This window comes from Pseudoxanthomonas winnipegensis (assembly GCF_004283755.1).
GTDB classification, from domain to species: domain Bacteria; phylum Pseudomonadota; class Gammaproteobacteria; order Xanthomonadales; family Xanthomonadaceae; genus Pseudoxanthomonas_A; species Pseudoxanthomonas_A winnipegensis.
Genome location: NZ_SHMH01000010.1, coordinates 1 through 56,649, shown reverse-complemented (window position 1 = coordinate 56,649; position 56,649 = coordinate 1). Strand labels below are relative to the sequence as shown.

Annotated in this window: 47 protein-coding genes (1 of these 47 only partly in view); 23 read left to right on the top strand and 24 right to left on the bottom strand. The window is 70.0% G+C overall.

Annotated features, from left to right (window positions below):
* Together sppA and EAT51_RS17845 are read right to left on the bottom strand one after the other, a co-directional pair.
* Nucleotides 1-1,248, bottom strand: the 5' portion of a protein-coding gene (sppA, locus tag EAT51_RS17850; protein ID WP_130516784.1) for a signal peptide peptidase SppA. 663 nt of this gene lie to the left of the window's left edge; 1,248 of the gene's 1,911 nt are visible here — the first part of the coding sequence; the start codon lies at nt 1,246-1,248; its stop codon lies off the left edge, out of view.
* A gap of 109 nt (nt 1,249-1,357) precedes the next feature.
* On the bottom strand, nt 1,358-2,710 hold the full coding sequence (locus EAT51_RS17845; protein WP_130516783.1) for an MATE family efflux transporter: 1,353 nt from the start codon (nt 2,708-2,710) through the stop codon (nt 1,358-1,360).
* Nucleotides 2,711-2,816: 106 nt separating this feature from the next.
* Between EAT51_RS17845 and EAT51_RS17840 the strand changes: the two genes are divergently transcribed.
* Nucleotides 2,817-4,016: a DUF3667 domain-containing protein gene (locus EAT51_RS17840; protein WP_130516781.1), complete on the top strand. Its 1,200-nt coding sequence runs from the start codon at nt 2,817-2,819 to the stop codon at nt 4,014-4,016.
* A gap of 36 nt (nt 4,017-4,052) precedes the next feature.
* Here the strand turns inward: EAT51_RS17840 and EAT51_RS17835 are convergent, their stop codons facing one another.
* Together EAT51_RS17835 and EAT51_RS20360 are read right to left on the bottom strand one after the other, a co-directional pair.
* Nucleotides 4,053-4,670, bottom strand: coding sequence for a DUF3106 domain-containing protein (locus tag EAT51_RS17835; protein ID WP_130516779.1), 618 nt, complete (start codon nt 4,668-4,670; stop codon nt 4,053-4,055).
* Complete coding sequence (locus EAT51_RS20360) at nt 4,657-5,685, bottom strand: hypothetical protein (RefSeq protein ID WP_130524426.1); 1,029 nt, start codon at nt 5,683-5,685, stop codon at nt 4,657-4,659. Before EAT51_RS20360 ends, EAT51_RS17835 begins: the two co-directional genes overlap by 14 nt.
* 468 nt (nt 5,686-6,153) lie before the next feature.
* Between EAT51_RS20360 and EAT51_RS17825 the strand changes: the two genes are divergently transcribed.
* Nucleotides 6,154-8,331, top strand: coding sequence for a primosomal protein N' (locus EAT51_RS17825; RefSeq protein WP_130516778.1), 2,178 nt, complete (start codon nt 6,154-6,156; stop codon nt 8,329-8,331).
* Nucleotides 8,332-8,599: 268 nt separating this feature from the next.
* Nucleotides 8,600-9,916, top strand: coding sequence for an NAD(P)/FAD-dependent oxidoreductase (locus tag EAT51_RS17820; protein ID WP_130516776.1), 1,317 nt, complete (start codon nt 8,600-8,602; stop codon nt 9,914-9,916).
* A gap of 284 nt (nt 9,917-10,200) precedes the next feature.
* Here EAT51_RS17820 and EAT51_RS17815 read toward each other — a convergent pair whose 3' ends face one another.
* The 4 genes from EAT51_RS17815 to EAT51_RS17800 all read right to left on the bottom strand — a co-directional run bounded on the left by EAT51_RS17815 (nt 10,201) and on the right by EAT51_RS17800 (nt 15,792).
* Nucleotides 10,201-11,136, bottom strand: coding sequence for an alpha/beta hydrolase (locus tag EAT51_RS17815; RefSeq protein ID WP_130516774.1), 936 nt, complete (start codon nt 11,134-11,136; stop codon nt 10,201-10,203).
* The gene (locus tag EAT51_RS17810; RefSeq protein ID WP_130561861.1) at nt 11,136-13,379 is read right to left on the bottom strand and encodes a TonB-dependent siderophore receptor; all 2,244 of its coding nucleotides are present in this window, start codon (nt 13,377-13,379) and stop codon (nt 11,136-11,138) included. The genes EAT51_RS17815 and EAT51_RS17810 overlap by 1 nt, the downstream gene beginning before the upstream one ends.
* Before the next feature lie 937 nt (nt 13,380-14,316).
* Complete coding sequence (rpoH, locus tag EAT51_RS17805; protein ID WP_130516770.1) at nt 14,317-15,195, bottom strand: RNA polymerase sigma factor RpoH; 879 nt, start codon at nt 15,193-15,195, stop codon at nt 14,317-14,319.
* Nucleotides 15,196-15,483: 288 nt separating this feature from the next.
* Nucleotides 15,484-15,792, bottom strand: a complete 309-nt coding sequence (locus EAT51_RS17800) for a TFIIB-type zinc ribbon-containing protein (RefSeq protein ID WP_130516768.1) — start codon at nt 15,790-15,792, stop codon at nt 15,484-15,486.
* 234 nt (nt 15,793-16,026) lie between these two features.
* Here EAT51_RS17800 and gndA point away from each other — a divergent pair, with 234 nt between their 5' ends.
* The 5 genes from gndA to EAT51_RS17775 all read left to right on the top strand — a co-directional run bounded on the left by gndA (nt 16,027) and on the right by EAT51_RS17775 (nt 21,411).
* The gene (gene gndA, locus EAT51_RS17795) at nt 16,027-17,439 is read left to right on the top strand and encodes an NADP-dependent phosphogluconate dehydrogenase (RefSeq protein ID WP_130516766.1); all 1,413 of its coding nucleotides are present in this window, start codon (nt 16,027-16,029) and stop codon (nt 17,437-17,439) included.
* Nucleotides 17,440-17,604: 165 nt separating this feature from the next.
* Entirely contained in the window at nt 17,605-18,507 is a 903-nt protein-coding gene (locus EAT51_RS17790; RefSeq protein ID WP_425478230.1) for an endonuclease/exonuclease/phosphatase family protein, read from the top strand.
* Between the two features lie 122 nt (nt 18,508-18,629).
* Entirely contained in the window at nt 18,630-20,249 is a 1,620-nt protein-coding gene (locus EAT51_RS17785; protein ID WP_165421953.1) for a sensor domain-containing diguanylate cyclase, read from the top strand.
* Nucleotides 20,250-20,619: 370 nt separating this feature from the next.
* Nucleotides 20,620-20,871, top strand: a complete 252-nt coding sequence (locus tag EAT51_RS17780; protein ID WP_130516760.1) for a hypothetical protein — start codon at nt 20,620-20,622, stop codon at nt 20,869-20,871.
* A gap of 105 nt (nt 20,872-20,976) precedes the next feature.
* A complete protein-coding gene (locus tag EAT51_RS17775; protein WP_130516758.1) occupies nt 20,977-21,411 on the top strand; it encodes a VOC family protein in 435 nt (144 codons plus the stop codon).
* Here EAT51_RS17775 and EAT51_RS17770 read toward each other — a convergent pair.
* Both EAT51_RS17770 and EAT51_RS17765 read right to left on the bottom strand, forming a co-directional pair.
* A complete protein-coding gene (locus EAT51_RS17770) occupies nt 21,395-22,717 on the bottom strand; it encodes a glycoside hydrolase family 2 TIM barrel-domain containing protein (protein ID WP_130516756.1) in 1,323 nt (440 codons plus the stop codon). The genes EAT51_RS17775 and EAT51_RS17770 overlap by 17 nt on opposite strands.
* 108 nt (nt 22,718-22,825) lie before the next feature.
* Nucleotides 22,826-23,806, bottom strand: a complete 981-nt coding sequence (locus EAT51_RS17765) for an NAD(P)H-quinone oxidoreductase (protein WP_130516754.1) — start codon at nt 23,804-23,806, stop codon at nt 22,826-22,828.
* Nucleotides 23,807-23,966: 160 nt separating this feature from the next.
* On the opposite strand from EAT51_RS17765, the gene EAT51_RS17760 reads away from it, so the two are divergent.
* From EAT51_RS17760 to EAT51_RS17750, 3 genes are all read left to right on the top strand, one after another.
* Entirely contained in the window at nt 23,967-25,415 is a 1,449-nt protein-coding gene (locus tag EAT51_RS17760) for a GGDEF domain-containing protein (RefSeq protein ID WP_130516752.1), read from the top strand.
* Between the two features lie 201 nt (nt 25,416-25,616).
* Nucleotides 25,617-26,087 (top strand): YehS family protein, encoded by a 471-nt coding sequence (locus tag EAT51_RS17755; RefSeq protein ID WP_130516751.1) that lies wholly within the window; start codon nt 25,617-25,619, stop codon nt 26,085-26,087.
* 52 nt (nt 26,088-26,139) lie between these two features.
* Nucleotides 26,140-27,171, top strand: a complete 1,032-nt coding sequence (locus tag EAT51_RS17750) for a purine-nucleoside phosphorylase (protein WP_130516749.1) — start codon at nt 26,140-26,142, stop codon at nt 27,169-27,171.
* A gap of 4 nt (nt 27,172-27,175) precedes the next feature.
* Here the strand turns inward: EAT51_RS17750 and EAT51_RS17745 are convergent, their stop codons facing one another.
* Nucleotides 27,176-28,900, bottom strand: coding sequence for a cellulase family glycosylhydrolase (locus EAT51_RS17745; protein ID WP_130561860.1), 1,725 nt, complete (start codon nt 28,898-28,900; stop codon nt 27,176-27,178).
* Between the two features lie 163 nt (nt 28,901-29,063).
* Nucleotides 29,064-29,594 carry a DUF2059 domain-containing protein gene (locus tag EAT51_RS17740; protein WP_130516745.1) on the bottom strand — a complete coding sequence of 177 codons (531 nt, stop codon included), beginning with the start codon at nt 29,592-29,594 and terminating at the stop codon, nt 29,064-29,066.
* A 318-nt stretch (nt 29,595-29,912) separates the two neighbouring features.
* On the opposite strand from EAT51_RS17740, the gene EAT51_RS17735 reads away from it, so the two are divergent.
* The 7 genes from EAT51_RS17735 (at nt 29,913) to EAT51_RS17705 (ending at nt 39,614) form a co-directional block, all read left to right on the top strand.
* Nucleotides 29,913-31,274, top strand: a complete 1,362-nt coding sequence (locus EAT51_RS17735; protein ID WP_130516743.1) for a glycoside hydrolase family 16 protein — start codon at nt 29,913-29,915, stop codon at nt 31,272-31,274.
* A 177-nt stretch (nt 31,275-31,451) separates the two neighbouring features.
* The gene (locus EAT51_RS17730; RefSeq protein WP_130561859.1) at nt 31,452-33,686 is read left to right on the top strand and encodes a penicillin acylase family protein; all 2,235 of its coding nucleotides are present in this window, start codon (nt 31,452-31,454) and stop codon (nt 33,684-33,686) included.
* 68 nt (nt 33,687-33,754) lie between these two features.
* On the top strand, nt 33,755-35,368 hold the full coding sequence (locus tag EAT51_RS17725) for an alpha/beta hydrolase-fold protein (RefSeq protein WP_130516739.1): 1,614 nt from the start codon (nt 33,755-33,757) through the stop codon (nt 35,366-35,368).
* Between the two features lie 179 nt (nt 35,369-35,547).
* Nucleotides 35,548-37,164, top strand: a complete 1,617-nt coding sequence (locus EAT51_RS17720; RefSeq protein ID WP_130516737.1) for an alpha/beta hydrolase — start codon at nt 35,548-35,550, stop codon at nt 37,162-37,164.
* A gap of 124 nt (nt 37,165-37,288) precedes the next feature.
* Nucleotides 37,289-37,879, top strand: coding sequence for an NADPH-dependent FMN reductase (locus EAT51_RS17715; protein ID WP_130516735.1), 591 nt, complete (start codon nt 37,289-37,291; stop codon nt 37,877-37,879).
* 61 nt (nt 37,880-37,940) lie between these two features.
* Nucleotides 37,941-39,095 carry an RCC1 domain-containing protein gene (locus EAT51_RS17710; RefSeq protein ID WP_165421954.1) on the top strand — a complete coding sequence of 385 codons (1,155 nt, stop codon included), beginning with the start codon at nt 37,941-37,943 and terminating at the stop codon, nt 39,093-39,095.
* Between the two features lie 84 nt (nt 39,096-39,179).
* A complete protein-coding gene (locus EAT51_RS17705; RefSeq protein ID WP_130516731.1) occupies nt 39,180-39,614 on the top strand; it encodes a DUF3597 domain-containing protein in 435 nt (144 codons plus the stop codon).
* Between the two features lie 79 nt (nt 39,615-39,693).
* On the opposite strand, the gene EAT51_RS17700 is transcribed toward EAT51_RS17705, so the two are convergent.
* Nucleotides 39,694-40,650 (bottom strand): amidohydrolase family protein, encoded by a 957-nt coding sequence (locus EAT51_RS17700; protein WP_130516728.1) that lies wholly within the window; start codon nt 40,648-40,650, stop codon nt 39,694-39,696.
* 316 nt (nt 40,651-40,966) lie between these two features.
* On the opposite strand from EAT51_RS17700, the gene EAT51_RS17695 reads away from it, so the two are divergent.
* Together EAT51_RS17695 and EAT51_RS17690 are read left to right on the top strand one after the other, a co-directional pair.
* Nucleotides 40,967-41,320: a DUF3147 family protein gene (locus EAT51_RS17695; RefSeq protein ID WP_130516726.1), complete on the top strand. Its 354-nt coding sequence runs from the start codon at nt 40,967-40,969 to the stop codon at nt 41,318-41,320.
* A 173-nt stretch (nt 41,321-41,493) separates the two neighbouring features.
* Nucleotides 41,494-42,291, top strand: a complete 798-nt coding sequence (locus EAT51_RS17690; protein ID WP_228257986.1) for a hypothetical protein — start codon at nt 41,494-41,496, stop codon at nt 42,289-42,291.
* Between the two features lie 64 nt (nt 42,292-42,355).
* On the opposite strand, the gene EAT51_RS17685 is transcribed toward EAT51_RS17690, so the two are convergent.
* The 3 genes from EAT51_RS17685 to EAT51_RS17675 form a co-directional block, all read right to left on the bottom strand.
* Nucleotides 42,356-43,558 (bottom strand): DUF1501 domain-containing protein, encoded by a 1,203-nt coding sequence (locus EAT51_RS17685; RefSeq protein ID WP_130516722.1) that lies wholly within the window; start codon nt 43,556-43,558, stop codon nt 42,356-42,358.
* 29 nt (nt 43,559-43,587) lie between these two features.
* Nucleotides 43,588-45,168 carry a DUF1800 domain-containing protein gene (locus EAT51_RS17680; protein ID WP_130516719.1) on the bottom strand — a complete coding sequence of 527 codons (1,581 nt, stop codon included), beginning with the start codon at nt 45,166-45,168 and terminating at the stop codon, nt 43,588-43,590.
* Between the two features lie 316 nt (nt 45,169-45,484).
* Nucleotides 45,485-45,946, bottom strand: a complete 462-nt coding sequence (locus EAT51_RS17675) for a YbaK/EbsC family protein (protein ID WP_130516718.1) — start codon at nt 45,944-45,946, stop codon at nt 45,485-45,487.
* Between the two features lie 142 nt (nt 45,947-46,088).
* Here EAT51_RS17675 and EAT51_RS17670 point away from each other — a divergent pair, with 142 nt between their 5' ends.
* Both EAT51_RS17670 and EAT51_RS17665 read left to right on the top strand, forming a co-directional pair.
* The gene (locus EAT51_RS17670; RefSeq protein ID WP_130561858.1) at nt 46,089-46,619 is read left to right on the top strand and encodes a GNAT family N-acetyltransferase; all 531 of its coding nucleotides are present in this window, start codon (nt 46,089-46,091) and stop codon (nt 46,617-46,619) included.
* Nucleotides 46,620-46,817: 198 nt separating this feature from the next.
* Entirely contained in the window at nt 46,818-48,035 is a 1,218-nt protein-coding gene (locus EAT51_RS17665; protein ID WP_130516714.1) for a hypothetical protein, read from the top strand.
* A gap of 93 nt (nt 48,036-48,128) precedes the next feature.
* On the opposite strand, the gene EAT51_RS17660 is transcribed toward EAT51_RS17665, so the two are convergent.
* The 3 genes from EAT51_RS17660 to EAT51_RS17650 all read right to left on the bottom strand — a co-directional run bounded on the left by EAT51_RS17660 (nt 48,129) and on the right by EAT51_RS17650 (nt 49,935).
* Nucleotides 48,129-48,626 carry a TspO/MBR family protein gene (locus EAT51_RS17660; protein WP_130516712.1) on the bottom strand — a complete coding sequence of 166 codons (498 nt, stop codon included), beginning with the start codon at nt 48,624-48,626 and terminating at the stop codon, nt 48,129-48,131.
* A gap of 106 nt (nt 48,627-48,732) precedes the next feature.
* Complete coding sequence (locus EAT51_RS17655; RefSeq protein ID WP_130516710.1) at nt 48,733-49,152, bottom strand: hypothetical protein; 420 nt, start codon at nt 49,150-49,152, stop codon at nt 48,733-48,735.
* Between the two features lie 135 nt (nt 49,153-49,287).
* The gene (locus EAT51_RS17650; protein WP_130516708.1) at nt 49,288-49,935 is read right to left on the bottom strand and encodes a dihydrofolate reductase family protein; all 648 of its coding nucleotides are present in this window, start codon (nt 49,933-49,935) and stop codon (nt 49,288-49,290) included.
* A gap of 474 nt (nt 49,936-50,409) precedes the next feature.
* Between EAT51_RS17650 and EAT51_RS17645 the strand changes: the two genes are divergently transcribed.
* The gene (locus tag EAT51_RS17645) at nt 50,410-51,690 is read left to right on the top strand and encodes a carbohydrate porin (RefSeq protein ID WP_130516706.1); all 1,281 of its coding nucleotides are present in this window, start codon (nt 50,410-50,412) and stop codon (nt 51,688-51,690) included.
* 437 nt (nt 51,691-52,127) lie between these two features.
* Here the strand turns inward: EAT51_RS17645 and EAT51_RS17640 are convergent, their stop codons facing one another.
* The 5 genes from EAT51_RS17640 to EAT51_RS17620 form a co-directional block, all read right to left on the bottom strand.
* Complete coding sequence (locus EAT51_RS17640; protein ID WP_130516704.1) at nt 52,128-52,580, bottom strand: hypothetical protein; 453 nt, start codon at nt 52,578-52,580, stop codon at nt 52,128-52,130.
* A 354-nt stretch (nt 52,581-52,934) separates the two neighbouring features.
* Nucleotides 52,935-53,597: an XAC0095 family protein gene (locus EAT51_RS17635; RefSeq protein ID WP_130516702.1), complete on the bottom strand. Its 663-nt coding sequence runs from the start codon at nt 53,595-53,597 to the stop codon at nt 52,935-52,937.
* Between the two features lie 338 nt (nt 53,598-53,935).
* Nucleotides 53,936-55,036, bottom strand: coding sequence for a M28 family peptidase (locus EAT51_RS17630; protein ID WP_130516700.1), 1,101 nt, complete (start codon nt 55,034-55,036; stop codon nt 53,936-53,938).
* Between the two features lie 231 nt (nt 55,037-55,267).
* The gene (locus tag EAT51_RS17625; RefSeq protein ID WP_130516698.1) at nt 55,268-55,846 is read right to left on the bottom strand and encodes a hypothetical protein; all 579 of its coding nucleotides are present in this window, start codon (nt 55,844-55,846) and stop codon (nt 55,268-55,270) included.
* A 4-nt stretch (nt 55,847-55,850) separates the two neighbouring features.
* Nucleotides 55,851-56,444 carry a zincin-like metallopeptidase domain-containing protein gene (locus tag EAT51_RS17620; RefSeq protein ID WP_130516696.1) on the bottom strand — a complete coding sequence of 198 codons (594 nt, stop codon included), beginning with the start codon at nt 56,442-56,444 and terminating at the stop codon, nt 55,851-55,853.
* Between the last annotated feature and the right edge of the window lie 205 nt (nt 56,445-56,649).

Sequence of the window (56,649 nt, the reverse complement as noted above, 5' to 3'; positions counted from 1 at the left end):
GTCGCCCATCGACACCACCACCGGCTTGCCGGCGGCCTGCAGCGCGACCACCTCGCGGCGGATCTGCTCGGAGGCGAACACCTCGCCGCCGGGCGAATCCACACGCAGCACCACGGCCTTGACCTTGTCGTCCTCGCGCGCGGTGCGCAGCAGGGCCGAGGTGCTCTCCCCGCCGATGCGGCCGGCCGGCTGATCGCCGGAGCTGATCTCGCCGGAGGCCACCACCACGGCCACCTGCGGGCGCTCGTCCAGCGCGGCCGGCTTGGCGGGCAGCTGCGCCAGGTACTGCTCCAGCGTGACGTGGCGGAAGCCCAGGCCGGACTTGTCGGCGTCGTCCTCGTCAGCCACGCCGCGTTCGATCAGCAGCTGCTGCACGTCCTGCCAGGTCTTCAGCCCGTCGACCAGCTTCTGCTGCAGGGCGACCTTGGCCAGGTCGCCGCCGGTGGCGGTCACCTCGGCCGGCAGGTTGGTCACCCCGGCGCTCACCGCCTCGGGCGAGAGCTTGCGCGCCTTGCCGACGTCGGCCAGGTAGCGGCCCCACACATCGTTCATCCAGAACAGGTCGGCTTCCTTGGCGTCGGGCGAGGCCGCGTCCAGGATGTAGGGCTCGGCGGCGGACTTGTACTCGCCCACGCGGAACAGGTGCACGTCCACGCCCAGCTTGTCCTGCAGGCCTTCGCGGAAGTACTGGCGGTAGCGGCCCAGGCCGGTGATCTCCACGCTGCCCATCGGGTCCAGATAGACCTCGTTGGCCTGCGCGGCCAGCAGGTACTGGCCTTGGCTCATGTTCTCGCTGAAAGCCAGGATCTGCTTGCCCGAGGCGCGCAGGTCGGCCAGCGCGGCGGCGACCTCGCGCAGCGAGGCATAGCCGCTGGCCCGCAGCTTGTCGAAATCGACGAAGACCCGCTCGATCCTGCGGTCGGTCTTGGCCACCTCCAGCGCGCGCAGCAGGTCGCGCAGCTGCACCTCGCCGCCGGCCTGGCCGAAGGCCTTGGACAGCGCACGGCTGGCCGGGTCGGACGAGTACTGCTCCACCAGCGCCGCGTCGGGGGCGATCACCAGGGTGGTGCGGTCCTGCAGCGGCTTGGGACCACCACCCTTGGCCAGGGCCACGATCACCAGCACCCCGATCAGGAACAGCAGGCCGAAGAAGACCAGGTTGAAGATCAGCCGTCGGGTGAAATTCATCACGTCCCACAGGCCGATGAAGAATCGGCTGATCGGATCGCGGCGGACGGGTTGGTTCATGGGCGCTGGGGGCTCGTTCGACAAACGGTGCATCAGCTTAGTCGCAGCCGCGCCGCCGCGGCATGCCCCACACGTCACGGCACGGCTGTTCAGCCGGCCGGCCCCGCCTTCAGGCCAGGCGCGCGGTGCTCCGGCGCAGGCGCAGGGCCATCATCACCGCCGCGGCGGTCAGGCCGATGGTCAGGCCGACCCACATCCCGCGCGGACCGTAGCCCAGCCCCAGGCCCAGCGTGGCGCCCGCCGGCATGCCGACGCCCCAGTAGGCCAGCGCCGCCAGCAACATCGGCACGCGCGTGTCCTTGAGCCCGCGCAGCGCGCCGGCCGACATCACCTGGATGCCGTCGGGGAACTGGAAGATCGCCGCCAGCACCAGCAGGCTGCCGGCCAGCGCGGCCACGGCCAGATCGTCGGTATAGATGCCCACGATCTGGTTGTGGAACAGCGCCAGCACCAGCGCCGAACAGGTCTGCGTGCCCAGCACGATGGCGTAGCCGGCGCGCACCGCGCGGCGCACGCCGTGCGCGTCGCGCCGGCCCAGCGCATGGCCCACGCGCACCGTGGTCGCCTCGGCCAGCGCCATCGGCACCATGAAGCAGATCGCCGAGAGGTTGATCGCGATCTGGTGCGCCGCCGCCGGCACCGCGCCCAGGCGCGCGATCAGCAGCGCGGTGCTGATGAACAGCCCGCCCTCCATCAGCACCGTCACCCCGATCGGCAGGCCGGTGCGCAGCAGCGGGGCGATCTGCGCCCAGCGCGGCGGTTCGAAACGCGCGAACAGCCCCAGCGGTGCGAAGCGCCTGGAGCGCGCCAGATAGGCGAGGAACAGCAGCGCCTGCGCCCACATCATCACCGCCGAGGCGATGCCCAGCCCGCCGGCGCCCAGTTCCGGCAGGCCCCAGGCGCCGAAGGCCAGCCCGTAGCCCAGCGGCGCCAGCAGGAACAGCCCGCCGAAGCCCAGCACCATCGTCGGCAGCGTCCAGTGCATGCCCTCGCTCAGGTTGCGCATGCACAGGTAGGCGGCCATCGCCGGCATGCCCCAGCGGATGCCGTGCAGGAAGTCGCGCGCGCCCGGGACGATCTCCGGCGCGATGCCCATCGGCGCCAGCGCATGCGGGATCAGGCTCAGGAACACGAACATCGCCAGCCCCAGCCCCGCCGCCAGCCACAGCGCCTGGCGGAACAGCGGGCCGATGCGGTCGTGCTCGCCGGCGCCGTCGTGGTGCGACACCGATGCGGCCAGCGCCACCAGCGTGCCGATCGGCACCATCAGCGGCAGCCACATCAGCGCGGTGCCGGTGGTGACGGCGGCCAGGGTGGCGGTGCCGTGGTGACCGGCGATGACGTTGTCGACAAAGCCGACCAGGCCGGCCGAGACATGGCCGATGACCAGCGGCAGCGCCAGGCGGCCGGTGCTGCGCATCTCGTGCGCAAGGCCCGGCGCGGGCAAGGAAGGGGCGGACATGGAAACACGCACAGCGGCTGCGATCGCGCGCGGGATGGGCGCTGGCATCGGGCCGGGAAGGGCCGCTATCTTACCGGCCGACCTTGGGGAAAGGGGCGCCGCTTCGATGACCACACCACCCGGCGGACACGCCACGTCCGCCGCATGCGACAACTGCGCCACCCCGCTTGCCGGCCATTACTGCCATGCCTGCGGCCAGCCGGCGCACAACCCGCTGCGCAGCTTCGGCCATGCGGTGGAGGAGGTGTTCGAGTCGTTCTGGCACCTGGACGGGCGCATCGTGCGCACGCTGCGCGAGCTGATCGTCCCGGGGCGTTTGCCGGTGCGCTTCCTGCGCGGCCACCGCGCGCCGTATGTGCCGCCGCTGCGGCTGTTCGTGGTGCTGAGCGTGCTGACCTTCTTCGTGGCCCAGTACGCAGTGCATGTGGACGGCGGCAAGGAGATCGGCTCGATGCTGCGCGGCGTGCAGGACGGCGCCTGGGAGCGGCCCGAACTGATCGCCGATCCGGGCCAGTTCGGCGCGCAGACCACGGTCGCGGCGGTGGAGGCCAGCCGCGACGAGAAGCTCGCCGCCCTGCGCGAAGCCAAGACCCAGGTCGCCGCCGACTCCATCGCCGCCCGGGCCATGACCATGGGCGAACGCAAGCTGCGCGCCGATGCGCAGGCGCGCCTGCATCAGCTCGACCCGAGCCAGCCGGCCACGCTCGCGCCCGAGGCAGGCGCAGCGGAGCACGCGCAAAGCACCCGCGAGCCCGAAGCACCTAAGCCGGCCAGCCGCACCACGAACGAACAGATCCACATCGACGCCCTGCCCGGCTTCGCCAACCGCTGGCTCAATGCCAAGGTCGAGCGCGCCCGGCTCAATCTGCAGCGCTACAGCGACGATCCGGGCGAGTTCGTGCACGTCTTCCTGGCCGCGATCCCCAGTGCGCTGTTCGTGCTGGTGCCGGCCTTCGCGCTGCTGCTGAAGCTGTGCTACCTGGGCAGCGGACGCGGCTATCTGGAGCATCTGGTGGTCGGCCTCTACAGCCACGCCTTCCTGGTGCTCGCGCTGCTGGCGATGTTCGCGCTGATGCTGATCGGCGACGCCCTGCCCGCCAGCGCCGGCTGGCTGGCGCGGACCCTGGGCGTGCTGCGCGTGCTGCTGGCGCTGTGGCTGCCGGTCTATCTGTGGCTGACCCAGCGCCGCGTCTACGGCGAAGCGTGGTGGCTGACCACGCTCAAGTACGGGGTGATCGGCGTGCTGTATTTCATCCTGGTGGGCATGTTCTCGCTGGTGCCGATGTTCTCCAGCATCACCCACTGAGGCCTGCCATCCATCACGGAGGCAGGGCGCGCCGCTTTAGTGGCGCAGCCGTTCCTGCAGCCACTGACCGCGGCCGGCGGGGTCGGCGGCGATGAGCGCCTGGCGCAGGGCATCGCGGTCCTGCGGCGGCGTGCGCTGGGCCAGCACGGCCAGGTCGGCGCGCTGCGGCGCGGTCAGCTGGCGCAGCACCGCGCGCATCGGCGCGATCTCCGCCTGCGGCATGTAGGCCAGCAGCGGCTGCAGGCGGGCGAAGTCGGCGCCGATGTCGGGGCCGAGGCGCCAACCGGCCTGCTCGCTCTGGTCCAGTTGCCCGAACCGGGTCAGCAGCGCCTGCTGCTGCGCCGGCGGCAGCGTGGCCAGGGTCGCGGCGGCCTGCTGCAGCCGGCTGCGGGTGGCCGGGTCCAGGGCCAGCCAGTCGGCGTACTCGGCCCGGCGCCTGGCGCGCTCCAGCGGCGGCAGACGGTCCCAGGCGACCATGCGGTCGGCGAAGGCGTGCCGCGCCGGCGTGCTCAGCGCCGCCAGGCGCGCAGCGCGCGCGGCCTGGATCGCCGGCGTGAGCGCCTGCTCGTCGCTCGCCTGGGCCAGCAGCACCGAGGTCGCCAGGCCCAGCACGGCCGCCACGGCCAGGGCCACGAGGGGCTTACTGCGCCGCATCGCGAGCCTCCGCAGGGGCGTTCATGGCCTCGGCGGCCTCGCGCTGACGGTCCTGCGGCGCGGCCGCGTACCAGGCCAGGAACCCGGCCCGCTGCGCCAGCGCCAGCCCTTGCGGGTCCATCAGCGCGTCGAAATCCGGATGGGTCAGCACCGCCTCGGCCTGGCTGAAGCGCTTGTCGGCCTCGTCATCGCGCGACAGCGGTTCGACCTGCACCTGGGCCTCGTCGCGCAGCGGCTGGGCGCCGTCCCCGCCACCCTGGGCGCCGACGGTCGCCGGTGCGGCGAGCCGGCCCTGGTGCAGGTACCACCAGCCGCCGGCGATGGCGGCCAATACCAGCAGGACGGCGGCGGCGATCAGCACCTGGCGCCACGGGAAGGGGCGCCTTGCGGCCGACGAACGGGGGCGGCGCGGTGCGGGCGACGGGGATGGCTTCCGGACCGGCTCGGGCGCCACGCTGGCCGGCGCCGGCGCCGGCTCGGGCACGTCCGGCGCCAGGGCCTCGCGCAGCCGGCTCAGATGGGCCAGGCGCTCGGGCGAGAGCGCGCGCAGATGCTGCTGGATCGCCTCGGCCAGCGCGCGCCAGGCGGCCGCGTCGGGCTGGCCGGCCTCGTCGCGCGGGCAGGCGCGGGTCAGCGCGCCGCGATAGCCGACCTGGTTGATCCCCATGACGGCGGCCGCGTCGTCCTCGTCCAGGCCGGCGGCCAGGCGCAGCAGCAGGGCCAGACGGTCGCTGTCGGAGAGGTCGGCCAGCCAGTCCATCTCCTGCGGCCAGCGCGCCTCGGGATGGGCCTGGCGCAGCGGCGGGGCCGAGGCCAGCAGCGACCAGAAGCCGCGCGGCCACTCGGCCATCGGCTGCTCGCTGGCGTACTGGCCGAAGGCGCGCAGGGCCGCGGCCATGGCGATCTCGCCGGTCTCGCGGCGGCCGCACTGCAGCTCGGCCAGGACGATGCCGCGGCGTTCGACGCCGCGCAGGAAGGCTGAGAGCGCGGCGGGGACATCGGCGGGCGTATTCAAGTCAGGATCGGTCGGCGGCGGCGTGTGACATACGCATGATAGGCGGCGACGGTCCGGTTGGGTTCGTCAACAAAACCCTTGACATTGGCCAAACATTCAAATTTCCCGGGATTCTTCGGGGCTTGACGAATCGATGGTTGTGCACAGCATCCGAAGCGGCGTCATCCGGGCTCTTGGGCCGCCTCCACAACGGCCCACTTTTCGCCTGTTCCACGCTCAAGTGATTGATTTTAATTGACTAATTGGCCTTGGCGTTTTTTTCACCAATATGACGCCCGCCCAGAAAAGACGGCTGATTTGGCGTGGAGCAGCGGCGTGATGCACAGCCTTATCCACAGGCGGTGTGGATAAGGCGGTTTTCCCATGTGTGTCGGCCAGTTGCGTGGGTTTCGTCACCTGGCAGACAGGTTCCTGCCGCAACTGCACAACCGGAGGTGCGATGTGACCGGTGCCCTACACTTGCCCGCGATGTCCGCCCCGTTGCTCCGTGTCGCCCTGCCCGTTCCCCTGCGGCAGGCCTTCGACTACCTGCCGCCCCCCGGCCACGCCGTCGGCCAGGACGATGTCGGCCGGCGGGTGCGGGTGCCGTTCGGCAATCGCGAACTGGTCGGCGTGGTGGTCGAGGTGGTCACCGCCGGCGCCGCCCCGGGCGAGCTGCGCACCGCGCTGGCCGTGCTGGATCCGGCTCCGCTGCTGGTCGGCGAGCTGGCGCGCTCGCTGCAGTGGCTGGCGGGCTATACCCACGCGCCGCTGGGCGAGGTGCTGTCCACCGCCCTGCCCGGCCCCCTGCGCCACGGCGAGCCGCTGCCGGTGCGCGAGGCCTGGGGCTGGCGCCTGACCGAGGCCGGCATGACCGCGCTGGACCGCCTGCGCGCCGGCAGCCAGCCGCGTCTGCTGGCCGAGCGCCTGCGCGGCGAAGGCCTTGCCGAATGGCAGCTCGACGACCTCCACCCCGGCTGGCGCACCGCCGCCCGCAGTTTGCAGCAGCGCGGTCTGGCCGAGCGTGTCGCCCAGCCGCCGCGCAGCCGCGCGCGCGATCCCCAGCCCGGCCCGGTGCTCAATGACGAACAGCAGGCGGCGGTGGCCGCGATCCCCGCGCAGGGCTTCGCCCCGATCCTGCTGGAGGGCGTGACCGGCTCGGGCAAGACCGAGGTCTATCTGCACGCCATCGCCGCCTGCCTGGCGCGCGGCCGGCAGGCGCTGGTGCTGGTGCCGGAGATCGGCCTGACCCCGCAGACGCTGGCGCGCTTCCGCGCGCGGCTGGGCGTGGAGGTGTACGCGCTGCATTCGGGCCTGGCCGACGGCGAACGCGCGCTGACCTGGGCCGCCTGCCTGCGGGGCGAGGCCCGCGTCGTGGTGGGCACGCGCTCGGCGGTGTTCGTGCCGCTGCCCGAGGCCGGGCTGATCGTCATCGACGAGGAGCACGACGGCAGCTACAAGCAGCTGGACGGCATCCGCTACCACGCCCGCGACTTCGCCCTGGTGCGCGGCAAGGCGCTGGACGTGCCGGTGGTGCTGGGCAGCGCCACGCCCTCGCTGGAGACCCTGCACAACGCCCAGGCCGGCCGCTACGCGCATCTGCGCCTGTCCACGCGCGCCGGCGCGGCCAAGGCGCCCAGCGTGCGCGTGGTCGACGTGCGCAAGCGCCCGCTGGCCGCGGGCCTGTCGCCCGACACGCTGGCGGCCATCGCCGCGCAGCTGCAGGCCGGCGGCCAGGTACTGGTGTTCAAGAACCGCCGCGGCTACGCGCCGGTGCTGCTGTGCCACGACTGCGGCTGGAGTGCGCACTGCCATCGCTGCGACGCGCCGATGACGGTGCACGCCGCCGGCCGCCGCCTGCAGTGCCACCACTGCGGCCATCGCCAGAGCGCGCCGCTGGCCTGCCCGGACTGCGGCGGGCTGGCGCTGCAGCCGCAGGGCGTGGGCACCGAGCGGCTGGAGGAACTGCTGGCCGATACCTTTTCCCAGGTGCCGGTGCTGCGCATCGACCGCTCCACGACCCAGCGCAAGGATGCGCTGGAGCGGGCCTTCGCCACGCTCGGCGACGGGCCCGGCATCCTGGTCGGCACGCAGATCCTGGCCAAGGGGCACGACCTGCCGCTGCTGACGCTGGTGGTGGTGGTCGGCGTGGACGAGGGCCTGTTCTCGGCCGACTTCCGCGCCGGCGAGAAGCTCGCCCAGCTGCTGATCCAGGTCGCCGGCCGCGCCGGGCGCGCCGCGCGCCCCGGCCAGGTGTGGCTGCAGACCCACCATCCCGGCCATCCGCTGCTGGAGACGCTGCTGTCCGGCGGCTATCGCGCCTTCGCCCAGGCCGAGCTGGCCCAGCGCGAGGAGGCCGGCTTCCCGCCGTTCGCGCACCTGGCGATGTTCCGCGCCGAGGCCAAGCAGATCGAGCATGTCCAGGCCTTCCTGCGCGCGGTGCGCGCGGCGCTGGCGCAGGCCGATGCCGGCCTGGAGCTGCACGGCCCGATGCCGGCGCCGATGCCGCGGCGGGCCGGCTTCCAGCGCATGCAGCTGCTGCTCTCCTCGGCCCAGCGCCCGCGCCTGCACGCGGCGCTGCAGGCGGCGCTGGCGCAGGTCGAGGCGCTGCCCGAGGCCCGGCGCGTGCGCTGGTCGCTGGATGTGGATCCGACGGATCTGTATTGAGCGGGGCGGTGGCGTTGGGTTGCGCGGCGGGACGTCGGGGTTTCCGGCGCTCGGGGCGAAAGTCCCTGGATTCCCGCTTTCGCGGGAATGACGGTGGGGAGGGTTGTTGTGAGGCCTGGTGATCGCGCCGCCTCTGGCGGCGTATCCGGCGCCGTATTAGCAAGAAGTTGAATTGACTTCAGCGCCAGGCCGACCCGGCTGTGACAGGATGGGGCGTGCGGTGCCTCACGGGCGCCCGTCTCTCCCCCCGTTTCCAAGTCTGTTGCTCATGTCTGTTTCAACACACCATCTGGTCATCGTCGGCGGCGGGTTCGCCGGCCTGTGGGCCGCGCGCGCGCTCGACGACGCACCGGTGCGCATCACCCTGATCGACCGCCACAACCACCACCTGTTCCAGCCGCTGCTGTACCAGGTGGCCACCGCCGGCCTGTCCGCGCCGGACATCGCCGCGCCGCTGCGCCACATCCTGCGCGACCAGCGCAATGTCGAGGTGCAGCTGGGCGAGGTCACCCGCCTGCTGCCCGACGCGCACACCATCGAGCTGGCCGACGGCACCAGCCTGCGCTACGACACACTGGTGCTGGCCACCGGCGCCGGCCATGCCTACTTCGGCAACGATGCCTGGGCCGAACACGCGCCGGGCCTGAAGACGCTGGACGACGCCCTGCGCCTGCGCCGCGAGATGCTGGTGGCCTTCGAACGCGCCGAGGCCGAGCCCGACCCCGCCAAGCGCGCGGCCTGGCTGCACTTCGCCATCGTCGGCGGCGGCCCGACCGGGGTCGAACTGGCCGGCACCCTGGCCGAGATCGCCCGGCACACGCTCAAGCACGAGTTCCGCCATATCGATCCGACCCAGGCGCGGGTGCGCCTGATCGAGGCCGGCCCGCGCGTGCTGCCATCCTTTCCCGAGGACCTCACCGACAAGGCGCGCGCGCAGCTGGAGAAGCTGGGCGTGGAGGTCTGCACCGGCGCGCCGGTGACCCACATCGACGAACACGGCTACACGCTGGGCGGGCAGACCTTCGCCGCACGCACGGTAGTGTGGGCCGCCGGCGTGGCCGCCTCGCCGCTGGCGCGCAGTCTGGGCGTGCCGCTGGACCGCGCCGGACGCGTGCTGGTGCGGCCGGACCTGAGCGTGCCGGGCCACCCGGACATCTTCGTCGGCGGCGACCTGGCCGCCGTCACCCAGGCCGATGGCAAGCCCGTGCCCGGCGTGGCGCCGGCGGCCAAGCAGATGGGCCGCTACATCGCCAAGAGCCTGCGCCTGCGCCTGGCCGGCAAGCCGGTGACGCCGTTCAAGTACAGCGACTATGGCAACCTCGCCACGATCGGCCGCATGGCGGCGATCGTGCACGTGGGCCGGTTCAAGCTGTCCGGGCCGCTGGCCTGGTGGTTCTGGCTGGCCGCGCACGTGTACTTCCTGATCGGCTTCCGCAACCGCTTCGTGGTGCTGGTCAACTGGGCCATGGCGTACTGGAGCTACCAGCGCGCGGCCCGCATCATCTTCGGCCAGGCCCCGCGCGAGACCGTGCCCGACCACGCCGTGCAGGACCTCGCGCCGGAACCGAAGCGCGCGGCGGACTGAGCCGCGCATCGGCCCGCTTCGCGCGGGCCGATGCGTGTCATCAACGCCGCGGCAAGAACCCACCTAACGTCGTTTCCCCAACCTACCGTCGTTCTCGCGAAAGCGGGAACCCATGGACGTTCGCTCAGCAAGCCCCCAAGGCGCTGGGTTCCCGCGTTCGCGGGAACGACGACGTTGAGTTCTGTGCGGCTTGCGGGCGTCGGCTGAAGCCGGGACGCGACGCGATCACGCACCCTATCCCCGCCTCTGCGGGAACGACGCGCGCTGGAAGTGGCGCACCCTCCCTACGGCGCGCCAGCGAAATCCATCGCCTGCTGCAGCGAGGCGCCCAGCGTCTGCCCATGCGAGAGCCCCGGCAGGATCTTCTGCTCCACCGTGAGCCCGGGCACCTTGCGCAGCTGCGCGGCCAGCGTGTCCGGCGCATCGGCGGGCAGATGCATCCGCGCCGCCTGCATCGCCTGGCTGCGCGCCGCATCGGCGGCCCGCGGCGCAGCGCGTTCCTGCGCGCCGCGACCGTTGAGCATCAGCAGCGCGGCCGGCGCCGGCAGTGCCTTAGCCTGGAAGCGCGCGGCTTCCTGGAGGATCTGGCCGCTGCCCCACCACAGCGAGGCGTCCACCGCGACATAGCGGTCGAAGGCCTGCGGCCGGGTGAACAGCGCATGCAGCGCGAACAGCCCGCCGTAGGAATGTCCCCACAGCGTCTGCCGTGCCGGGTCCAGTGCCACCAGCCGGGCCACGGCCGGGCGTACCCGATCGACGATCAGCGCAAGGAACGCATCGGCGCCGCCGCTGCGCCGGCCCAGCGCGTCCTCCTGCGCGCCATCGGCCGGCGTCGGCGTGTAGTCGTAGGAACGCGCGGCGCTGTCGATGCGCAGGTCGTTGTCGGTGGCGATGAACACCAGCACCGGCGCATGCCCGCCGGCCCGTTGTCGCTCGAGCGCGGCCTCGTCCAGCTCCATCAGCGCCGCGTTGCCGTCGAGCAGATACAGCGCGGGGAAGCCGCCGGCCGGCGCTGGCGTCTTCGGCACGGCCACGCGCACGCGGTAATGGCGCTGACCATCGGCCGAGACGAACCTGAGCACATGGAAGGCGTACGCGCGCGAACCGGTGTCGGCCAGCGTCGGCCCGGTGGTGCGGCTCAGATCGGGCTGGGCCCGCGCCGGCGCGGCAGCGAACATGAGCAGCAGCAGGCCGCCAAGGCAGGAAGCGAGCGCGCGCATCAGAAGCCGAACCTCAGGCTGGCCCAGTACGCGCGACCGGGCTCGTTATAGGTCTGCGCGCCGGCGCTGCTGGCGCGGCTGCCTTCGCGGAAGATGCGCTTGTCGGCCAGGTTGTTCACGCCCAGGCCAAGGCTGACATCGCGCGTGATCCGGTAACGCAGGCTGGTGCTCCACAGCTGGTAGGCGCCGAGCGAGTCGCACACCGGCAGCCCGGCCGCGCCGCAGATCGCCTCGTTGTTGCGGTCCAGCCGCGCCTGCTCCTGCTTGCCGTAGAAGGTGGCCATCAGCGCGAAGGACAGGCGCTGGGTCGCGCGCCAGTCCAGGGTCGAGTTGAGCGTGTACTTGGGGATCACCGACAGCGGCTGGCCGGTGGCCTCGTTCTTGTTGTCGATCATCCAGGTCAGGTTGGTGTCCCAGCTCAGCGTCTGGCCGCGATCGCCGAGCAGCGGCAGCTTCAGATTGCCCTCCACGCCCTGCACCAGCGCCTTGGAGGCATTGACCCACTGATAGACGAAGGCCCGGCCCGGCGTCTGGTAGTAGTCGCTGTAGCCGGCCACGATCTTGTTGTCGTAGTCGTTATGGAAGTAGGTCAGCGAGGCGTGGTAGCCGGTGTCGGGTAGCCACTCGATGCCGATCTCCTTGTTGATGCTGGTCTCCGGATCCAGGTCCGCGCTGCCCTGGATGTAGCAGCCGCCGGTGCCGACGCCGACGTAGTAGCTCGGGCAGCCGTTGCCGCGCGTGTAGTAGAGGTAATTCGGGTTGGCCTGATACAGGTTGGGCGCCTTGAACGCGCGCGCCACGCCGCCCTTGATCAGCCAGTCCGGCGCCAGCCTGTACTGCACGTTGAGGCTGGGGCTGAGTTCGTTGCCGAACGCGCTGTGGTGATCGAAGCGCAGGCCAGGCGTCAGGGTCAGCCGCTCGGTGGCGTAGAGGTTGTCCTCGACGAACACCGCACTGACCTGCTCGTCGGTCTTGCCGTTGCGGCCGCTCGGGTCGATGCCGACCACACCGGGGGCCGTCTGCGAGACCGAGTACGGATCGTCCAGCCGGCTCTTGCGGTACTCGAATCCCACCGTCCAGATGTTGTCCACGCCGCCGAGCAGGGTCGGCACGTTGATCTCGCCGTCGGCGGCGACGTCGCGCAGGGTCGAACGGGTCCACACCGGCGTGGTCGACAGCGAACCCTCCGGTCCGCCGGCCAGGCCTTCGGCGATGCGGTCGTTGTCGGTCTGCGCATAGGACACCGTCAGGCGCGAGGTGCCGAAGTCCCACTTGCCGCGATGGGTCAGCGCCGCATCGCGGCGGGTCATCACATTGGTCTCGTCGCCGACCTTGCTGACCACGGTGGCGTTGGAGTTGTTGAGATATTCGCCGGCGAAGATGTTGCCCTGGCGGCTGTAGCCGGACTCCACCTCGACCACCTGCGCGTCGCTGGCGTCCCAGCGCAGCAGGCCGTTGATGTCCTTGTTGCGCACGCCCTCGCGGCCGGCGGCGGCGACGCCGCTGCGGGAATGCGCGCTGTTGATGTCCGGCGCATCGGCATCGGTCTTGTTGAGGTTGCCGTACAGGCGGAAGGACAGATCGCGCGCCAGCGGTCCGCTCAGGGTGAACCCGGCGCGCTGGCTGCCGCCCTCGTCGCTGTGCTCGGGCACCAGGCCGTAGAGCGTCATGCTGCCCGACAGGTCGCCGGTGGGACGCTTGGTGATGATGTTGACCACGCCGCCGGCCGCACCGGAGCCGTAGCGCGCCGCGGCCGGGCCGCGCAGCACTTCGATGCGCTCGACCGCCTCGGCCGGCACCCAGTTGGTATCGCCGCGGCTGTTGCGTTCGCCGGCCACACCCATCCGCACCGAATCGCGCGCGCTCACGCGGCGGCCGTCGATCAGGATCAGCGTATTCTCCGGCCCCATGCCGCGCAGGTCGATCTGGCGGTTGTTGCCGTAGGCGCCCGAGGCGCTGTTGCCGGTCAGGTTGACGCCCGGCATGGTCCGCAGCAGGTCGGACAGGTCGTTGGCCGGCGGCCGGCGCTCGATGTCCTCGCGCGTGATGATCGAGGTGCCCAGCGCCTGCTTGGCGATCTGCTCGGCGGTGACGTGCAGCGTGTCTAGGGTGGTGTCGGCGTCCTGGTCGGTCTCGGCCTGCTGCGCATGGGCAGGCAGGGAACTGGCCAGCGCGGCCAGCAGGGCCAGGCGCAGGGGACGTGTAACAGGCGCACGGAGCGTGCGACGCGCAGCAGGAGTCATCTAGAACAGCCTCGGTCAGGGGGTGATGCCCTGGCGACGGCTGGGGCGAATCTGGCAAAGCCGCACACCACCGATCACGCCCGCGAGGCGGGCATGTGGAGGACGAGGACGGACTTCGCGTGTCGCCGCGCGCGGCGGCGACCGGATGCGCGGCAGCTTAGCAAATGAGAATGAATCTTGAAATTGCGATTACACGATTGTCAGGGCCGACTGCAGCGCCCTTGCCTGGGCGCCGCCCGCAGACACAACAAGAGAGTCCTTCGGCTTGTCGCGCAGCCGATGCACTTACTCCGCCGACCAGCCTCGACCCGTCCGATAGCAGTTTGCACGGTCGTTCGAGAACCCCTCCCTTGCGCACAGCGCAGGGGAGCTCGAAATCGCGGCTAGCGCTTGAGAGGGAGGGCTTAAGGCTTTACCGGTCAAGCCGCCGAAGCAAGAGCAACAGCACCCCTCCCCGGCCCTCCCCTTCGCCTACGGTGAAAGGGAGGGGGGGCAGGGTGCGATCAGTGACGGGAAGGCATCGACTTGAGTCCCCCTCCCTTGCGCGTAGCGCAGGGGAGGGATGGGGGGGGGTCCGGGGCTTTCCCGGGCAAGCCACAGAAGCGAAGAGCAAAAGCACCTCACCCCGGCCCTCCCCTTCGCCTACGGCGAAAGGAAGGGTGCAAAGCGCTTGCGCAACGCCTTTGAATCGAAGCCCATGACTCAACGCGCGAGGCAGCGGGCCGGCGGGCGGTGGCCGCGCCTAGCGAGGCAGGAGGCCGAGCGCCCGAATCAGGGCAGGATGCCCTGATTGAGGGATAAGCGGACGCCGCCCGCCGGACCACTGCCCACCCGAAGTCAGCACCCTCAATCACCGAGCGAGCCCGATTCGGCGAAGCACCACAAAAAAAGCCCCGCCAGGAGCGGGGCTCTTCGATCATCGAGGCGTTGGTCTCGATCAGGCGGTAAACAGCGCCTTCATCTTCTTCAGCGCGTTGGCTTCGATCTGGCGGATGCGCTCGGCCGAGACGCCGTACTCGTCGGCCAGCTCCTGCAGCGTCACCTTGGCGTCCGCGTCCAGCCAGCGGCGGGCGATGATGTCGCGCGAGCGCTGGTCGAGGTTGGCCATGCCTTCGCGCAGCAGCTCGAGCTGGTTGTCCTCGCTGTCGGCGCGCTCGTAGGCCTGCGAGGGATCTTCTTCGTTGGCCATCAGATAGGCGGCCGGCGACGGCGGAGCGTGATCGTCGTCCTCGTCGGACGGGGCATCGAAGCCGATGTCACGACCGGACAGGCGCGACTCCATCTCCACCACTTCGCGCTCGGAGACGTTGAGGTCCTTGGCCACGGCGCTGACTTCGGCCGCATTCATCCAGCCCAGGCGGGTCTTGGACTTGCGCAGGTTGAAGAACAGCTTGCGCTGCGCCTTGGTCGTGGCGACCTTGACGATGCGCCAGTTCTTGAGGATGAACTCGTGCATCTCGGCACGGATCCAGTGCACCGCGAAGGACACCAGACGCACGCCCATGTCCGGGTCGAAGCGCTTGACGGCCTTCATCAGGCCGATGTTGCCTTCCTGGATCAGGTCGCCCAGCGGCAGGCCGTAGCCGCTGTAGCCGCGGGCGACGTGCACGACGAAGCGCAGGTGCGAGTGCACCAGCTCGCGCGCGGCGTCGAGGTCGTCCTCGTCGCGGAAACGGTGGGCCAGCGCCTGCTCCTCGTCGACCGTGAGCACCGGAATCTGGTGCACGGCGCCGATATAGGCGTCCAGCGAGCCAAGCGGGCTGGGAATCGGGAGGTTGTTGGCCACCAGGGCGGTGGCAGCGGAGGTCTGAGTCATGGCAGCGATTTTAGCAATGTGGGGATTGGACTGCTAAGGCGCGGGATGGTTCCCTTCGTTCTACCAAGGGAACAATTATCGCGACATCTGTTGCATTGCATTCATTTTTGGAAATCCGTTCACATTCGCCGCCACGTCCTTGGCAATCAACCACTTAGCGCATCCAACAGCATTCGCGACGCTGCCAGAGCATGACATGCGGTCCGTCAGCGCGCCGTTCAAGAGGCCGGCAGGCCGCTTCGCCTCATGCCAACGTCGAGGGCGGGACGCGCGAGGCTGGAAACGGCTTCAGAAGTCGAACAGGTCGGAGAGAAAGCTCTCCTTCTTGCGCTTGCGACCATAGCCGTCGTGGCCTGTGTCGGGGTGGCGGCGATCGTGGTCATGCCGCGGGTAGGCACGCGCTCCGTAGGCGACGGCCGGCGGCGGAGGCGGCGCGGCGACCTGGCGCGCGGGCGGCTCCGGGCTGGCCCGGTCGATCAGCTTGTCCAGCTCGCCCCGGTCCAGCCAGATCCCGCGGCACTGCGGGCAGTAGTCGATCTCGATGCGTTGACGTTCGGACATCATCAGCGCGGTGGTCTTGCAGACGGGGCAGTCCATGGTGGGCATCGGCTAGGGAGAGGGACCTGGAGCCTGTGCGGGCCGGATTGAAGCCGTGCTGAAACCGGCCCTGGTCTGTCCGCATGGTCACCGCCGCGACAGCGCGCGGTCGGTTTGGCTTCGGCGGACACCGCGGTTGCGCGCGCGTGGCACGGTGCAGACATGCATCGCCTGACGCGCTCGTTATCATGCGCGCCCCCTTCCTGCAGTGCCGTCCAGGCAATCGGAGCGCATATGAGCAAGCAACCCATTGGCGTGGTCGGCATGGCGGTCATGGGCCGCAACCTGGCGTTGAACATCGCCAGCCGCGGGCACAAGGTCTCGATCTTCAACCGCAGCCGCGAGAAGACCGACGAGGTGATGGCCGAACATCCGGATGCCGGCCTGGTGCCGAGCTATACGCTGGCCGAGTTCGTCGAATCGCTGGAAACCCCGCGCCGCATCCTGCTGATGGTCAAGGCCGGCGCCGGCACCGATGCGGTCATCGCCGAACTCAAGCCGCTGCTGGCCAAGGGCGACGTGCTGATCGACGGCGGCAACACCTTCTTCCAGGACACGCGTCGGCGCAACGAGGAGCTGGCCCAGGCCGGTCTGCACTTCATCGGCACCGGCGTGTCCGGCGGCGAGGAAGGTGCGCTCAAGGGGCCCTCGATCATGCCCGGCGGTCCGAAGGACGCCTACGACCTGGTCGCCCCGATTCTCAACGAGATCGCCGCCAAGGCCGAGGACGGCACGCCCTGCGTGGCCTACATCGGCCCGGACGGCGCAGGCCACTACGTCAAGATGGTCCACAACGGCATCGAGTACGGCGACATGCAGCTGATCGCCGAGAGCTATGCCGTGCTCAAGCACGTGCTCGGCCTGTCCAACGCCGAGCTGGCCGACACCTACGCGCAGTGGAACCAGGGCGAGCTGAACAGCTACCTGATCGAGATCACCGCCACGATCCTGCGCAAGCGCGACGACCGCGGCGAGGGCGATCTGGTCGACAAGGTGCTCGACCGCGCCGCGCAGAAGGGCACGGGCAAGTGGACCAGCCAGAGCGCGCTGGACCTGGGCACGCCGCTGCCGTTGATCACCGAGTCGGTGTTCGCCCGCGTGCTGTCGGCGCTGAAGGACGAGCGCGTGGCCGCCGCCAGGATCCTGGCCGGGCCGGATGCGCCCGCGTTCGACGGCGATCGCGCGGCCTTCGTCGAGGCGGTGCGCAAGGCGCTGTACCTGAGCAAGATCGTGTCCTATGCGCAGGGCTTCGCGCAGATGCGCGCGGCCTCGGACGAATACGGCTGGGAACTGCAGTACGGCCAGATCGCCAGCATCTTCCGCGCCGGCTGCATCATCCGCGCGCGCTTCCTGCAGAAGATCACCGACGCCTACGCGGCCGACGCCAAGCTGGCCAACCTGCTGCTGGCGCCGTATTTCCAGAAGATCGCCGCCGACTACCAGGGCGCGCTGCGCGAGGTGGTGGCCACGGCGGTCAAGGCCGGCATCCCGGTGCCGTGCTTCGCCTCGGCCATCGCCTACTACGACGGCTACCGCAGCGCGCGCCTGCCGGCCAACCTGATCCAGGCCCAGCGCGACTTCTTCGGCGCGCACACCTTCGAGCGCGTCGATGCGCCGGGTAGCTTCCACGCCAGCTGGGGCGCGTGATCGGCACGCCGGTGGGGCGGGCCGGCGAATGTGTGATGCAGTTCAATAAATCGCGGACGGCCCGCCGAAGGTAGGCGTTCGCCTTGCGACTTTCGCCGCGTTTCGCGCGGCGCGCGTTTGCCGGACCATGACGCCCGTCGCGCTGCCTGCCCCGGTCCCACGCCCCTGTCCCGTCTGCTGCCTCCCGCCTTCCGCCTGCTGCTCGCACGTCATCGCCAGGCGCGCATGCTGCTCCTGCTGCTCATCGGCCTGCCGCTGGCGCAGGCCTTCGCCGCCGCACCGGCCACGCTGAAGGTGATGAGCTTCAACGTGCGCACGCCGGCGGACACCAACGAAAACCGCTGGGAGAACCGCCGCGACCTGCTCGCGCGCGTGGTCACCGAGCAGGCGCCGGACGTGATGGGCACCCAGGAGCTGGTCAAGCGCCAGGCCGACGATCTGGCCGCGCGCCTGCCGCAGTACGCCTGGTTCGGCCAGGGCCGGCGCGGCGGCGACGAAGACGAGCACATGGGCGTGTTCTATCGCAAGGACGCGCTCAAGGTGCTGGATTCGGGCAACTTCTGGCTGTCCGATACGCCGGAGGTGCCGGGCAGCATCAGCTGGGGCCACCCGCTGCCGCGCATGGTGACCTGGGCGCGCTTCGAGCGGATCGCCGATGGGCGCACCTTCGTGCTCTACAACACCCACTTCCCCTACCGCGACCAGGACGAGGCAGCACGGGTGAAGTGCGCGCAGCTGATCGCGCAGCGGCTCAAGGCGCTGCCGGCCGACGAGCCGATCGTGCTGACCGGCGACTTCAACACCACGCTCGACTCCGCGCCGCACGCCACCCTGACTGCGCTGCTGCGCGACAGCTGGGAAACGGCACCCTCGCGCAGCGGGCCGGACCGGACCTTCCACGATTTCACCGGCACGCCGGACAAGCGCATCGACTGGATCCTCTACCGCGGCCTGCAGCCGCTGACGGTGGCCACGCTGACCGACCACGACGGCGCGCGCTATCCGTCCGATCACTTCCCGGTGGTGGCGACCTTCGCCTTCCCGGCGCGGGCCGCCGCCAAGCCCTGAGCGAAGCCCTGCCGGCCTGACCGGGGCCTGCTCGCACACGGATCGCACGCCGGACTGCAGATCGGCTGGCGCCAGCCGATACCATGGTCGTCCGCCGCGTGGCGGCGCTTATTGCCAAGCCCATGACCTCCGACCTGGCGTCGCGTCTTCCCCGGCTGCTGTGCCTGGTCCTGCTGTTGGTCCTCGGGCTGGCCGCATGCGCGCCGGCGTCGCAGCCGCGGGCCTTCGTGGTGTCCGGCCAGCCGGCGCTGGCCGAGGAACACATCGATCCCTGCCGCCACCAGCACCGCCCCGGCCATGTGCGCATTCCGCTGGCGCCGCCCGTCGGCGGCTGGCCGGGCACGCCGCAGGCTGCGCTGGCGATGAACATCTACCAGGGCCAGGTGGAGATCCGCCACGGCGCGCGCGAGCGCTGCGGCACGCCGCTGGACGCGCGCACGCTGGACTCGCGCTTCCGCACCGGCATGGGCACGGTGCTGGTGCCGCCGCGCGGCAACCTGCAGCCGATCGAGGTCGAGTTCGACCAGGCGGCGCTGCCGCTGTGGCGGCCGATCGTGATGCTGGGCGAACCGGCCGTGGTGCAGCGCCAGGACACGCTGCGCTTCTCGATGCGCGTGGCCTGCCTGGCGGTGGTGCTGTCGTTGGTGCTGTCCTGCCTGCTCACCTTCATCGCCACGCGCGAGCGTGCCTTCCTGTCCGCGGCGATCGGCGCGGTGACCTTCGCGCTGTGGATCGCGCTGCTGTCGGGGCTGTGGACCTATCCGCGGCCCTGGCTGCCGCTGGACGAGCCGCTGGCGCTGCGCCTGATCGCCGCCCTGCCCACGGCGATGATCGGCCTGGCCCTGCGCACGCTGCGCGGCTCGGGCATGCGCTCACCCCGCCTGTATCGGCTCGCCGGCTGGGTGTCGGCCACGTTCCTATTGCTGTCGGCCGTGGTCCTGGTGCTGCCGGAGGCGGCCCTGCGGACCATCTGGCTGCTGGACGGCATCGGCTTCGTGGCGCTGTGCGTGGTGCTGGCCGCGCGCGGTGTGCTGGCCCTGGTCCATCGCCGCCCCGGCGGCGCGATCATGCTGGCCTGCCTGGCGCCGCTGGTGCTTGCCATGGGACTGGAGCTGTTCGCACCGGCCCTGCTGGCGCTGTGGGAAGTGGAGACGCTGATGGTGACCGGCGTCTGGCTCGGCCTGACCGCCAGCATGGCCTTGACCCTGCGCCTGCGCCAGCAGCGCGACCAGATGCGTCTGCTGGCGCAGACCGACGCGCTGACCGGCCTGCCCAACCGCGGGGCGGCGCTGGAACGGCTGGCCCAGGCGCGCGCCGGCGCCCAGCAGGAGGGCCGGCTGCTGACGGTCTGCTTCCTGGACATCGACCACTTCAAGGACATCAACGACCGCTACGGCCATGACGTGGGCGACCGCGTGCTGGAGCGCGTGGCCGCGACCCTGCGCGCGGTGTTCCGTGGCCAGGACTATGTCGCGCGGATGGGCGGCGAGGAATTCCTGGTCATGCTGCCCGACGCCGAGCCCTCGCACGCCCTGCGGCGCATCGACGCGCTGCGCGAACCGCTCGATGCGATCGCCCAGGATCTGGGACTGCCCGGACTGCGCGTCACGCTCAGCACCGGCATCACCGGGCTGCTGCCGCAGGACCGCGACACGCGCGGCCTGCTGCAGCGCGCCGACGCGGCCATGTATGCCGCCAAGCGCGCCGGGCGCGATCGGGCGACGCTGGCGGACGTCGGCTAGGCGCTGCCACCTGTGCGGCCACGGCGGCGTGCCTTGGTTGACCTGGCGGGTAGCCGCGCGGTGGCGGTCGCGGGTTGCCGTGAGGGTCGCGTGCTCGTCCGAGCCTGGCCCGTTGGCCGGAATGGCGACGGCTGGCGGCGGTGCCGAAGGGGTAGATCGGGGGTGAGGAAGCGACCGACGCAAAAACGGCGGGTAGGACGCGATTCAGCGCCTCTGTCGCGAACGTCGGCCAACGTCGCATGATGATGTCGCGTCGGAGTGAAGTCTGGATGACGGTTCGGGCTCCGGCGAGGTTCGTGAGAATTCCTGAACAGGCTGGTCGGCCGCGGTCTGTACCGTGGTCGCCAGCGCTCAACACAAGGAGAGTGCAATGGCTTTTTTCCATCTCTATGGACGCAATACCGAACGGCTGTACTTCGTCACCTCGGGCGACGACACCATCTGCGTGACGGCCGATGGCACGGCGTCGCTGTGCCACGACGCCGACCTGCTGACCATGCGCTGCGCGCCGGTGTCGCATCTGGAAGACAATCCGGTCGCACTGGCCGCGTGCCGCGCCGCGGTCGCCTATGCCAAGGCCAACGGGCTGGAGATCGACGCATCCGACGCGTTCTACGAATGAGCGCGACGCGGCGTGTGCTGTCCTGGCCGTCAGCGGCGTGACGGGCCCGCCGCGGTGGCAGTGCTAAAACCTTGGGTCGACTTCAACCGCAGCCGGAGCGCTCCCATGGAAACGCAGGAACTCTTCCGCGGCCGCCTGATCGACCACCTGCATCTGGTCGTGCGCGACCTGCATGCCAGCCAGGACTTCTACAGCGCCGTGCTCGGCGCGCTGGGCATCCCCATCGGCGGCACCGGGCCGGGCTTCTTCTGGGCGGACGAGCTGTTCGTCTCCAGCGCCGACAGCCCGGCGGCCACCGGCGAACTCACCGGACGCCATCACCTGGCCTTCCAGGCGCGCGATGCGGCCATGGTCGATGCCTTCCACAAGGTCGCCCTGGCCCACGGCGGCCGCGACCACGGCGCGCCGGGGCTGCGGCCCTACCACCCCAACTACTACGCGGCCTTCGTCCTCGACCCCGATGGCAACAACATCGAGGCGGTCTTCCACGGCCCGGCCGAACGCAGCGCCGAGGCGGTGTGGATCACTTTTCCGCAGTGAGCTCGACCCGGAACGGCAGGTTGGCGGTGGCCGCGTGTCCCTGGCCATCGCGGACCTCGACGAACAGCCGGTAGTTGCCGGGCGCCTGCGGTGCGACCAGGCGCATCGCGCCATTGGCCGTGTCGCTGATGGCCACATCGACCCGGGCGGGGACGGTTTCCGGATCGCCGCCGACGCTGGTGGCCTGGCTCTCGCGCAGGACCGTCCAGCGATAGTCCAGGGCATCGCCATCGGGATCCTGCGCGGGCGCCGCCGCGGTATGCGCGCTGCCCGGCGCCAGGGTGACGCTGGCACGCGCGCCCTGCCCGTCGATGGTCGGCGCCTGGATCGACGGCGCACGATTGCGCGGCCAGTGGCCGGTCCACAGCCACTGCAAGATATCCACTGCCGGCGTGGTCGTGCCGTCCGGCAGAAACAGGCCGTACCAGGTCGGCGTGCGCTCCTGCTTCTGGCCCCAAAGGAACACGAACGACCCCAGCCCCTGGCGCTTGTCCGCCTGGATGACCTGGCGGTAGCGCTGCGCCAGCAGCCGCGCCTTGTCGGTGGACGTGTCCTCGATCGGCGCGCCCCAGGCGGTGAGCGGGCTCTCCCAATGGCCGGTCGGTCCCCATTCGGTGACGAGGTAAGGGCCGGTCCACTGGCTCTGGCGAAGCTTTTCCGGCAGCCGGTCGAGGTCGCCGTAGAGCTGGATGCCGATCAGGTCCAGCGCGGGCGCGCGCATCTTGATCGCATCAACCAGCGGCTTGTCCAGGCCCGCCACCGTGGTCATGACCGGATGATTCGGATCGAGCCGGTGAACCATGTCGGCCAGCGCGCCCACGGCGTTCCAGACGCGCGGGTTGGTCGATTCCAGGTTCAGCTCGTTGCCCACCACCCACATCAGCACGGCGGGATGGTCTTTCCAGGCGAGCACCTCGCCCCGGATGCGCGCGCGTTGTGCCTCCACGGCGCCGGCGTCGTCGTAATCGAACCCATGCCGCTCGCGCGCGACCTCGATGCCCATCGCCACCTTCAGGCCCTTGGCCTGCGCGTGGTCCAGCATCGCCTTCACCCGGGCGGTGTCGGCGCCGGTCTGCCAGGTGCGGAAGGCATTGCCGCCGCGCGCGGCCAGCGCATCCTGCTCGCGCGCGTCGCCGCGCATGCCGGCGCCGCGGACGTAGAACGGTTGGCCGTCCACCAGCAGCACGAAGCCTTCCGGACGCTCGACGATCCGCACCTGCGCTGGCCGTTCGGCCCGCGCCTGGGCCTGCGCCAGCGGCACACTCGCCAGCAACAGCGCCAGCACCCACCCCCTGCCTACCCGCATGCCCCGCTCCTCAGTGCAGGCACCGCACGCCATGCGGCGTGGGCGCATTCGAATCGGTGGGGGATGGCGATGATGCCACGTCGGGTGCGGGCCGAAGCGGCGACCGGATCACGCCATCGTCAACACGACCTTGCCCAGATGCTGGCCGGCTTCGAGATAGGCATGCGCCTGCGCGGCCTGCTCCAGCGGGAAGGTGCGGTCGACCAGCACCTTCACCTGGCCCTGCGCGATCCACGGCCAGACCCGTCGCTCGATCTCGGTCGCCAGGCGGCCCTTCTCTTCCGCGCTGCGCGGGCGCAGGGTCGAGCCGGTCAGCACGGCCTGGCGGCGCATCAGCTCCATGATCGGCACTTCCAGCGTGCCGCCGCCCTGGGCGGCGATGTAGACGATGCGGCCGCGCGGGTTGAGCACCGCCAGCGTGTCGGCGAACACGCTGGCGCCGACCATGTCCAGCGACACATCGACGCCGCCGGCCGCCTTGGCCGCCTCGACGAACGAACCGGCGCGGGTGTCCACCGCGATGTCGGCGCCCAGCGTGCGCGCCTGCGCGGCCTTGTCCGCGCCGCGCGCGGTGGCCAGCACCTGCGCGCCGGCAGCCTTGGCCATCTGGATCGCCATCACGCCGATGCCCGAGGTGGCCCCGTGCAGCAGCAGCCGTTCGCCGGCCTTGAGCTGGCCATGCTCGAACACGTTGGCGAACACGGTGAACACCGTCTCCGGCAGCGCCGCGGCATGGACGAAGTCGCAGCCTTCCGGCAGCGGCAGCACCTGACGCGCGTCCACCGCCACGTACTGCGCATAGCCGCCGCCGGCCAGCAGCGCGCACACGCGATCGCCCGGCTGCCAGCGGCCGGCGCCGGTGACGACCTCGCCGGCCACTTCCAGCCCCAGCGTCTCCGGCGCGCCGGGCGGCGGCGGATAGTGGCCCTGACGCTGCAGCAGGTCCGGCCGGTTGATGCCGGCGGCATGCACGCGGATCAGCACCTGGCCTTCGCCCGCCACCGGGCGCGGTACCTGCACCGGATGCAGCGCGTCGGCCGCGCCCTTGCCGTCGCGGATGGCGATGGCGGTCATCGTGGAATCGGGCATGCAGGCACCTGTGCGGAATCGGGGGGCGGCCATGCTAAGCCCGCGGCGGCGACGGGCGCGTCTGCGCGGTGGGACGCTGCATCGTGTCTGGCGCGCCGGCTTGTGAGCCGCGCTCGCGGCCGCGTATGGTGAGGCCCAGGGAGGACCCGACGGCGTGCGCATGCTGCCCTGGCTATATCTGTTGATCCACGCGGCGGCGATGTGGGCACTGCCCGCCCATGCCGAGGTAGTGTCGTTCGCGTTTCTGCTCGGCGCGCCGCTGCTGGCCGCGGCCGCCTGCCTGTGGCGCAGCCGACGCAACGTGGCGGCCAGCGGCTGGATCGCGCTGGCGATCGGCCTGCTGCTGTGGGCCGGTGGCATGGGCGTCAACATGCTGCAGACCACGGTACTGGGCAACGCCTCGTCCACCTCCGGTGCCAGCGTCCTGCTGTACGTGCTCTATGGGGTGCCGCTCACCTTCGTCCTGGCCAGTCATCAGGGCGAAGGGTGGCCGCTGCGCCTGCTCGATGCGCTGATGGCGATCGCGCTGGGCCTGCTGTTCTTCGTCCACACCTTCACCTTCGCCACCTTGAGCAGCGCCAGCGAGGATGGACTGGACCGGCTGGCCCTGATGCTGGACGTGGAGAACGCCTTCATCGCCGTCTTCTCGGTGCTGCGCTGGCTGGCCGCCGGCACCGCGGCCCAGCGCCATTTCCATGGCAGCCAGGCCGCCTTCGCCTGGGTCTATCTGGGCGTGGCGGCCTACATCAACCACGGCGAACCCGCGGACGGCCAGTTCGGGGCGTTGTGGGATCTGCTGATCGACGTGCCGTTCCTGCTGCTGGTGTCGCTGGCGCTGCGTCCGGTACCCGATGCGCGGCCCGGCTGGCAGCTGCCGCGGCTGGCCTCGATCGTGCGCGCCGGCAGCCCGCTGCTGCTGCCCATCAGCGTGCTGGTCACCTCGGCGATGATCGTCGGCGGGCATCCGCTCTGGGCGATCGGCGGCTTCGTGTTCGCGCTGCTGGGCTATGGCGCGCGCAGCGTGCTGCTGCAACTGCGCGCCATGACCGAACGCGAGGAGCTGCATGCGCTGGCGCGCGTGGATACGCTGACCGGGCTGGCCAACCGCCGCGAGTTCGATGCCGCGCTGAGCCGCGAGTGGCAGCGCGCGCGCCGCTCCGGCGAGCCGCTGGCGCTGCTGATGATCGACATCGACCACTTCAAGCGCCTCAACGACGCCTTCGGCCACCAGGTCGGCGATGCGCATCTGCGCGCGGTCGCGCAGACGCTTGCCGCCGGCTGCACGCGCGCGCTGGACGTGGTGGCGCGCTATGGCGGCGAGGAGTTCGCGGTGATCCTGCCATCCACCGACGCGCAGGCCGCCCAGGCCATGGCCGAGGCGCTGCGCGCCGCGGTCGAACAGCGCCGATTGAACGCGCCCGAGCCCGGGCCCTACGTCACCGTCAGCGTCGGGGTCGGCGCGACGTGGCAGGTCGAGGGCCCGGATCCCGCGCCGCTGCTGGAAGCGACCGATGCGGCGCTGTACGACGCCAAGCGGGCCGGGCGCAATCGCCTGGCATTTCGGGCGCTAGGGCCGCTTTCGGGGCCGGTGCCCGCGGGCCAGGGGTGACGGGCGCCGTTGTCCAGCGGAATCGGGAGCTCGTGGGTCCCGCGCTCGGTGCGAACGTCCAGGGGTTCCCGCCTTCGCGGGAACGACGGGGGTTGGATCTGTGGCCTCGCTGTCGTGGCAGAGGCGAGTGACGAGCGGGTTCGCGCGAGGACGTAAAATGCGCGATTGCCGCACACGCGGCCTTGCTGCCGAGCCCCACCCATGATCACCAACGACGTCCTGCGCAGCGTGCGCTACATGCTCGATCTGAGCGAGCCCAAACTCATCGAGATCGCACAGCTGGCCGACCCGGCCTTCTCCATCGATCGCGCGCAGCTGCAGGCCGCGCTGAAGAAGGAGGACGAGGAAGGCTTCGCGCCGTGCAGCGATGCGCTGCTCGCGCACGTGCTGGACGGGCTGATCGTGCAGTTCCGCGGCCGCGACGAGAGCCAGCCGCTGCGCCCTGTGGAGACGCGGGTGACCAACAACCTGGTGCTGAAGAAGCTGCGCGTGGCCTTCCAGCTCAAGGACGTGGACATGCATGCGATCTTCGAGGCCGCCGGCTTCCCGGTGTCCAAGCCCGAGCTCTCGGCGCTGTTCCGCCAGCCGGACCACAAGAACTACCGCCCCTGCGGCGACCAGCTGCTGCGGGCCTTCCTCAAGGGCCTGACGCTGCGCCTGCGCGGCGCCTGAGCGCCCTCGCGCCGGGGCTGCCGGCGCGCCTGTTCCCTGTCCGAGCCTGCCGATGCCGCGTTCCCTGATCGCCCGTGTGGTGTTGCCCTGCCTGACCGCCCTGGCGGGCCTGACCAGCCTCTGCGCGAGCGCCGCGACGCCGGCTCCGGCGCCGGCGCCGATCCAGGTCAAGGTGTTCGTGGCGGCGATGTTCGAGATCGGCGCCAACAGCGGCGACCGCGCCGGCGAGTTCCAGCACTGGTACGAGCGCTACTGGGCCGACGCCAAGCCCATCGCCGTGCCCGGCGCCCTGAATCCGGTCTACTGCAATGCCGAGGGCGTGTGCGGCGCGGTGCTGGGCATGGGCAAGGTCAACAGCGCCGCCTCGATGCAGGCGATCCTGCTCAATCCCGCGTTCGACTTCTCCCATAGCTATTACCTGCTGACCGGCGTCGGCGGCACGCCGCCGCAGCGCGGCACCATCGGCGAGGTCAACTGGGCCAGCTGGCTGGTCGATTACGACCTGGGGCACCGCTGGGCGCCGGAGGAGAACACGCCCGGCACGCCGACCTTCATGCCGCGCAAGGGCTACGAGGCCTATCGCGTGTTCCATCTCAACCCGGCGCTGGTGGGCTGGGCGATGCAGCTGTCGCAGGGCGTGCCGCTGGCCGATTCCGACGCGGCGCGCGCGTATCGCCTGCGCTATCCCGACGCGGCCGCGCGGCGCGCGCCGTTCGTGGGCACCGGCACGCACATGACCGGCGATACCTTCTTCCATGGCCCCGGCCTGTCGCGGCAGGCGCAGTACATCGCCAAACTCTACGGCGCCGACGACTACGTCATCACCGAGATGGAGGCGGCCGCGCTGACGCTGGTGATCCAGCGCACGCACGGCACCGATCGCATCCTCAGCCTGCGCGGCGCGGTCAACTTCGACCAGGGCAATCCGCGAGAGACCACGCTGCAGCACCTGGACCCGGCGCCGGGCGAGACCGCCGGCGGCTTCCCCGAGACCGTGCGCAATATCGAGGCCGTCGGCGCGCGCGTGGTCGACCACATCGTCGCGCACTGGCCGCAGTGGCAAGACGGCGTGCCAGCGCGCTGAGGCTTCAGCGCGCCGGTGTGAAGCGCAGCGTCTTCAGGTCGAACGCCGCGCCTTCGGAGCGGATGCGCAAGGTATTGGTGCCCGGCTGCAGCGCCAGCCCCCGGAACGCGCCGGCGCCCTGCGCGGCCGGCTGCGCATCGCCGTTGAGCACCAGCGCCACCTTGCCCGCGCCTTGCATGTCCAGCGCCAGGTCGTAGCGGCCAGCAACGGCGGCGGTGAAGGTGTACTGCAGCCATTCGCCGGCCTGCAGGCCGGCCACGTGCAGCTGCCCGTCGCGATCGCGGCCCAGGTCGATGCCATCGTTGCGATAGGCCATCAGCGCATTCCAGACCAGGCCGCCGGGCTCGCTCGATTCGTTGGCCGGCGTGCGGCCGTGATAGGCCACCCCGTCCGGCCCCAGATCGAAGTCCACGGCGGACCAGGCACCGCCGGCGGCCTCGACGAGGTGCGGTTTGAACGGCCGCGCCCGGTCCGAATGCGGCGCGCGCAGCAGCGCATCGACCACATCGGGATGCTGCAGGTTGTTGGCGAAGGCCACATCGTGCGTGGCCAACTGCATCAGCGCCGCCTCGGCCGCCTGCGCCGAGGGCTTGGGGCCCTTGCCGTTCCAGTAGGCCAGCAGGGCGTCGTAGCCGGGATTGGGCACGATCTGCAGCGGCTTGTTGTAGCGGATCTTCTTCAGCGGCCACCAGCTCCAGCCGATGCCCTGGCCCTCGGCCAGCGCCACGGTGCGGGTGTACCAGTCGTTGGAGTTCTCGCCGGTCTCGCCCAGCCACAGCGGGATCCGATGCCGGTCGCGCAACGCCAGCATCCTGGCGATGCTGGCGCGGTCGGGCGTGTCCCAGTACTTGTGGAAGCTCAGCACCAGGTTGTCGTCCCACAGGCCCGCATCGAGCACGCCGGCGTAGTTGCTGCCCCAGCAGTTGCCCTCCAGCACGATCATGTGGCGCGGATCGATGCGGCGGATCGCGCGCGTGGTGCGTTCGAGCAGCGCGCGCAGCGGCGCGTTGCCGGTCTCCTTGCAGCCATGCACGTCGGCACGATCGGTGAAGCCCCAGTTCGGCTCGTTGATCAGGTCGTAGGCGGCGACCGCCGGCTCGTCCTTGTAGCGGCGCGCCAGCTGCTCCCAGAGCGCGACCAGCTTGTCCTGCGCGGCCGGGTCCTCCCACAGCGAGGGCTTGGACGGGTCGCGGTCGGCGATGCTGAGGTCGTTGCCCTGCCCGCCCGGCGCGGCGTGCAGGTCCAGGATCACCACCATGCCATTGGCCTTGGCCCAGGCGATCAGCGCGTCGGTGCGCCGGAAGCCGTCCTCGATCCAGGTCTGCCGGCCTTTGACCGGCTCGTCCTCGACCGGCAGCGTGTACAGCGCGTAGTGCATCGGCAGGCGGATCGAGTTGAAGCCCCACGCCCCCATCGCGTCGATGTCGGCCTTGGTGGTGTGGTGGTCCAGCCACGCGGTGTAGAAGACCTGGGTCTTGTCCTGACCGATCAACTCGGCGATGTGCTGGCGGATCACGCGCTGGGCGCCGAACTTGGGCAGCTCCAGCATGTAGCCCTCCTGCAGCATCCAGCCGCCCAGGCCCATGCCGCGCAGGATCACCGGCTTGCCGTCCTCATCGACGATCTGCGTGCCCTGCGCGCGCAGGAACCCGCGCGGCTGCGCGTGGACGACAGGAGCGGCCAGCAGCGCCAGCAGGGCGGCCAGCACGAGGGCACGGGACAGCGACATGGATGGCTCGCGGATCTTTTCGGGACCGGCAAGCCTAAGCCGGGCGGCGGGCAGGCGCCGCGTGCAGTGCAACATCGAATAGGCCAGCCGTCCCGCTACGCCACCCGGAGCGCCCGACAGCTCATGCGCCTCCGCCGCTGGCAGAGCAGCCGCGACCCCTGCCTCACTTCTTGCCGGAAGCGTCCTCGGACTTGGCGGCGCGCAGCTGCTCGATCATCTCGGACTGCAGTTTCTGGATCCGCGGCATCAGCAACTGCATCCGCTGCTGGATCAGGACCATCGAATTCTTCATCAGCCCTGGCATCTTCTTCAGCATGCTCTGCCCTGCGGGCGAGCGATAGAAAGCGAGCATCCCATCCACATCGGCCTGGCTGAAGCTCTCGGTGTAGAGGCGGATGTACTCCGGCTCCATGACGTCATAGCGCATCTGTTCCAGCATGACATCGACCATCTGCTTGCTGGTCTTGTCGACGATGGCGCGCTGAGCGTCGTTGAGCACCTGCCCCTGGACTGCGTGTTGCATGCTCTGCCCAATGGTGGCCCGGACTTGGTCTTCCATGGACCGCATCATCGTGCGCACATCGGTGACCTGCAGCAGTTCCCTGACCGAGGCTTCGCTTGCGGGTGTTTCTGCGGCGGGCGCGGCAACAGCGACCGCGTACAGCAGCGCGGCAGCGAAAATGGACTTCAACATGCAGGACGTCCCTGTCTTGGTTCGCACGTCCGCCCGATGCGGACATCGCAACCCTATTCTGCGCGATGGCCGGGCCAGGGCAAAGCGCCAGTAAACGCTTCCACTTCAAACACTTGCATGTGTCATCGCTGTTGTCATGCAGCAAGACTCGGCAAAAACGACGCCGTTCTTCATGCGCTGCGAACGCGCGGCTGTGACAGAGCCCGCGGATTCGCACATGGCTGAAAACAGGCTTTGACAGCGCTGTCATACGCGGAGGAGCGTCGGCGCTGGCCCCGCCGCGGAGGCGGTCGCGCCATCATCCAAGGGAGATAGACCATGCGCTCATTCCGTGCCCTGGCGGTGTCGTCCGCCGTGATCCTCAGCGCCGCGTGTGCCAGCTACGCACCGGCGGTGCAGGCCCAGACGCTGGTGTGGGAAGACAACTTCGACGGCACCGCCATCGATGGCAACAAATGGACCTATGACGTCGGCACCGGCTGCCAGATCGGCAACTGCGGCTGGGGCAATGCCGAACTGGAGTACTACACCAGCCGCCCGGAGAACGCGCGCGTGGAGAACGGCCATCTGGTGATCGAGGCCCGGCGCGAGGACTTCGGCGGCATGCCCTTCACCTCGGCGCGGCTGAAGACCGAGGGCCGCATGCACTTCAAGTACGGCACGCTGGAAGCGCGGATCAAGATCCCGCAGGTGGGCAATGGCCTGTGGCCGGCCTACTGGATGCTGGGCGCGGTCGGCGTGTGGCCGGCGCGCGGCGAGATCGACATGATGGAGGCCGGCTCGGCCCAGGCCATCGCCGACGGCATGGCCAACCGCCGCGTCGGCGCCGCGGTGCACTGGGACTACAACGGCTCGCAGGCCGACTACGGCAGCGACTACAACAGCCCGGTCGATCTGCAGAACGACTTCCACACCTACCGGCTGACCTGGGACGCGAACTACATCCGCATGTCCATCGACGGGCAGCAGTACTTCGAGTTCGCGATCTCCGACATCCAGGGCGCCTCGCTGCAGGAGTTCCACGCCCAGCAGTTCCTGCTGCTCAACCTGGCCGTGGGCGGCAACTATCCGGGCATCCACGACGTGGCCGGCATCACCGCGCCCATCCCCGGCAAGATGGAGGTGGACTACATCCGCCTGTACCAGGATACGCCCGGGTCGGAGCTGTACATCGGCGCGGATCACGCCGCCCCGGCCGGCACCTTCGGCCTGTTCTCCGAGCGTGCGGGCCTGAGCGGCCAGCTGGACTACGGCAACGGTACCGACCTGTACCTGTGGAACAACCTGACGCCGAACAACGGGGCGGCCTATGAGGGCAGCCAGGTGATGTCGTATCACGCCGCGGCCAACAACTGGTACGGGCTGGGCATCAGCAGCGGCTTCAAGAACTTCAGCAACTACGCGGGCGGCTCGCTCAGGTTCCAGATGAAGACCAACGCCACCGGCACCTTCAAGATCGGCATCAACACCTCCTTCGGCGACAGCTGGGTGGACTTCGTCAACGGCGGCAACAGCTACGGGCTGGTGCGCGACGGCAACTGGCACCAGGTGACGATTCCCTTCAGCGCCTTCTACGACTTGGACCTGACCGCGGTGAAGCAGCCCTTCATGGTGGTGTCCGATCCGCCGCCGGCGGCTGTGGATTTCGCCATCGATGATGTGGTGTATCAGAGTCCGTAGGGGGGCCCAGCTGTCGTTCTTGGCGGCGGCCTGTGTCCTGGCTCTTCCGGTAAACGTCCATGGGTTCCCGCGTTCGCGGGAACGACGATAGGGAGTTTGTCCGTGGCGCAAGGTTTGCGGCGGCGCGGGGCGGGGTGGGAGCGCTAGGATGCGGGGCCACCCCACCACGCCGCCGCCATGCCCTTACCCCGCTCGATCCGCAGGCCCCGATACGCCCTCGTCCTCACCGCCAGCCTGCTCGCTTCAGGGCTGGCGGCGTCCACCGCCCTGGCCGCGCCCGATGCCGGCGAACGCGCCCGCTGGCAGCAGCACGCCGCGCAGGTGGAGATCACCCGCGACACCTGGGGCATCGCCCACGTGCACGGCAAGACCGATGCCGACGCGGTGTTCGGCATGATCTACGCGCAGGCCGAGGACGACTTCAACCGCATCGAGACCAACTACCTGGTCAACCTGGGCCGGCTGGCCGAGGTCGAAGGCGAGACGCTGCTGTGGCAGGACCTGCGCCAGCGGCTCTACTACGATCCGGCGCGACTGCAGGCCGACTACCAGGCCAGCCCGGCCTGGCTGCAGACGCTGATGCAGGCCTGGGCCGACGGGCTCAACGCCTATCTGGCCGCGCACCCGCAGGTGAAGCCGCGGCTGCTGACCCACTTCGAGCCGTGGATGGCGCTGAGCTTCAGCGAAGGCAGCATCGGCGGCGACATCGAGCGGATCGCGCTGAGCCAGCTGCAGGCCTTCCACGAGCGCAAGCCGGTGGCGATGACGCTGCTGGAACGCGAGCCGCAGCTGCGCCTGCCCAGCGGCTCCAACGGCATCGCCATCGCGCCCTCGCACAGCGCCGACGGGCGCGCGCTGCTGCTGATCAATCCGCACACCAGCTACTTCTTCCGCTCCGAGCTGCAGATGCGTAGCGACGAGGGGCTGAACGCCTATGGCGCGGTGACCTGGGGGCAGTTCTTCGTCTACCAGGGCTTCAACCGTCATGCCGGCTGGATGCACACCAGCAGCGGCGTGGACAACGTCGACGAGTTCGTCGAGACGCTGGCGCCCTGCGCCGACGGCAGCCCCTGCTACCGGGATGGCCAGACGCTGCGACCGCTGCAGCAGCGCCAGGTCACCCTGTCCTACCGCACCGCGGCGGGCGGCCAAGCGCAGCGCAGCTTCACCGTCTGGGCCACGCACCACGGGCCGATCGTGCGCGCGCAGGACGCCACGCACTGGGTGGCTTTCGCCATGATGGACCGGCCGGTGGCGGCGCTGCAGCAGTCGTTCCTGCGCACCAAGGCCGGCGGCTTCGCCGACTTCATGAAGGTGGCCGCGCTGCAGGCCAACTCGTCCAACGACACGCTCTATGCCGATGCCGATGGCACCACCGCCTATCTGCATCCGCAGTTCGTGCCGATCCGCCATGCGCACGTGGACTACCGCAAGCCCGTGGACGGCAGCGACCCGGCCACCGCCTGGGACGGGCTGCATGCGCTGGACACGCTGCCGCAGGTGGTCAACCCGCGCAACGGCTGGGTCTTCAACGCCAACAACTGGCCGTGGAGCGCGGCCGGCGCCGACAGCCCCAACGCCAACGATTTCCCGCGCTACATGGACCAGGCCGGCGAGAACGCGCGCGCGCCGCATGCCATCGCCGTGCTGAGCGCACGGCCGACCTTCACCCCGCGGCAGCTGATCGAGGCGGCCTACGACCCGTGGCTGCCCGCCTTCGACACACTGCTGCCGCTGCTGCGGCACGACTACTCCGGCCTGCCCGACGGCGATGCGCGCAAGGCCGCGCTCGCCGGCCCCATGGCCGCGCTGGCCGGCTGGGATCGCCGCTGGGGCCTGGACTCGGTGCCGACCACGCTGGCGGTGACCTGGGCCGATGCGCTGCTCAAGGAGATCACCCCGCTGGCGCGCGAACGCGATCGCGGCGGCGTCGATGCGATGGCCACCCTGGCCACGCCCGAACAGCGCCTGGCGGTGCTGCAGGCCGTGGTCGACCAGCTGCAGCGCGACTTCGGCCGCTGGCAGGTGCCATGGGGCGAGATCAACCGTTACCAGCGCAACGATGGCGCCATCGTGCAGACCTTCGACGATGCCAAGCCGAGCCTGCCGGTGCCGTTCACGACCTCGCGCTGGGGTTCGCTGGCCAGCGCCGAGTCGCGCACCTATCCCGGCACGCGCCTGCGCTACACCACCTCGGGCAACAGCTTCGTGGCGGTGGTGGCCTTCGGCGCCGACGGGCCGCAGGCCTGGGCGGTGAGCGTGGGCGGGGAAAGCGGCGATCCGGCCTCGCCTCACTTCGCCGACCAGGCCCCGCTGCATACCACCGGCCGGCTGCGGCCGGTGTGGTTCACCGAGGCCGATGTCGCCGCGCATGCCGAACGCCGTTATCGTCCCGAGGTGCCGCAGGGCTGAGCTGCGCGCGGCACGCCTGCACTGCGTTCGTTGGAAAGCTCGCAACCTTCAATCCCAGGGGGATTCTCATGCTGCACCGTCTTGCAGTCGCCGGCTCGCTGGCGCTGGCTTTCAGTGCCTGTGCGCCCGTCACTCAGGCGCGCGATGCGTCGGCGGACACGCCGGCACCGCACCGCTTCGTCCACATCACCCTGCCGGCCGGCGCGGCGCCGACCTCGGGCCGGCTGCTGGTGTTCGCCAGCGACCCCGCCTCAGTGCGGGCCGCGTCCAGGAACGGCCAGATCACCGCGGTCGACGGCAATCCGTCCGCGCCGCATTCGGTGTTCATCGCCGCGCAGGAAGTGACGCACCTGGAAGGCGGCGGCAGCGTGGACATGGATCTGGACCAGATCGCCTTCCCGGCGCCGTTCTCCACGCTGTCCGGCGACTACCTGGTGCAGGCCGTGCTGGATGTCGACCACAGCTACAACTACACCGGCCGCAGCGGCGGCGACCTGGTCAGCGCGGTCACTGCGGTGAACCTGACCCAAGGCAAGCCCTTGCCCATCCTGTCGCTGGCGCAGACGGTGCCGCACACCTCCGACCCCTGGGCACTGTCGCCGCGCCTGCCCGAGGCCGCGCGCGCCGCGCTGCCGCAGGCCAAGGCGCACAGCTTCGACGCCTCGATGACCAGCCCGGTGCTGAGCGCGTTCTGGGGCCGCGACATCCGGCTGCGTGCCCGCGTGCTGGTACCGCCCGGCTACGACGCCAAGGCCGCCACGCGCTATCCCACCGTGTATGTGACCCACGGCTTCACCGGCAACTACGATGCCTTCGCCGACAGCATCGTGACCACCTGGGACGCGATGGCGCGCCAGCAGATGCCGGCGATGATCTGGGTCTATCTGGAGGAGGCCGTTCCCAGCGGCACGCATGAGTTCGCCGACTCGGTCAACAACGGTCCATGGGGCACGGCGCTGACCGAGGAGCTCATCCCGGCCCTGGAAAGACAGTACCGCATGGACGGCAAGCCCTCCGGCCGCTTCCTCACCGGGCACTCGTCCGGCGGCTGGGCCACGCTGTGGCTGCAGACCCGCTACCCGAAGCTGTTCGGCGGCACCTGGTCGACCTCGCCGGACCCCACCGACTTCCATGACTTCACTGGCGTGGATCTCTACGCCCCGAACGCCAACATGTATCGCCTGCCCGACGGCAGCGAGGCCCCGATGGCGCGCGAGGCAGGCAAGGTCGTGGCGACGGCCGAGGACCTGATCAAGATCGAGCGCGTGCTGGGACCCTACGGCGGGCAGCTGGCCTCGTACGAATCGGTGTTCTCCCCGCGTGGCGTCGATGGCGCGCCGATGCCGCTGTTCGACCGCGACACCGGCCAGGTCGATCCCAAGGTCGCCGCGTACTGGACGGCGCACTACGACATCGCCGCGCGCCTGGCCGCGCAGTGGCCGCAGCTGGCGCCCGACCTGGACGGCAAGATCCACGTGATCGTCGGCACCGCCGACACGTTCTACCTGGACGGCCCGACACGCAGGCTCAAGGCGGTGCTGGATCGCCTGCACGCCAAGAGCGATGTCCGTTTCCGCGAAGGCCGCACCCACTTCGACCTGTACCAGGACGGCGACGACGAGGACGCCCTGCTCAAGCAGATGACCCGGGAAATGTACGCGGTGGCCCGGCCGGGCCAGTAGGCCGCCAGCGCGCGACGATGGCACGCCACCGGCCGGCTGCGGCCGGTGTGGTGCATCGGGGCCGACATGGCCGCGCACGCCGAACGTCGCGTTCGTCCCGAGATGGCGCAGGGCTGAGCGATGGACGAAACACCTACACTGCGCATCTCGAGCACGCGTCATCCAACCTGGGGGCTTCCATGCTGCATCGTCTTGTAACCGCCACCGCGCTGGCGCTGGCCTTCAGTGTCTATGGGCCGTCCCTGCAGGCGCAGGCTGCATCGGCAACGACGCCCGCGCCGCATCGCTTCGTCCAGGTGACGCTGCCGGCCGGTGCCGCGCCGACCTCCGGGCGGCTGCTGGTGTTCGCCACCGAGGCCAAGGCGGCGCAAGCAGCGGCCAAGGACGGGCAGGTCACCTCGATCGACACCAGCCCGTTCTCGCCCAAGTCGGTGTCCATCGCCGCGCAGGAGGTGACGCATCTGGAAGGGGGCGCAAGCGTGCAGGTGGACCTGGACCAGATCGCGTTCCCGGCGCCGTTCTCCACGCTGGCCGATGGCGACTACCTGGTGCAGGCCGTGCTGGATGTCGACCACAGCTACAACTACACCGGCCGCAACGGCGGCGACCTGGTCAGCGCCGTCACGCCGGTGACGCTGGACAAGGGCAAGCCGCTGCCGAGTCTGTCGCTGGCACAGACGCTGCCGACCAAGTCCGACCCGTGGGCGCTGTCGCCGCGCGCTCCCGAGGCGGTACGCGCCGCGCTGCCGCAGGCCAAGGCGCACAGCTTCGACGCTTCGATGACCAGCCCTGCGCTGAGTGCCTTCTGGGGCCGCGACATCCAGCTGCGCGCTCGCGTGCTGGTGCCGCCCGGCTACGACGCCAAGGCGGCCACGCGCTATCCCACCGTGTATGTGACCCATGGCTTCACCGGCGACTACGACAGCTTCGCCGGCAGCATCGTGACCACCTGGGACGCGATGGCGCGCCAGCAGATGCCGGCGATGATCTGGGTGTTCCTGGATCAGGCCACGCCGACCGGCACGCATGAGTTCGCCGACTCGGTCAACAACGGCCCGTGGGGCACGGCGCTGACCGAGGAACTCATCCCGGCGCTGGAAAAACAGTACCGCATGGACGCCAAGCCCTCCGGCCGCTTCCTCACCGGGCACTCGTCCGGTGGCTGGGCCACGCTGTGGCTGCAGACGCGTTATCCGAAGCTGTTCGGCGGCACCTGGTCGACCTCGCCGGATCCGAGCGACTTCCACGACTTCACCGGCGTGGATCTCTACGCGCCGAACGCCAACATGTACCGCCGGCCCGACGGCAGCGCCGTGCCGCTGGTGCGCGATGCGGGCAAGGTCATCGCCACCGCGGAGACCTTCATCAAGCTCGAGCGCGTGCTGGGTCCTTATGGCGGGCAGATGGCCTCGTTCGAATGGGTGTTCTCGCCGCGCGGCGTCGACGGCGCACCGATGCCGATGTTCGACCGCGACACCGGCCAGGTCGACCCAAAGGTCGTGGCCTACTGGAAAGCGCATTACGACATCGCCGCCCGCGTGGCCGCGCAGTGGCCGCAACTGAGGCCCGACCTGGACGGCAAGATCCACGTGATCGTCGGTACCGCCGACACGTTCTATCTGGACGGCGCGGCGCACAAGTTCCAGGCCGTGCTCGACGGCCTGCACGCCAGGAGCGACTTCCGTTTCCTGGACGGCCGCACCCACTTCGACCTGTACAAGGAGGGCGAGGACAACAACGCCCTGCTCAAGCAGATCGCCAGGGAAATGTACGCGGTGGCCCGGCCGGGCAAGTAGGCCGCCAGCGCTAGACGATGGCGCGGGCGCGCGGCGCGCCATCGGTCCTCCGGCGATGGCGTGCACGGAACATCGCCGCGTGAGCGGTGATGATCGCTCTCCCCATTGCCAGCAGGCCACGCCCATGTCCGACCGCATCCTCGTGTTCTATGGTTCCTATCGCAGCGACCGGATGGGCATCCGCCTGGCCGAGTACGCGGTGCGCACGCTCAATGCGCGCGGCGCGCAGGCCGAGCTGATCGACGCCAAGGCGGTCGACCTGCCGATGCTGGACCGCATGTACAAGGAATATCCCAAGGGCGAGGCGCCGCCGGCGATGGAGGCGCTGGCCGAGAAGATCCGCACGGCCGATGGTTTCGTGTTCGTCACCGGCGAGTACAACTGGGGCATGCAGCCCGGGCTGAAGAACCTCACCGACCACTTCCTCGAGGAATGGTTCTGGCGCCCGGCCGGCATCGTCAGCTATTCGGCCGGCCGCCTGTCCGGCGCGCACGCCAGTTTCGCCTGGCACGGCACGCTCACGGAGATGGGCATGGTGGTGATCTCCAGCACCGTCACCGTCGGTCCGATCGGCAAGACCCTGGATGCGCACGGCCAGCCGATCGAGGAGGCCGGCAAGTCGCTGGAGAAGAGCTTCGCGCGCTTCGCCGACGATCTGGCCTGGTGGGCCGAGGCCGCGCGCACCCAGCGCGCCAGACACAAGCCGCCGTACTGATCGCGTCCCCTGCGCGCCCCGTTTTGCGTGTTCTGGCATGTCCTGCCTGCTGGAATCCGCCATGCGCGCACTCCTGGTCCTGTGCCTGCTGTTGTTCCCCCTGCTCTCCGCCTCCGCGGCCGAGCCGCGGATCGTCCAGCTCAGCGGATCGGACGGCACCATGCTCGCGCTACGCGAGGACGGTACGGTCGTGGGCTGGGGCGAGTTCAAGGACGGGCAGCTGGGGCCGAACCCGCAGCAGTACGGCAGCACGCGCTGGGCGCGTCCGACAGCGATCGCGCTGCCGGCTCGCATCCGTGAGATCGCCGGCGGCGGCGAAAACAGCTATGCGCTGACCGAGGACGGCCGTGTCCTGGCCTGGGGCGCGGGCGTGGGGCTGGGCGGCGGGACCGGCAGCGGCGTTGTCCAAGTATCGCTGCCTCCCGTGCGCCACCTCTATGGCCGGGAAGGCACCGCCATCGCCCTGCTCGAAGACGGCACGCTGCGCGCCTGGGGCCGGCGCGAAGAAGGCAAGATCGGCGACGGCCTGGCCAACAAGCGCTGGGGCGAGGCCAGCCCGCCCGCGCTGACGCCGGTGCGCGTACCCGGCGCCACCGACATCACCCAGGTCGCAATGGGCTTGACGCACACGCTGGCGCTGCGCCGCGACGGCACGGTGCTGTCCTGGGGCGGCAACCGCTATGGGCAGTTGGGCCGGCAGCCGGTGCAGGAGCCCGCGCTGGACCTGCCCGCCGCCGTCGATGGCCTGAACGAGGTGGTCGCGATCGCCGCCGGCGCCTACACCTCGATGGCCATCCGGCGCGACGGCACGCTGGTCGCCTGGGGCAGCCGCAGCAATTACATGCTCGGCGACGGGCTCCAGGACGATCCGCCGGAGCGCTTCTCCGTGCAGCCGCTGCCGGTGCCCGGCGTGCGTGGGCCCAAGGCGGTGCAGCTGTCCACGTACAACGCCATCGCCCAGTTCAAGGACGGCAGCGCGATGGGCTGGGGCAATACCGACTGGGGCACCCTGGGCCTGGGCCAGAAGACCGGCTACGTGAAGCAGCCCAAGCGCCTGACCGTGCGCGACATCGCCCTGGTGTTCTCGCTGCATTACGGCACCTACCTGGTCAAGCGCGACGGCAGCACCTGGTACGCGGGCCATGGCGGCAAGGAGGAATGGCAGTCCCCGGTGCTCAGCCAGGCCACCTTCGTGCCGATCTCGCTGGCCCCGTAACGCGGCCGACGCGGCGGCTTCATCCGATCTGAGCGACCGGGTCGCTAGCCTCGCCGTTCCACCGTCATACAAGGAGACATCGCGATGGGCCTCTTCTCCAGCATCGTCAACAAGATCTTCGGCCACGCCTCGCCGCAGGCCACCACCGCGGCCACGCCGAGCGCCACGGCCAAGCCCGAAGTGGTCATCGTCGACGGCAGCGAAGCCACTGCCGGCATCGCCCCGCCCGCACGGACGCCTGCGCCCGCGACGCCGGCCGAGCCGGTCGATGTCGCCGCCGTGTTGACCGACATTGCCGCGCGCAAGGGCGGCAAGAGCGACTGGCAGCACTCCATCGTCGACCTGCTCAAGCTGCTCGACCTGGATTCCAGTCTGACCGCCCGCAAGGAGCTGGCCGAGGAGCTGAATGTCCACGCCGGCGAGGCCGGCAGCGCCGAGCAGAACATCGCCCTGCACAAGGCGGTGATGAAGAAGCTGGCCGAGAACGGCGGCAAGGTGCCCGCCGAGCTGAAGGACTGATCCCGCGCCGGGCCGCCTGCCGGCGACCTCGCACGCCTCGAACCGCGCGCCGTCCCTGCGATGGCGCGCGGTTCTTTGTTCAGATCGTGCGCGACGCCGACGCCGGCTGGCGCTCCAGGCGCAGGAAGCGCGCGGCGTTGTTGTAGAAGATGTCGCGCTTCTGGCCATCGTCCAGGAACGGCGCGCGGCGCACGGTGTCGATGGACGCGCCGATCGAGGCCGGCCAGGCCGGGCTGCCCGAGCCGAACATCACCTGGTCGCCCAGGCCGGCCTCGAGGATGGCCCGCAGGTCGCGGTAGAAGGCCGGGCGGTTTTGACCTGCGACCAGCTGGCCGACGTCCAGGTACACCTGCGGATGGGCATCGAGCACGGCCAGCAGCGCCTCGGAGAGCGGCTGCGCCCCGTGCACCAGGTCCAGGCGCAGCTGCGGATGCCGCGCCAGCACGCGCTGCAGCGCCTCCAGCTCGGCGCCGGTCGCGGCCTGGCTGACCGCGGCGCCGTCCTGGCGGCCCAGGTGCAGACCGACCGGCAGGTCCACGCGCGTGGCCAGCTGCCACAGTGGTTCCATGCGCGGATCGTCCAGCGCCATCTCTGCCGCCGGGCGGCGCAGACCGAGCAGGGTCAGCTGGCCGCTGGCGCGCAGCGCCTGGACCCGCGCCTCGGTCGCCGCGTCGATGCGCAGCGGGTCCAGCGCCAGGTGGCCGGGCGCGCGCGCTTCGGACGCCGGCAGGGGCTGGCCGCCATCCTGCACGGCGGCCAGGCCGATCACGTTGTAGCGGCGCAGCTGGGCCTGGGTATACCGGTGCACGGCGGCGGCATCGGGCGCCGCACAGCTCCCCCCCGTCTCGAGACAGGGCGCAGGCGCGGCGCCCGGCGCCGGCACGGCGTGCAGGTGCATGTCGAGGATCAGCGGCCCGCGCTCGGGTTCGGCCACCGCCACCCAGGCCATGCTGGCCACCAGCAGGCACAGCAGGCCCGGCATCAGCAGACGGCCCTGCAGGACGCTCAGGACGAGCATCAGGATTCGAAGTTGCATACGCGTTTCCCCAAACGGTAGGCACGGGCGCCCCGGGAGGGGTCGCAAAGGCGCCAGGCTTCCCAGTCAACGTGGACTGTGGAGCGCGCCGGACAGCCTCCGGCGCAGGGGGCTAGTCTAGAACGGTCCGCAGTACTTCGTCGTTCCCGCGGAAGCGGAAAGCCGGCGCCTGGCGCGCTGGAAGGGCAAAGTCCCTGGATTCCCGCGTTCGCGGGAATGACGATGGAGGGAGTGCAGCGTTGGCCGGGGACGCGCGTCGTCTGCGCCCGGAGCGCGCCTTAGACTGCCACGCCTCTCTCCCAAACGAACGCTGCTTATGCCCTGGCTCATCGCCAAGTACGCCGTCACCGCGCTGATCGTCGTGGTCGTGTCCGAAGCGGCCAAGCGCAGCGACCGGCTCGGTGGCCTGCTCGCCGCGCTGCCGCTGGTCACGCTGCTGGCCCTGGTCTGGCTGCAGCTGGAGCGGCAGCCGGCGGAGAAGATCGCCAACCATGCCTGGTACACCTTCTGGTACGTGGTACCGACGCTGCCGATGTTCCTCGCCTTCCCCCTGCTGCTGCCGCGGCTGGGCTTCTGGTGGACGCTGGGCGCCAGCGCGGCGCTGACCGTGGTGTGCTTCTGGCTGTTCGCCCTGGCGGTGCGGCCGTTCGGGATCCAGCTGCTGCCGTAAGCAAGGCCCGCAATCCGCCCTGCTCACGCTTGTGCAGGCCTGCTCACAAGACCTAACGCTCCAACGCATCCGAACACTTGCTCACGCCGGTGCCACGGGTGGTTAACGGCGCGGCTTGCACCGTCGTTCCCACAGCAACGGCCGCACGTCGCGGCCGGACACGGGAGATGCAAGTGAGCAAGGCCAATGACAAGTACGACCCGACCGTCGATGAGACCGTCGCCAATCCGAACCGCGATCCCATCACCGGCACGCCCGGCGCGCATCCTGTCGGCGTGGGCGTTGGTGGCGTGGTCGGTGGCGCCGCCGTCGGCGCGGCGGCCGGCTCGGTCCTGGGACCGATCGGCACCCTGATCGGCGCTGCGGTGGGCGTGGTCGCCGGTGGCACCGTCGGCAAGGGCGTGGCCGAGAAGCTCGACCCGACCGTCGAGGCAGACTACTGGCGCGCCGCGCACAAGCACCGCCCCTACTACGATCCGGCCAAGGACTTCGATCGCGACTACGCCAGCGTCTACGGCTACGGCCTGCAGGCGCGCGAGGCCGAGCCCGGCCGCAGCTGGGAGGAGCGTGAGGCCGAGCTGGAACGCGACTGGCCGCGCAACCGCGGCACCTCCACGCTGGAATGGGAGCAGGCCCGCCCCGCCGCGCGCGATGCCTGGGAGCGCGCCGACCGCAGCCATCTGGCCTATGCCGACAGCGACGAGCGCTTCCGCACGCACTTCGAACGTGCGCCGTATCGCGGCCCGGAGCACCAGTACGAGGACTTCGTGCCGGCCTACCGCTATGGCACCCGCTCGCGTTTCAGCAGCGACTTCGGCGGGCGCATGTGGGACGACACCGTCGCCGACGAGCTGCGCCTGGGCTGGAACAGCGCGCGCGGCAGCTCGCGCCTGGATTGGGATGAGGCCAAGGGCGCGGTGCGCGATGCCTATCTGTCCGACGAGCCCTTCGACGGCGGACGCCACGGCTGAGTTCGATCCGACGCACTGAAGACACGACAGGGCGCCCCATGGCGCCCTGTCGCTTTGTCGCAACTCACACCAGTTGCAGATCCTTCGGCTTGGCGCCGGGGAAGACCTGCTCGAGCTGGGTGCCGTTCAAGCCCCACATGCGCTGCAGCAGGCCGCCGAACAGCTCGCGGTAGTTGGTCAGCACCGGATAGTCGCGGTTCTGCAGCAGGTTGGCCTGCGCCACGTCCACCTGCGGCCCGGCGATGCGCCCGCCTTTGACGCCGCCGCCCAGCACCCAGTACGTGGTTCCGTGGCCATGGTCGGTGCCCTTGTCGCCGTTCTCGCGGAAGGTGCGGCCGAACTCGCTCAGCACCACCACCACCGTGTCGTTCCAATCGTCGCCCAGCGCATCGGCATAGGCCGCCAGGCCCTGGCCGAGGTTCTTGAGGTTGTTGGCCAGCTGGCCGTCGGTGCTGCCCTGGTTGACGTGCGTGTCCCAGCCGCCGACATCGACGAAGCCCAGCCGGTACTTGTCGCGCATCAGCACGGCCATGCGTCGGGTCTCGTCGGCGAAGCTGCGCGCACTGGCCGCGCCGCGGCTGGCCTGCATCATCTCCTGCTGCAGCGCCTGGCTGACCTGCTGGCGCAGGGCCAGGCCATCGCGCGCCGCGCTGGCCAGCTGGGTGCCCTGGTACATGCCGGCCAGGATGTCGGACTGGCGCGGGTCGAACACCGGCTTGGCATCGTTGCGCAGCGACAGGTTGGGGATCTCGCCGGCGCCCTGAAAACTCAGCGGCAGCGAGTCGGTGAAGGCGATCGCCGGCACGCCGGTCATCACCGCCGACAGTCGCGCCAGGAAGCCGGAGCGGTAGTCGTGGCGATCGGCGCCGGCCTCGCCCGATTCGATGTCGTCCTGGGTCTCGAAGTGGCTGCGCGACAGATCGTCGGTACCGGCGAACGGCACGAACGCCAGCTGCTTCCTCTGCCACAGCGGCAGCAGGCTGTCGCGCAGCACCGGGTTGAGGCCCCAGTGCGCGTCCAGCGCGATGGCGCTCTTGTCGTTGGCCGGGTCGGGCCTGGCGATGGCCAGGGTGGGACGCGCGTCGTAGTAGAAATCGCTGGCCACCGGCACCAGCAGGTTGTTGCAGTCGTAGCCGCCGCGCAGGAAGACCACCAGCATCCGGCTGCGATCCTTCGGCGGAGCGGCGAACAGCCGCCCGGACCAGCCCAGGCTGCCGCTGGCGGCGGCGGTCAGCGCGCTGGCGATGAGGAAATCACGACGTTTCATGGGAACACCCTCGTGCAGGGATGTAGGGATCAGCGGTAGTTGAAGTCGGGAGACGCCAGCAGGAAGGCGTTCCACTCCTGCTGCGAACGTGCCTTGGCCAGCGCCTCACGCGTGGCAGGCGCCAGCGTCGGCTCGATCGCGGCATAGAACAGCCGCGAGGCCGGCATCGGGAAGCCGCCCTGCTGCTCGGCCTTGCCATCGGCCTTGGCGGGCGTGAACAACCGCGCATCGCCACCACCGATGGCACGGGCGATCTCGAAGCGCTTGGCCATCTGGCCCGAGCTGTTCCACGCGTCGGAGGCCAGCGGCCAGCCGTCGGGCGTGATCCGGCCGAAGCTCTGCTCGCCCAGCTGCCCCAGCCAGCCCACCAGCGGCGCCGGGTTGGCGATCACCTGGCCGTCGTAGGCGAAGCGGATCGAGGACACCAGGTAGCGGTACGGATCCTTGAACTTGCGCTGGCCGGCATCGGCGAACTCGCGCGAGCTCACCATCACCTCCATCACCTTGGCGATGTCGCCATCGCTGCGCAGGAAGGCCTTGGCCATCTTGTCCACCAGCGCCGGCGGCGGCGTATCGGCGACGAAGTACTGCGCCAGCTGGCTGGAGATGAAGCGCGCGCACGCCGGCTGGCGGGTGATGAGCTCCACCGCGCTGCGCACCTCGTCGAAGCCGCCGCCGGCGATGCGCTGGCCCAGCAGGGTCTTGTCGCCCTCCTGATGGCGCGCCGGGTTGAACTCGAACGCGCCCTCGCGCAGGTACTGGGTCTGCTGGGCCGGCTTGAGCTTGGGCGGGCCGTCGCGATCGGGCGGCGCGATGCCCACGCCAGTCAGCACCAGCGCCAGCTGCTGCACATCGTGCTGGGTATAGCCGGCGTCCACACCGAGCGTGTGCAGCTCCATCAGCTCACGCGCGTAGTTCTCGTTGACCTTGCCCTTGGCGTTCTGCGCGTTGTCCAGATAGTCCAGCATGGCCGGGCTCTTGAGCGTGGCCAGCACCAGGTCGGAGAAGTGGCCCAGCGCGTTGGGGCGGATGGCCCGATCGACGTAGTCGCCCAGCACCCAGCCCACGCGCGCCTTGTCGGCCTGCACGCTGAAGTGGTTGAGCCAGAACCACACCAGCTGCTCGCGCAGCTGATCCGGATCGTAGACCGCGCGCAGCAGCTCGGCCTGGCGCACCTGCTGCACGTTCTGGTTCTTCTGCTCCTGCAACGCCTTCTTCGCGGCGGCCTTGGCGTCGCCGTCGGGCATGGCGTTGATCTCCTTCTGCCGCGCCGCCAGCTGCGTCAGCGCCGCCGGCGCCGACACGTTCAGCCCTTCGTAGCCCTGCAGCTGCGTCTGCACCGATGCCGGCAGATTGGTATCGCCGGCATCGGGGTGCAGCTGCGCGCGCAGGTAGTCGCGCTGGCCCTGCTGGCCGAGCGCGGCCACGCTCGCGCTGTCCAGGCCGAACTGCACCCGCTCCAGCCAGCGCAGCTGATCCGGGGTCGGGCTGGCATCGCGCGCGGCGGCCGGCAGCGCGCACAGGCCGAACGCAGCCAGCAGGCCGAGCGTCAGCGCGCTTCGACGCGCACGGGAGAGAAGAGCAGCAGACGGGGTTGCAGGCGGGTGCATCGACCACCTCCGGGCGTTGCGGGCCATGTGCGCCGCGTGAAAACCCTAGCCCCGGCGTCTTGCACGCGGGTTAAGCAATTGTCGGAACGCGACCGCGCGGGGGGCACGGATTCAGACGTGGCGCGATGTGGCGCCGCGTGGCAACGCACGTCGCCTGCGAGGCCGCGAAACGCGGCGTTGGCGGATTCTGCGACCGTGCCACGGTTGGCGTCCGAAGGGAAGCCAGCGCCGGAAGCGCATGCCATGGCCATGCGCTCGGGAGACGACGACGCGGTTCGCGCCAAGGCGCCTCAGCGCACCGTCGCGACCGCCGCGCTCAGGCCTTGCCCACATCCACCCACTGCGCCTGCACCAGGTCGGCCAGGCGCGTCGGCGCCAGGCACACGGCGCTGTTGGGCGAGCCGGCGGCCGGATACACCAAGGCATGCGCCTGCAGGGAGACATCGCAGCAGATGCGCGCCGGGCCCGCCAGGCCGAACGGGCACACGCCGCCGACCGGATGCCCGGTCAGCGCCAGGGTCTGCTCCGGCGGCAGCATGCGCGGCTTGGTGCCGAAGGCGGCCTTGAACTTCTGGTTGTCCAGCCGCGCATCGCCGGCCATCACCAGCAGCAATAGCGCATCGTCCAGGCCCAAGGCGAGGGTCTTGGCGATCTGTCCCGGCGTCACGCCCAGCGCTTCGGCGGCCATCGCCACGGTGGCCGTGCTCTGCGCGTGCTCGATCACTTCCACCTCGAGTGCGTGCTGCTGAAAGAAGGCGCGGACGGAATCGATCGACACGGCGTGCTCCTTGAAGGCAGGAAGAAAGGCGAGCTTCGCGGCGGGCACCGGGACACGATGACGCCGACGCCTTATTCTGCCTGCCTGCATCGCCGTTGCGCCAAGCCGCGCGCGGCCGCCGTCCCCTCGCCCAGAGAGCCCCATGTCCGCCCACACCCTCGTGCGCTGCACGCACGACCAGCACGCCGCTGCGATCCTGGACATCTTCAACGATGCCATCCTCCACTCCACCGCGCTGTACGAGTACGCGGTGCGCACGCCGGCGACGATGACGGCCTGGTTCAAGGCCAAGGGCGATGGCGGGTTCCCTGTGATCGGCTTGGAGGACGCGCACGGCACGCTGCTGGCCTTCGGCAGCTACGGCACCTTCCGCGCCTTCCCGGCCTACAAGTATTCGGTCGAGCACTCGGTGTACGTGCATCCCGACCACCGCGGCCAGGGCCTGGGGCGGGTGGTGGTGCAGGCGCTGATCGAGGCCGCCCGCGCGCAGGGCCTGCACGCGATGATCGGCGGCATCGACGCCAGCAACACCGCCAGCGTGACCCTGCACGAACGCCTGGGCTTCCGCCATGTCGGCACGCTGCCGCAGGTGGGCTTCAAGTTCGGCCGCTGGCTGGACCTGGCCTTCTACCAGTTGCTGCTGGAAACGCCCGCGCAGCCGGTCGACGGCTGAGCGCGCTCCCAATGCCGGCGGCGCGACGGACTGCGATGCCGCCGGGCCTGGCAGCAAGGCCAGATCCACCGACCTGATCACATGCGGCGCGCCCCACCTTTGGTGCGCATCTGGCGAACCGGCGCGTGATGCGCGCCGCATGGCCTGTCCCTGCGCCGTTTTGCGCATTCCCGGGACACACACGCCACCGGAACGCCCATGTCCAGCCACCGCCTCCTGCCCGCCGCCCTCGCCGCCTGCCTGCTGCTGGCCCTGCCCACCCGCGCCGCCGCGCCGGCCGCACCGACCCAGGTCTTCATCGACGTGGACACCCACAGGATGGCCGACATGCCCGACATGGGCGCGCTGGGACGCTTCGCCGGCATGCTGGGCGGCAAGCAGGACCTGGGCTATCCCGACGCGCGTTCGGCCGGGGCGAGTGGGCTGTACTTCGACATCGCCCTGCACAACACCCTGGCGCCCGGCCTGCCCGCGCAGCAGGCGATCCCGACCGGCCTGGGCCTGGGCGATGCACTGCCGCTGCTGCCGCCCACGCGCGCCACCCTGCCCGAGTCGCAGGGCGGCCAGCAGGTGGAAGGCGCCGAGGTCCGCATGCTGGTGTACTGGGGCTGCGGCGCGGCTATCCGCCCCGGCCAGCCGCGCGTGATCCAGGTGCGCATGCGCAACGGCATGCCCGAGGCCAGCGGCACGATCGAGGCGCGCCGCGCACCCGACCGCGACGTGCGGCCCGACCCCAGCTATGCGCTATGGCCCAACCAGAAGGCGCGCAAGCGCGCCGAGCGCGGCGCCTCGCTGCAGGGCGAGCACCGCATCACCGGCCAGGGCGTGCCGGAGTCGCTGAAGTTCACCCTGGGCCCGCAGGCCGACTTCATGCCCGACATCGCCCTGCAGCAGCAGGGCGTGCCGGCCGACGGCATCGTCCTGAGCTGGCAGCCGGTGGCGCGCGCCGGCGCCTACTTCATCAACGTCATGGCCAAGCAAGGCAACGACATGGTGCTGTGGAGCAGCGCCGAGGTGCCCGACATGGGCAGCGGACTGATGGACTTCCTGCCCGGCGGCAGCCTGGAGCGCTGGGTCAAGGAGAAGGTGCTGCTGGGCGCGGACACCACGCGCTGCCAGATCCCCAAGGGCATCCTCAAGGACGGCGGCGAGACCGGCGCGGGGCTGCTGTCGATGATCGCCTATGGCCCCGAAACCAATCTGGTCTGGCCGCCCAGGCCGGCCGACCCCAAGCAGCCCTGGACGCCGGAGTGGAACGTGCGCGTGCGCACCAAGTCCACCGCCAGCGCCATGCTCGGCATGGACCTCAGCGGCGCGGGCCAGGACCCGCAGTCGCCGACCAGCGACCCGAACCAGCCCGCGGAGAAGGAAAGCACCGGCAAGAAGCTGCTGCGCGGCCTGTTGAAGGGGCTCTGACGCCAGCGTCGAACCGACCAACCGCGCACGCGGCGCGGCTGGCGGCATGACGGCCGATGCTGCGATCGTTCGTTTCCCGACCGCCCGCTTCGCTCATCCCAGCGCCTGCGGGTTGAGCTGCCACACCGCGTAGTTGAGCGCACTGGCGAAAGTGACCCACGCCAGATACGGCAGCAGCAGCAAGCCGGCCAGCGGCCGCGCGCGCCAGAACATCGCCACCGTGACCACGATCAGCACCCACAGCACGACGATGTCCAGCATCGCCGCCGCGCCCAGGTGCCAGCCGAAGAACAGCCAGCTCCACAGCGCATTGAGCGCCAGCTGCGCCACGAACACGGTCAGCGCCCGCCGCTGCGCGGCCCAGCCGCCGCGTCGCCAGACCAGCCACGCCGCGATGCCCATCAGCACATACAGCACGCTCCACACCGGCCCGAACACCGCCGCCGGCGGCGCCCAGGACGGCTGCGCCAGCGTGGCGTAGAAAGTCGCCGCCTGCACCGACGCCGCCGCGCCGATAGCGCCGGCGACCAACACCAGCAGCAGCCAGCCGACCAGCCCCAGCACCTGGCGCTTTCCGGAAATCCCTTGCATCCCACACCTCGTACGCGATCGATATCGCGCGGCACTCTAGCGGTGTGGCGGCGTAGGCCGTGTCACGACCGGCGATGCTCGGCAGCGCCGGATCGCGAGGGCAACCCTAGTCAGCATCGAGCTTGGCAAGCACTTCGCCCATCACCTGCCGGGTGACCTTCTCGGCCGAGTGGTAGCCATGCAGCGCCGAGTTCTTCCACGACCCGCTCGCGATCAGCGTGCCGGAGGAGGCGTTGTAGATCTGGATATCCAGCGAACGCAGGTACATCGCCATGTCCCAGCGCCAGTTGTCCGTATAGCGGACCACGACATCGGTGCCCGCCTCGCGCACTTCGGGTCCGGCCTTGACCTGGATCCCGTGCGCCATGAGCTCCTGCTGGACATGGGCATCCATATCCGCCGAGTTGCCGCCATGCAGGACCACATAAGCCGACCTGACCACGGTCTGGTGCCCTGGGTTCACCACCACGCGGTTGTGCGTCGCACAGCCGGCCAGCGTCGTCGCCACCGCAAGTACGGCGGCCATCGTCCATCGATTCACGCGAGTCCCCTTTCGATGCCACGCTCCTGTGGCCGCTGGAGTCTGCGCGCTGCCGATCCGCAAGATCAACCTTTCGCCTGTCGCCGGATCACCGCGCCGACCGGGGCCGCGCTCTTGGTGTCAGCCCCGCTCCAGCACCACATGCAGCGCCGCGTCCGAGGCGCGGAAGCTGGTGCAGCGATAACCGGGGACGGTCAGATCCACGCCTTCGAACAGCCGCTCGCCCGAGCCCAGCAGCGTCGGCGCGATGGCCAGATGCAGCTGGTCGATCAAGCCGGCCTGCAGATATTGGCGGACGGTGTCGGCGCCGCCGCCGATGCGGATATCGCGCGGGCCGGCCGCCTCGCGCGCCAGCCGCAGCGCCTCGTGGATGCCGCCGGTGACGAAGTGGAAGACCGTGCCGCCCTGCATCGGCAGGCTGGGCCGCGCATGGTGGGTCAGCACGAACACCGGCACGTGGTGCGGCGGATCGTCGCCCCACCAGCCGCGCCAGTCCGCGTCGCCCCAGTCGCCACGGATGGGCCCGAACATGTTGCGCCCGATGATCCAGGCGCCGAGGTTGTCGAACCCGCGCGCGGCGATCTCGTCGTCCAGCCCCGTGCTGCCGCCCTCCTTGCCGAACAGCGTCTGCATGAAGGTGCGCGTCCCCCGCAGCCACCGATGCAGGTCCTGCGCGCCCTCGCCCATCGGCGCCTCCAGGCGCTGATGCGGCCCCGCGGCGAAGCCGTCCAGGGACAGGGTGAAACCTTCGACACGGACCTTCGACATCGCCAGCCTCCCGGGCATGCAAGAGAGAGCATCTTCTCTCAACCGCGCGCCGATGGCCCGCTGCGGTGCGCGAACCGGGCCACGGTGTACCGCGACGCCGGCGACGGATGCCTTGGGTCCTGCTTTTACGCTTACGGCTCCGCGACGGGAATGGCCGGAAAACCTGCAGCCTCCCTCTAACGCGTGTCCCCGGCCCCTGGCCCTTGCCTGCGGAAGTCGCGGGGGTCCCGCGTTCGCGAAAACGACGATTCGGGTCTTTCGGGGGCGCATCGGTGCGATGCCACCGGTGAGCGGCGCGACGCCGGGACCACCTTTCCCAAGGTGGCGTCGCAGAAGCTTCAAGGTCGATAGCCCTCCCAACGCATCGCCATGGCGGCGCCGCGCCCCGAACGGCGTAACCCCAGAGGCCTCCCGGCACCGATGCGCCGTCACCGCGCGCGGTTTCCCCGACGCCACGCCCGCGGACCCCCACCCATGCATCGGCATTCCCCCGGCCGTTCCTGTTGTGCCCTGCTGTGCGCGCTGCTGATCTGCGCGCAGGCCCACGCCACGCCTGACCAGGCCGCCACCATGACCGGCGACTGGGGCGGCGTGCGCGAGGACTGGTCCACGCGTGGTGTCGCGCCGCGCGGCGATTACATCGGCGAGGCCGTGGACGTCATCGACAACGGCGACGGGGCGAGCGGCGCGCGCTATGCGCAGCAGCTGCGCGTCGGCCTGGACCTGGCCATGGATCGGCTGGCCGGCTGGCGCGGCGGGGCGTTCCACCTCACGCTCAACGATCGCCGCGGCCGCAGCGCCTCGGCCGATCTGGTCGGCAACCGCTTCGCTCTGCAGCAGGTCTATGGCGGCACCTACACGCGGCTGAGCGAGGTCAGCTTCGACTACGGCTTCGCCGGCAGGGGCTATCTCAAGCTGGGCTTCTACGCGATGGGCAGCCACTTCGGCCTGCTGGCCGCGGGCAACAGCTTCCTCAACTCGGCGCTGTGCGCGCACCCGCTGTCGATGACCGGCAACAGCGGCTGGTACAACTACCCGGTGGCGCGCTGGGGCGCCGAGGCCGGCTGGCCGCTGGCCGCGCGCGTGGTCCTGCGCGGCGGCTGGTTCCAGGTCAATCCGCAGCTGCGCGGCAACAACGTGCACACCGCCTTCCGCCCCTTCGCCAGCGGCACGACCGGCTCGCTGTTCGTACTCGAACTGGCCTGGACGCCGGGCGCTGGCGGCCCCCACGCCGGCAGCTACCAGGTCGGCGCCTACGCCGACACCTCCCGCGCCAGGCGGCTGGGTACCGCCGCCAGCGTCAGCGGGCGCGACGGCGTGTGGCTGCTGGCCGAGCAGAAGCTCAGCGCCGAGACCGCCGACCCCACGCGCGGACTCACCGTCTTCGGCGAGTACATGCAGACCGACCAGGCGACCTCGCCCCTGCGGCACTGGCGCGTGGCCGGCCTGTACTACCAGGGCATCGGCACCCGCAGCCAGGACCGCCTGGCGCTGGGCTACGCCAGCGCCAAGGTCAACGGCGCCCTGCGCGCGGCACAGCGCGGCGCACTGGCCGACACCGGCGTGCCGAGCGATTCACCGCTCTATCAGCTCACCGATGTCGAACGCCTGTACGAGCTGGCCTACACCGCTCAGCTCAGGCCCTGGCTGACGCTGCGCCCGGACCTGCAGTACATCGTCGATCCGGGCACCTTCAGCTACAGGCGCGCGGGTGACGCGCTGGCGGTGGGGCTGCAGGTCCGGGCGACGTTTTAGGGCACATCGAGGACGCCGAAGCGCGAATGGACAACCGCCTTTCGAAGATCCGTCATTCCCGCGCACGCGGGAAGTGCTTCTTGGCAGACGCATGTCTGACCATCCAGCGCCTTGGAGGCTCTGCCGCGAAAGTCCCTGGGTTCCCGCTTTCGCGGGAACGACGGTGGTAGGTGATGGGAGCGGCTCCAAATTCAACGCCTTCGGTAAGCCAAAAGCCCGTCATTCCCGCGCACGCGGGAATCCATGGACTTTGACGCTTCCGCGTGAGAGTCGCTGGGCTCCCGCTTTCGCGGGAACGACGGTAGTGGGTTACTTGCGTGGCTGCAGGTTCAAAGGCTTCGGCGATCTGACAGCGACAAGCCGATGTTCCGTAACGGAGCCTTTTGCATACCGACCTCAGCCACCGCGAGCCACCGCCAGCCGCACTCCGAACACCTTCACTCCGCAGCGTCACCACCGCCCGTATACACCAGACTCCGATGCAGCGCACGGGCCACCGCCAGGTCCTCCTCATCGTCGAAGTACACCGCCATCTGCACCTGGCTGTCCTCGGCGAAGGCATGGCCGTAGTAGCCGGGCCTGCGCGCATCGTCCGGGTCGTCCACTTCCTCGGCCAGGCGATAGGCGTAGAAGCGGATATCGCCGATCTGCGACTGCTCGATGTCGTGCGCCTCCGGCGACTGATGCTGACGTACATCGTCCAGGCGCGCCTCGATGCTGGCCCCGCCGTCGTTGTGCCAGATCGTCATCCACACCGTGACGCGCTCGTTCCACAGCACCAGGTCGCCGTCCTCGATGCGCCGGTTGTAGGGCGCGTCCAGCGTGATCGCCCAGTCCGGCGTGAGCGGGTAATGGCCTTCGACGACGGGGAAGTCGGGATGGAGGGGCATGGCAGAACCTTGGTTGGTGCGAACGATAGGAGACTAGCCTACCCGCCTGGCTGTGCTCGATGTCTGCAGAGCGAGCTGGCGAGCACGCGCGGCACGCGCGTACTGCTGCCCCCGGTAGGCCCATAGGGGGTCACGGCGTGTCAGCCGAAACGTCGGCAGGCGCGTCTTTCCGCAAGCACAGGCGCTGACCACGCGGCTCGGAACCCAGCCGCCGCACCATGCGCGAACGCAGCGCGCAAACGCACTTCGCACCACGCCCAAGGCGACGACGCCCCCGCAAGCCGCCTTTCATCCAGCAGACAACAGCGGCGGCCGAGGCCGCCGCTGCTTCCCACCAATCGCGGTGCGCGCGCGTCAGTGCAACCGCATCGCCCCGGCGATCCGGCCGACGGCCTGCGGCAGGCGCGGTGCGGCCTGCGCGTCGTGGCACAACGCCAGGACGGACCCGGCGCCATACGTGAGCCGGACTTCCCGCACCGATGCGGGGCCGCCGCCCGCCGCCAGCGGCTGCGCCGCGATCTCCGTGAGCAGGTCCGCCACCTCGCTGGCCTGATTGAAGATCGCAAAGCCCAGCATCGACACGCTGCCTTCCGCGTAGTCGGCCGCCTGCTCGGCGAACACGGCATCGCCGAAGGCCTTGATGCCCAAGACCAGCAGCTGCAGGGCGTCCAGCTGCGCCAGCGTCGCCCCGAAGGCCAGGCGCGGACCCTGCGCCTGCGTCGCCTCGTCCACCGCGTACGGCGCGGCGGCTTCGGCCGCCGCCAGCGCCGCGCCGGCCTGCGCCGGACGCGACATCCGCAGCAGCACCGCCTCCACCTGCCCGGCCACCTGGTCCAGGCTGAAGGCCAGCTCGGCCGCGCCCACGCCGGGCGCCTGCTTCCGCTTGCCGCCGGGGCGGGGCTGCGCCAGCCGCGCCAGCAGCCGCAGCTGGTGGCCGACCTGCATCAGCAGGTGCTGGCTGTCCTCGGGCAGCGCGCCGCCCGTCGTGTTCCGATCATCGAAGAGATGGTCCGTCATCGTTATTGCTCCTTGGCATCGCGAAGTGACCGCCCGCCATGCCCGGCGGACGGAGGTGAAGGAGACTCAAGCACCGCAGCGCGCCGGCAGGCGCATGCCCCTTGCGGGGGCGGTCATGGCCACCCTGCCGATGCCGCCATCGCATCGGGCGCCCCTGCCGGGACTGCAGGCACCGGGACACCAGGTTCAAGGGCGGGCCGCGCGCGCTGGGGCGTTTCCAGGCTCCTCGAAACCGACGTTGCTCCGCCCCGTGGCCGGTGTCAACACCGCGCGCGGCGGCTTCCGCGCGCGCCTCGGCCGCCCCCATCCAGGCGGCAGCCGACGGAAGCCAACCGCGCTCAGGGCGCGGCGTTCTGCTCGCCGTGCAGCCTGCGCGCGGCCTCGACGTACTTGGCGGCCTTGGGGTTGTCGGCGTTCCAGCGCGGCGCCTTCGGGTCGTTGGCGATGGTCCACACGGCCAGGGCGACGGTGCGGTCGATGGCGGCCATGTTGGCGTAGTCGATCTTGTCCCAGGTGTCGGCCGGGCCGTGATAGTCGGGAAAGGCGTAGGCCACGCTGATGGTGTGCGCCGGCACGCCCAGGTCGGCCAGCGCCTGGTTGTCGCTGAAGGCGAAGTAGCGGTCGCTATTGACCAGATGCTTGGTCATGCGGATGCCGGTGTCCTCGCCCGCCTTGCGCAGCACATCGGCCACTTGCGAGTAGTCCGCGCCGGTGATCGCGGCCGCGCGCACCTGCGGGCCCTCGCTGTCGTCGGTGCGGCCGACCTGCTCCAGGTTGATATTGGCCACCGTGTCGGCCACCGGCACCAGCGGATGCGCACCGTAGTAGCGCGAGCCCACCAGCCCGTGCTCCTCGCCGAACACCGTCATGAACACGATGCTGCGCTTGGGCCGCACCTGCTGCGCAGCGAAGGCGCGCGCCAGCGCGATCACCGAGACCGTGCCGCTGCCATCGTCGTTGGCCCCGTTGAAGATCGGGTCATCGCCCTTGTCCTTGCGGATGCCCAGATGATCGTAATGCGCCGTGACCAGCACATAGGTCTTGCTCAACACCGGATCCGAACCGCGCAGCAGGCCCACCACGTTGCGCACGATCAACGGCTCGGGCGCATCGGCGAACTTCGCCCGCTCCTTCTCCGGCGCGATCTGGCGCCAGTCCGCCGTCTGGAAATACCCGTCATCGCCCAACGGCTCCAGCCCCGCGCCCCGGAACTGCGCCGCGATGTACTCGGCCGCCAGATCCAGCCCCCGCGACGGCGTGCCCCGCCCCTCCAGCGCATCGGACGCCAGGAAGGACAGATCCCCGCGCATCGCGTCGGCGGAGATGCTGGAGAGCAGGCTGGCCTGCGGCTGCGGCAGCGATGGCTCTTTGGCTTGCGCGATGCCGGCCATCAGTGCGGACGACAGCAGCGCGATGCGCAAGGTCATGTAGATCGTCATCCTGCTCCCCCTTGTGGTCTGGGGCAGAAGTCTAGCCCGCTCGCACGCGCACTGCGCCGGAGGCAGGGGGAACGGAAACGGCGGCCATCGTGCCAACCGCCCCAGCGCTTCAGCTTTAGCTTTCTCGTTTCGTCGGGATGGCTCGCCCGAGCCACCCTTCTGAGGTGGGCGCGCTATCGCGCCGTTTTCCGGCTTCAGGCCCACAGCCCCATGATCGGGAAGACCTCAACCTTATCCAGGTGACTGCGGGTGCGCGGGAGTCGACCTGGATCTCTGAAGCTGCTGCCGAAGCACGGCCTCAGGCTCCATCCGCACAGCCGTCAGGCATCGGGTCCCGGTGGCATCGAAGAACAGCGTCACAGCGGAGCCGCCGGTGAAGTAGGCGTAGCCGATCGTCGGTGCGGGGTCGTCCGGCGGCGAAGTCCAGACCACATCCTTCAGTTGAAGGTGCTCGCGCACGAACTCCCGATGCACACACGCACCACTGAAACGCATGACCAGATCGGTGTCTTCCGCACCCGCAGGGCCGATCGAGGAGGACACCTTCACCGGGCCTACGCTGGTGTCTCCCATGAAGGTGCGGCCGTCCACAACGGCTTCGTTGCGGATCTGCGTCTTGGCGCGCAGGTCGGCCTCCAAGAGGCCACGGCCCGCCGCTCGACTCTGGGCGAGATTGTTGATCAGGGCCAGAACGGCCTGCTGCGAAGCCTCTGGCGCCTGGACGACCGGCGTCGCGGCGTTGACCACCGCGCAAGTGAGGGAACCGATCGCCAACGCGCACGCAAACGGGACAAGCTTGGATGTCTTCATGATCTCACCACGGATAGTTGGCATCGTAGTAGTCCCCATTCGCTTGGGTATATGTCTTACCCGTCGAATTGGTGTTGTTGTCGCAGAAGGTCTGGCCGATCTCCTGGAGGCTCTTACCGCTAGCGAGCATGGACAGCATCGTCGATTCGTTCTGCGCGATCAGCGGAATGACGATCGATCCCGAAGTCGCGCCAGAAATCTCGCCCCTCACCACACCATTGTTCGACACCGCGTTCGCCTCCCAGACGCACATTTTGGTGATGTACTGGTCGCGCGTCAGCGGGGCCGAAATGTCCGGAATTCCGGCCACGTGGTGACCAAGCTCATGGGAGAGATAGCCGAGGGTGCGATACAGGCCAACGGTATCGAACGAGTCGCATGAGTATGGCGGCACATAAATGATCTTCGTCGCCGGGTCGTACCTGGGAGGGTTCCCGTAAAAACGGCCAGCGGTATGAGCCGCCACCTGGGAGCGGAGCGTCGAAGACGCCTCGCCGATCCCGTCGATGCAGTAGCCCAGGCCGGTGTTCATGGTCTGAGCCGACGCGAGGGGCGAGAACAAATAAAGCAGCACCAAGAGACAGAGCGCTCTGGTCATTTCACGTGCTCCTTGTGGTCAAAGCTTCCTAAGGAACATCGTTTTTGAAAGCAGACTGCAAGTCAATCCAGAAAGCGCTGGACCGACCAGAGTTCCATAGACACTCAGTCGCCGCTCTGCGCGTAGCGCTTTTCGAACTCTACCGGTGACATGCCGCCAGCGGAACCATGCCGGCGAATCGGGTTGTAGAACATCTCGATGTAGT

Coding starts and splice junctions, on each gene's coding strand:
- EAT51_RS17620 (WP_130516696.1), bottom strand. CDS start 56,444: ATGACCAGAGCGCTCTGTCTCTTGGTGCTGCTTTATTTGTTCTCGCCC.
- EAT51_RS17815 (WP_130516774.1), bottom strand. CDS start 11,136: ATGCGCGCGCTCGCTTCCTGCCTTGGCGGCCTGCTGCTGCTCATGTTC.
- EAT51_RS17765 (WP_130516754.1), bottom strand. CDS start 23,806: ATGCCCGATTCCACGATGACCGCCATCGCCATCCGCGACGGCAAGGGC.
- EAT51_RS17835 (WP_130516779.1), bottom strand. CDS start 4,670: ATGCGGCGCAGTAAGCCCCTCGTGGCCCTGGCCGTGGCGGCCGTGCTG.
- EAT51_RS17820 (WP_130516776.1), top strand. CDS start 8,600: ATGTCTGTTTCAACACACCATCTGGTCATCGTCGGCGGCGGGTTCGCC.
- EAT51_RS17725 (WP_130516739.1), top strand. CDS start 33,755: ATGCTGCACCGTCTTGCAGTCGCCGGCTCGCTGGCGCTGGCTTTCAGT.
- EAT51_RS17705 (WP_130516731.1), top strand. CDS start 39,180: ATGGGCCTCTTCTCCAGCATCGTCAACAAGATCTTCGGCCACGCCTCG.
- EAT51_RS17695 (WP_130516726.1), top strand. CDS start 40,967: ATGCCCTGGCTCATCGCCAAGTACGCCGTCACCGCGCTGATCGTCGTG.
- EAT51_RS17630 (WP_130516700.1), bottom strand. CDS start 55,036: ATGACGATCTACATGACCTTGCGCATCGCGCTGCTGTCGTCCGCACTG.
- EAT51_RS17685 (WP_130516722.1), bottom strand. CDS start 43,558: ATGAAACGTCGTGATTTCCTCATCGCCAGCGCGCTGACCGCCGCCGCC.
- EAT51_RS17625 (WP_130516698.1), bottom strand. CDS start 55,846: ATGAAGACATCCAAGCTTGTCCCGTTTGCGTGCGCGTTGGCGATCGGT.
- EAT51_RS17645 (WP_130516706.1), top strand. CDS start 50,410: ATGCATCGGCATTCCCCCGGCCGTTCCTGTTGTGCCCTGCTGTGCGCG.
- rpoH (WP_130516770.1), bottom strand. CDS start 15,195: ATGACTCAGACCTCCGCTGCCACCGCCCTGGTGGCCAACAACCTCCCG.
- EAT51_RS17660 (WP_130516712.1), bottom strand. CDS start 48,626: ATGCAAGGGATTTCCGGAAAGCGCCAGGTGCTGGGGCTGGTCGGCTGG.
- EAT51_RS17760 (WP_130516752.1), top strand. CDS start 23,967: ATGCTGCCCTGGCTATATCTGTTGATCCACGCGGCGGCGATGTGGGCA.
- EAT51_RS17680 (WP_130516719.1), bottom strand. CDS start 45,168: ATGCACCCGCCTGCAACCCCGTCTGCTGCTCTTCTCTCCCGTGCGCGT.
- EAT51_RS17775 (WP_130516758.1), top strand. CDS start 20,977: ATGGAAACGCAGGAACTCTTCCGCGGCCGCCTGATCGACCACCTGCAT.
- EAT51_RS17800 (WP_130516768.1), bottom strand. CDS start 15,792: ATGGACTGCCCCGTCTGCAAGACCACCGCGCTGATGATGTCCGAACGT.
- EAT51_RS17640 (WP_130516704.1), bottom strand. CDS start 52,580: ATGCCCCTCCATCCCGACTTCCCCGTCGTCGAAGGCCATTACCCGCTC.
- EAT51_RS17825 (WP_130516778.1), top strand. CDS start 6,154: ATGTCCGCCCCGTTGCTCCGTGTCGCCCTGCCCGTTCCCCTGCGGCAG.
- EAT51_RS17770 (WP_130516756.1), bottom strand. CDS start 22,717: ATGCGGGTAGGCAGGGGGTGGGTGCTGGCGCTGTTGCTGGCGAGTGTG.
- EAT51_RS17780 (WP_130516760.1), top strand. CDS start 20,620: ATGGCTTTTTTCCATCTCTATGGACGCAATACCGAACGGCTGTACTTC.
- EAT51_RS17745 (WP_130561860.1), bottom strand. CDS start 28,900: ATGTCGCTGTCCCGTGCCCTCGTGCTGGCCGCCCTGCTGGCGCTGCTG.
- EAT51_RS17670 (WP_130561858.1), top strand. CDS start 46,089: ATGTCCGCCCACACCCTCGTGCGCTGCACGCACGACCAGCACGCCGCT.
- EAT51_RS17635 (WP_130516702.1), bottom strand. CDS start 53,597: ATGACGGACCATCTCTTCGATGATCGGAACACGACGGGCGGCGCGCTG.
- EAT51_RS17715 (WP_130516735.1), top strand. CDS start 37,289: ATGTCCGACCGCATCCTCGTGTTCTATGGTTCCTATCGCAGCGACCGG.
- EAT51_RS17810 (WP_130561861.1), bottom strand. CDS start 13,379: ATGACTCCTGCTGCGCGTCGCACGCTCCGTGCGCCTGTTACACGTCCC.
- EAT51_RS17720 (WP_130516737.1), top strand. CDS start 35,548: ATGCTGCATCGTCTTGTAACCGCCACCGCGCTGGCGCTGGCCTTCAGT.
- EAT51_RS17735 (WP_130516743.1), top strand. CDS start 29,913: ATGCGCTCATTCCGTGCCCTGGCGGTGTCGTCCGCCGTGATCCTCAGC.
- EAT51_RS17665 (WP_130516714.1), top strand. CDS start 46,818: ATGTCCAGCCACCGCCTCCTGCCCGCCGCCCTCGCCGCCTGCCTGCTG.
- EAT51_RS17655 (WP_130516710.1), bottom strand. CDS start 49,152: ATGGCCGCCGTACTTGCGGTGGCGACGACGCTGGCCGGCTGTGCGACG.
- EAT51_RS17730 (WP_130561859.1), top strand. CDS start 31,452: ATGCCCTTACCCCGCTCGATCCGCAGGCCCCGATACGCCCTCGTCCTC.
- EAT51_RS17755 (WP_130516751.1), top strand. CDS start 25,617: ATGATCACCAACGACGTCCTGCGCAGCGTGCGCTACATGCTCGATCTG.
- EAT51_RS17750 (WP_130516749.1), top strand. CDS start 26,140: ATGCCGCGTTCCCTGATCGCCCGTGTGGTGTTGCCCTGCCTGACCGCC.
- gndA (WP_130516766.1), top strand. CDS start 16,027: ATGAGCAAGCAACCCATTGGCGTGGTCGGCATGGCGGTCATGGGCCGC.
- EAT51_RS17650 (WP_130516708.1), bottom strand. CDS start 49,935: ATGTCGAAGGTCCGTGTCGAAGGTTTCACCCTGTCCCTGGACGGCTTC.
- EAT51_RS17845 (WP_130516783.1), bottom strand. CDS start 2,710: ATGTCCGCCCCTTCCTTGCCCGCGCCGGGCCTTGCGCACGAGATGCGC.
- EAT51_RS17785 (WP_165421953.1), top strand. CDS start 18,630: ATGACCTCCGACCTGGCGTCGCGTCTTCCCCGGCTGCTGTGCCTGGTC.
- EAT51_RS17840 (WP_130516781.1), top strand. CDS start 2,817: ATGACCACACCACCCGGCGGACACGCCACGTCCGCCGCATGCGACAAC.
- EAT51_RS17740 (WP_130516745.1), bottom strand. CDS start 29,594: ATGTTGAAGTCCATTTTCGCTGCCGCGCTGCTGTACGCGGTCGCTGTT.
- EAT51_RS17710 (WP_165421954.1), top strand. CDS start 37,941: ATGCGCGCACTCCTGGTCCTGTGCCTGCTGTTGTTCCCCCTGCTCTCC.
- EAT51_RS17700 (WP_130516728.1), bottom strand. CDS start 40,650: ATGCAACTTCGAATCCTGATGCTCGTCCTGAGCGTCCTGCAGGGCCGT.